The 45,695-nt window shown below is 70.9% G+C and carries 41 protein-coding genes and 1 tRNA gene (1 of these 42 only partly in view); 15 read left to right on the top strand and 27 right to left on the bottom strand.

Annotated features, from left to right (window positions below; translation table 11 throughout):
- Positions 1-111 precede the first annotated feature (111 nt).
- Positions 112-552, top strand: a complete 441-nt coding sequence (locus FH608_RS47155) for a DinB family protein (protein WP_139637735.1) — start codon at positions 112-114, stop codon at positions 550-552.
- 203 nt (positions 553-755) lie between these two features.
- Here FH608_RS47155 and FH608_RS47150 read toward each other — a convergent pair whose 3' ends face one another.
- Positions 756-3,257 (bottom strand): DNA gyrase/topoisomerase IV subunit A, encoded by a 2,502-nt coding sequence (locus FH608_RS47150; RefSeq protein ID WP_139637734.1) that lies wholly within the window; start codon positions 3,255-3,257, stop codon positions 756-758.
- 612 nt (positions 3,258-3,869) lie between these two features.
- Here FH608_RS47150 and FH608_RS47145 point away from each other — a divergent pair.
- Positions 3,870-5,987 (top strand): RecQ family ATP-dependent DNA helicase, encoded by a 2,118-nt coding sequence (locus FH608_RS47145; RefSeq protein WP_226900516.1) that lies wholly within the window; start codon positions 3,870-3,872, stop codon positions 5,985-5,987.
- Between the two features lie 159 nt (positions 5,988-6,146).
- Here the strand turns inward: FH608_RS47145 and FH608_RS47140 are convergent, their stop codons facing one another.
- Positions 6,147-7,040 carry a carbohydrate kinase family protein gene (locus FH608_RS47140; RefSeq protein WP_139637733.1) on the bottom strand — a complete coding sequence of 298 codons (894 nt, stop codon included), beginning with the start codon at positions 7,038-7,040 and terminating at the stop codon, positions 6,147-6,149.
- 179 nt (positions 7,041-7,219) lie between these two features.
- Between FH608_RS47140 and FH608_RS47135 the strand changes: the two genes are divergently transcribed.
- From FH608_RS47135 to FH608_RS47120, 4 genes are all read left to right on the top strand, one after another.
- A complete protein-coding gene (locus tag FH608_RS47135; RefSeq protein ID WP_226900515.1) occupies positions 7,220-10,069 on the top strand; it encodes a bifunctional acetate--CoA ligase family protein/GNAT family N-acetyltransferase in 2,850 nt (949 codons plus the stop codon).
- 166 nt (positions 10,070-10,235) lie between these two features.
- Positions 10,236-10,826 carry a DUF5998 family protein gene (locus FH608_RS47130; protein WP_139637731.1) on the top strand — a complete coding sequence of 197 codons (591 nt, stop codon included), beginning with the start codon at positions 10,236-10,238 and terminating at the stop codon, positions 10,824-10,826.
- Between the two features lie 203 nt (positions 10,827-11,029).
- Positions 11,030-12,313 (top strand): alkaline phosphatase family protein, encoded by a 1,284-nt coding sequence (locus tag FH608_RS47125; RefSeq protein ID WP_226900514.1) that lies wholly within the window; start codon positions 11,030-11,032, stop codon positions 12,311-12,313.
- Positions 12,310-13,260, top strand: coding sequence for a sulfurtransferase (locus FH608_RS47120; RefSeq protein WP_139637730.1), 951 nt, complete (start codon positions 12,310-12,312; stop codon positions 13,258-13,260). The genes FH608_RS47125 and FH608_RS47120 overlap by 4 nt, the downstream gene beginning before the upstream one ends.
- Positions 13,261-13,336: 76 nt before the next feature.
- Here the strand turns inward: FH608_RS47120 and FH608_RS47115 are convergent, their stop codons facing one another.
- The 4 genes from FH608_RS47115 to FH608_RS47100 form a co-directional block, all read right to left on the bottom strand.
- Positions 13,337-15,913 (bottom strand): CHAT domain-containing protein, encoded by a 2,577-nt coding sequence (locus tag FH608_RS47115; RefSeq protein WP_139637729.1) that lies wholly within the window; start codon positions 15,911-15,913, stop codon positions 13,337-13,339.
- 68 nt (positions 15,914-15,981) lie between these two features.
- On the bottom strand, positions 15,982-16,428 hold the full coding sequence (locus FH608_RS47110; RefSeq protein ID WP_139637728.1) for a hypothetical protein: 447 nt from the start codon (positions 16,426-16,428) through the stop codon (positions 15,982-15,984).
- Positions 16,425-16,952, bottom strand: coding sequence for an RNA polymerase sigma factor (locus FH608_RS47105; RefSeq protein ID WP_139637727.1), 528 nt, complete (start codon positions 16,950-16,952; stop codon positions 16,425-16,427). Before FH608_RS47105 ends, FH608_RS47110 begins: the two co-directional genes overlap by 4 nt.
- Before the next feature lie 72 nt (positions 16,953-17,024).
- Positions 17,025-18,086: a S8 family peptidase gene (locus FH608_RS47100; protein ID WP_139637726.1), complete on the bottom strand. Its 1,062-nt coding sequence runs from the start codon at positions 18,084-18,086 to the stop codon at positions 17,025-17,027.
- A gap of 175 nt (positions 18,087-18,261) precedes the next feature.
- On the opposite strand from FH608_RS47100, the gene FH608_RS47095 reads away from it, so the two are divergent.
- Together FH608_RS47095 and thyX are read left to right on the top strand one after the other, a co-directional pair.
- Positions 18,262-18,756, top strand: coding sequence for a DUF3145 domain-containing protein (locus FH608_RS47095; RefSeq protein ID WP_139637725.1), 495 nt, complete (start codon positions 18,262-18,264; stop codon positions 18,754-18,756).
- Positions 18,757-18,879: 123 nt separating this feature from the next.
- Positions 18,880-19,662, top strand: coding sequence for an FAD-dependent thymidylate synthase (thyX, locus tag FH608_RS47090; protein WP_139637724.1), 783 nt, complete (start codon positions 18,880-18,882; stop codon positions 19,660-19,662).
- Here thyX and FH608_RS47085 read toward each other — a convergent pair.
- Positions 19,614-20,195 (bottom strand): helix-turn-helix domain-containing protein, encoded by a 582-nt coding sequence (locus tag FH608_RS47085; RefSeq protein WP_139637723.1) that lies wholly within the window; start codon positions 20,193-20,195, stop codon positions 19,614-19,616. The two genes, thyX and FH608_RS47085, sit on opposite strands and share 49 nt — an antisense overlap.
- A 75-nt stretch (positions 20,196-20,270) precedes the next feature.
- On the opposite strand from FH608_RS47085, the gene FH608_RS47080 reads away from it, so the two are divergent.
- Positions 20,271-21,107 (top strand): alpha/beta fold hydrolase, encoded by an 837-nt coding sequence (locus FH608_RS47080; protein WP_226900519.1) that lies wholly within the window; start codon positions 20,271-20,273, stop codon positions 21,105-21,107.
- A gap of 87 nt (positions 21,108-21,194) precedes the next feature.
- Here the strand turns inward: FH608_RS47080 and FH608_RS47075 are convergent, their stop codons facing one another.
- From FH608_RS47075 to FH608_RS47035, 9 genes are all read right to left on the bottom strand, one after another.
- Entirely contained in the window at positions 21,195-22,619 is a 1,425-nt protein-coding gene (locus tag FH608_RS47075) for an acyl-CoA carboxylase subunit beta (protein WP_139637721.1), read from the bottom strand.
- Complete coding sequence (gene fabF / locus FH608_RS47070; RefSeq protein ID WP_139637720.1) at positions 22,620-23,852, bottom strand: beta-ketoacyl-ACP synthase II; 1,233 nt, start codon at positions 23,850-23,852, stop codon at positions 22,620-22,622. It abuts the gene before it with no gap.
- A 35-nt stretch (positions 23,853-23,887) separates the two neighbouring features.
- Positions 23,888-24,127, bottom strand: coding sequence for an acyl carrier protein (locus FH608_RS47065; RefSeq protein ID WP_139637719.1), 240 nt, complete (start codon positions 24,125-24,127; stop codon positions 23,888-23,890).
- Positions 24,128-24,200: 73 nt separating this feature from the next.
- Positions 24,201-25,157, bottom strand: a complete 957-nt coding sequence (locus tag FH608_RS47060) for a beta-ketoacyl-ACP synthase III (RefSeq protein ID WP_139637718.1) — start codon at positions 25,155-25,157, stop codon at positions 24,201-24,203.
- Positions 25,154-26,050, bottom strand: a complete 897-nt coding sequence (locus tag FH608_RS47055) for an ACP S-malonyltransferase (RefSeq protein WP_139637717.1) — start codon at positions 26,048-26,050, stop codon at positions 25,154-25,156. The genes FH608_RS47060 and FH608_RS47055 overlap by 4 nt, the downstream gene beginning before the upstream one ends.
- 135 nt (positions 26,051-26,185) lie before the next feature.
- On the bottom strand, positions 26,186-27,310 hold the full coding sequence (locus FH608_RS47050; RefSeq protein WP_139637740.1) for a PucR family transcriptional regulator: 1,125 nt from the start codon (positions 27,308-27,310) through the stop codon (positions 26,186-26,188).
- A 171-nt stretch (positions 27,311-27,481) separates the two neighbouring features.
- A complete protein-coding gene (locus FH608_RS47045) occupies positions 27,482-27,913 on the bottom strand; it encodes a DUF350 domain-containing protein (RefSeq protein ID WP_139637716.1) in 432 nt (143 codons plus the stop codon).
- Positions 27,914-27,965: 52 nt separating this feature from the next.
- The gene (locus FH608_RS47040; protein WP_139637715.1) at positions 27,966-29,108 is read right to left on the bottom strand and encodes a glutathionylspermidine synthase family protein; all 1,143 of its coding nucleotides are present in this window, start codon (positions 29,106-29,108) and stop codon (positions 27,966-27,968) included.
- 3 nt (positions 29,109-29,111) lie between these two features.
- Positions 29,112-29,510 (bottom strand): hypothetical protein, encoded by a 399-nt coding sequence (locus FH608_RS47035; RefSeq protein WP_394367749.1) that lies wholly within the window; start codon positions 29,508-29,510, stop codon positions 29,112-29,114.
- An 87-nt stretch (positions 29,511-29,597) separates the two neighbouring features.
- Between FH608_RS47035 and FH608_RS47030 the strand changes: the two genes are divergently transcribed.
- Positions 29,598-30,644 carry a PHP domain-containing protein gene (locus FH608_RS47030; RefSeq protein ID WP_139637714.1) on the top strand — a complete coding sequence of 349 codons (1,047 nt, stop codon included), beginning with the start codon at positions 29,598-29,600 and terminating at the stop codon, positions 30,642-30,644.
- Positions 30,645-30,842: 198 nt separating this feature from the next.
- The gene (locus FH608_RS47025) at positions 30,843-32,540 is read left to right on the top strand and encodes an RICIN domain-containing protein (protein WP_139637713.1); all 1,698 of its coding nucleotides are present in this window, start codon (positions 30,843-30,845) and stop codon (positions 32,538-32,540) included.
- 13 nt (positions 32,541-32,553) lie between these two features.
- Here the strand turns inward: FH608_RS47025 and FH608_RS47020 are convergent, their stop codons facing one another.
- Both FH608_RS47020 and FH608_RS47015 read right to left on the bottom strand, forming a co-directional pair.
- Positions 32,554-32,763, bottom strand: coding sequence for a hypothetical protein (locus tag FH608_RS47020; RefSeq protein WP_139637712.1), 210 nt, complete (start codon positions 32,761-32,763; stop codon positions 32,554-32,556).
- 159 nt (positions 32,764-32,922) lie between these two features.
- Positions 32,923-33,627, bottom strand: a complete 705-nt coding sequence (locus FH608_RS47015; protein WP_139637711.1) for a cytidylate kinase family protein — start codon at positions 33,625-33,627, stop codon at positions 32,923-32,925.
- A 724-nt stretch (positions 33,628-34,351) separates the two neighbouring features.
- On the opposite strand from FH608_RS47015, the gene FH608_RS47010 reads away from it, so the two are divergent.
- The gene (locus tag FH608_RS47010; protein WP_139637710.1) at positions 34,352-34,918 is read left to right on the top strand and encodes a DUF6461 domain-containing protein; all 567 of its coding nucleotides are present in this window, start codon (positions 34,352-34,354) and stop codon (positions 34,916-34,918) included.
- A 50-nt stretch (positions 34,919-34,968) separates the two neighbouring features.
- Here the strand turns inward: FH608_RS47010 and FH608_RS47005 are convergent, their stop codons facing one another.
- A complete protein-coding gene (locus FH608_RS47005) occupies positions 34,969-35,205 on the bottom strand; it encodes a hypothetical protein (protein WP_139637709.1) in 237 nt (78 codons plus the stop codon).
- Positions 35,206-36,135: 930 nt separating this feature from the next.
- A complete protein-coding gene (locus FH608_RS47000) occupies positions 36,136-36,603 on the bottom strand; it encodes a DUF4240 domain-containing protein (RefSeq protein ID WP_139637708.1) in 468 nt (155 codons plus the stop codon).
- A gap of 455 nt (positions 36,604-37,058) precedes the next feature.
- Between FH608_RS47000 and FH608_RS46995 the strand changes: the two genes are divergently transcribed.
- Entirely contained in the window at positions 37,059-37,811 is a 753-nt protein-coding gene (locus FH608_RS46995; RefSeq protein ID WP_317135622.1) for a site-specific integrase, read from the top strand.
- 68 nt (positions 37,812-37,879) lie between these two features.
- Here the strand turns inward: FH608_RS46995 and FH608_RS46990 are convergent.
- From FH608_RS46990 to FH608_RS46960, 7 genes are all read right to left on the bottom strand, one after another.
- Positions 37,880-37,954: transfer RNA gene (locus FH608_RS46990), tRNA-Val, on the bottom strand.
- 17 nt (positions 37,955-37,971) lie between these two features.
- Positions 37,972-38,913, bottom strand: a complete 942-nt coding sequence (locus FH608_RS46985) for an ROK family protein (protein WP_139637706.1) — start codon at positions 38,911-38,913, stop codon at positions 37,972-37,974.
- A gap of 94 nt (positions 38,914-39,007) precedes the next feature.
- Positions 39,008-39,322, bottom strand: a complete 315-nt coding sequence (locus FH608_RS46980) for a hypothetical protein (protein WP_139637705.1) — start codon at positions 39,320-39,322, stop codon at positions 39,008-39,010.
- Between the two features lie 28 nt (positions 39,323-39,350).
- Positions 39,351-39,812 carry a peroxiredoxin gene (locus FH608_RS46975; RefSeq protein ID WP_139637738.1) on the bottom strand — a complete coding sequence of 154 codons (462 nt, stop codon included), beginning with the start codon at positions 39,810-39,812 and terminating at the stop codon, positions 39,351-39,353.
- 31 nt (positions 39,813-39,843) lie between these two features.
- Positions 39,844-40,272, bottom strand: a complete 429-nt coding sequence (locus FH608_RS46970) for a DUF3052 domain-containing protein (RefSeq protein WP_139637704.1) — start codon at positions 40,270-40,272, stop codon at positions 39,844-39,846.
- Positions 40,273-40,389: 117 nt separating this feature from the next.
- On the bottom strand, positions 40,390-40,797 hold the full coding sequence (locus tag FH608_RS46965) for a secondary thiamine-phosphate synthase enzyme YjbQ (RefSeq protein ID WP_139637703.1): 408 nt from the start codon (positions 40,795-40,797) through the stop codon (positions 40,390-40,392).
- Positions 40,798-40,806: 9 nt separating this feature from the next.
- Entirely contained in the window at positions 40,807-40,989 is a 183-nt protein-coding gene (locus FH608_RS46960; protein ID WP_139637702.1) for a DUF1918 domain-containing protein, read from the bottom strand.
- A gap of 505 nt (positions 40,990-41,494) precedes the next feature.
- Between FH608_RS46960 and aceE the strand changes: the two genes are divergently transcribed.
- Both aceE and FH608_RS46950 read left to right on the top strand, forming a co-directional pair.
- Positions 41,495-44,242 (top strand): pyruvate dehydrogenase (acetyl-transferring), homodimeric type, encoded by a 2,748-nt coding sequence (gene aceE, locus FH608_RS46955; protein WP_139637701.1) that lies wholly within the window; start codon positions 41,495-41,497, stop codon positions 44,240-44,242.
- 129 nt (positions 44,243-44,371) lie between these two features.
- On the top strand, positions 44,372-45,695 hold the 5' portion of the coding sequence (locus FH608_RS46950) for an alpha/beta hydrolase (RefSeq protein WP_139637700.1). It continues 188 nt past the right edge of the window; only the first 1,324 of its 1,512 coding nucleotides appear in the window; the start codon lies at positions 44,372-44,374; the stop codon falls past the right edge of the window.

The following is a 45,695-nucleotide window of genomic DNA, read 5'->3' as shown; positions in this document are numbered from 1 at the left end:
CATCAACCTGCTCAAAGGCAACCGCGGCATGGCGACCCGTTACGACAAGCTCGCCGTACGCTACGAAGCCGTCGTCATCATCGCTGCGATCAACCAGTGGCTCAACGCCTTATGAAACACGACCTAGGCCGCTCGCTGAGCCCGGCGCCCTCGGTCGACGACGACCCGGTGGCGGCCTTCCGCGCCGCCCGCGCCGACGTGGAGGCGATCCTCGCCGACCCCGGCCTCGCCACCCGGCCCTGCGACACGCCCTCCGGCCGCCTGCCGGTCGAGCGGCACGTCGACCAGGTGGTCAGCGAGGACCTCCCCTTGCACGGCTGGGACCTCGCCCGCGCCACGTCCCAGGACGACACGATCGATCCCGAGGACGTCGAGCTGGCCTGGGCGTCCGTGCGCGCGGTGCCGGACGAGCTGATGGAGAAGCTCCGGACGCCGGGGGCGTTCGGCCCGGACATCGAGGTGTTCGGGCCGGAGGTGAAGCTGGGGGAGGACGCCTCCCCGCAGGACAGGCTCCTCGCCTTCATCGGCCGCGACCCGCACTGGCGCCCCTGACCCGGCGGTCCCGACCCGCACTGGCGCCCCTGACCCGGCGGTCACGGCCGCCTGGCCGCGCCGTCGCCATGACGCGGCCGCTCAGCGTCCCGGCCCGCCGGATCGGCGTCAACGGCCTCCGGCGCCCGCGGCGCCCCGCCACGCACGCCGGGCGGGACCCGGCGGCACGCCGGTGCGGCGGGCACCCCGCACCGGGACCGGGGTCAGTCCTCCAGCGTCGCGGGCGACTCCGTGACCGCCGGAGGCAGGGCGTCGGGGGTCGATGCCAGGGCACCACCGATGGCGCCGATGGTATGCGTGAGGCGGACGCCCGAACCGTCACGGCGACCCAGCTCGTCAGGCAGCGGCACCGGCTTGCCCACGTTGGAGACCGCCTTGGCCGGCGTCGGCCCCGCCCAGGCCAGCAGCAGCTCGTCCTCGCCCTTGAGGAAGCGCTGGGCCCGGACGCCGCCGGTCGCCCGCCCCTTGGCGGGGAAGTCCGCGTAGTCGGAGACCTTGCCGCCGCCCACCTGCGTGCCCGGCAGGGCCGTGGAGGAGCCGGCGATCGTGACCACCTGGGCGGGATGGTCGGGATCGACCACCCCGAACCAGATCACCCGCGCGCCGTCGTCCAGCCGGATGCCGGCCATGCCGCCCGCCGGCCGGCCCTGCGGGCGCACCAGCGAGGCGGGGAAGCGCAGCAACTGCGCGTCGGAGGAGATGAACACCAGGTCGTGCGACTCCGAGACGAGCTCGACGGCGCCCACCACGCTGTCGCCGTCTTTCAGGGTGATGACCTCGAAATCGTCGCGGTTGGCCGGATAGTCGGGCACCACCCGCTTGACCACGCCCTGCGTCGTGCCGAGGGCCAGGCCGGGGCCGTCGGGGTCGAGGGAGCCCAGTCCGACGACCTTCTCGTCGGGCTGGAGCGAGACGTATTCGGAGACCGGGTGCCCGCCCGACAGGGTCGGCGGATTGGCGGAGGGCGGCAACGTCGGCAGGTCGACGACCTGGATGCGGATCAGCCGGCCGAGCGATGTCACCACGCCCACCTCACCGCGTACGGACGTCTTCACGACCGACACCAGCACGTCGTGCGCGGCGCGGTCGCCCTCGCCCGCCAGCGGCGAGGCGTCGGAGGTGCGCGCCAGCAGGCCGGTCGAGGACAGCAGCGCCAGGCACGGGTCGTCGGCCACCTGCAGCTCGGTGACCGGGGTGCGGGCGACGCCGGGCGCCTCCAGCAGCACGGTGCGGCGCGGCGTGCCGTACTTCTTGGCCACGTCGGCCAGCTCGCCCGAGACGACCTGGCGGAGCTTGGTCTCGGAGGAGAGGATCTCGGTGAGCTGCGCGATCTCGTCGCTCAGCGTCTGCTTCTCCCGGTCCAGCTCCAGCTTGTCGTACTTGGTGAGCCGCCGCAGCGGCGTGTCCAGGATGTAGGCGGCCTGCGTCTCGGTCAGGTCGAACACGTCCATCAACCGGGCGCGCGCCTGTGCCGAGTCGTCCGAGGAACGGATGACCTGGATGACCTCGTCGATGTTGAGCAGGGCGATGATGAGGCCGTCGACCAGGTGCAGGCGCTCCTCGCGCTTGCGCCTCCTGAACTCCGACCTGCGGCGCACCACCTCGAGCCGGTGGTCGACATAGACCTGGAGCATCTCGCGCAGCCCGAGCGTGCGCGGCTCGCCGTCGACCAGGGCGACGTTGTTGATGCCGAACGTCTCCTCCATCGGCGTCAGGCGGTAGAGCTCCTGGAGGACGGCCTCCGGGATGAAGCCGTTCTTGATCTCGATGACCAGCCGCAGGCCCTTGTGCCGGTCGGTGAGGTCCTTGAGGTCGGCGATGCCCTGGAGCTTCTTGGCCGTCACCAGCTCCTTGATCTTGGTGACGACGCGCTCCGGGCCGACGTTGTAGGGGAGCTCGGTGACGACGATGCCCTTGCGGCGGGGCGTGATCTGCTCGACCGTGCACTTGGCCCGCATCCGGAACGTGCCACGCCCGGTCTCGTAGGCGTCGCGCACGCCCTGCAGCCCGATGATCGAGCCGCCCGTCGGCAGGTCGGGCCCCGGCACGAACTTCATCAGGTCGTCGAGCGTCGCGTCCGGCTTCTTGATCAGGTGCCGGGCGGCGGCCACGACCTCGCCGAGGTTGTGCGGCGCCATGTTGGTGGCCATCCCGACCGCGATGCCGCTGGTGCCGTTGACCAGCAGGTTGGGGAAGGCCGACGGCATGACGACCGGCTCGGTCTCCTGGCCGTCGTAGTTGGGCTTGAAGTTGACGGTGTCCTCGTCGAGCGACTCCACCATCAGCATCGCCGCCGGCGTGAGCCGGGCTTCGGTGTAACGCATGGCGGCCGGCAGGTCGTCGGGGGAGCCGAAGTTGCCGTGGCCGTCGACGAGCGGCAGGCGCATCGAGAACGGCTGCGCCAGGCGCACGAGCGCGTCGTAGATGGCGCTGTCGCCGTGGGGGTGCAGCTTGCCCATGACGTCGCCGACGACCCGCGACGACTTGACGTGGCCGCGCTCGGGGCGCAGGCCCATCTCGCTCATCGAGTAGAGGATGCGCCGCTGCACGGGCTTGAGGCCGTCGCGCGCGTCGGGCAGGGCGCGCTGATAGATCACCGAGTAGGCGTACTCGAGATAGCTGGTGCGCATCTCGGAGGAGACGTCGATGTCGACGATCCGCTCCTCGAAGTCCTCAGGTGGGGGTGCAGTCGTGCGTCGGGCCATCTTGTGCTGCGCGGCTGCCTCGGCCGTCGCGCCGAGGGGAAGCGCATCCTCCTTCTGTCCTTGTGCTGTAACCGTATCCGTCAGCTCGCTGGAGAAGCGTCAGATCGGCGGTTGAGGCGGCGACGTAACCTCTGTCGATCGCGAGGCGATGACGGCCAGAGGCGCGCACGGCCACGCGACCGGTATGGGTTCCGGTGTGTTCGCCCCTGGAGATGATGGCACGAGCCGCGTCTCCTGTGATCTGTCCATAGCGCTCCCGCCGCCTGGCCCGGCACCGCGCCGAGGCCCCGATGATACTCGCCCCATGCCGATTCTCGCATATCTGTTCGATGTCGCCGTGGTCAAGAGATCTTCGCCGCACGGCCCCGCCGTGGCCGGAACATCCTTGTCGTACGGCTGCGCCGTGGCAGGCCACCCGCCGCACTCCGGCTGGTGGCCCTCCATGTCACGCCCTCTGACCCTTCAGCGGCGCGCCGCCGTTACGGAGCGCACGCTTGACCGGCTGGGTGGTGACCCGGGACCGCGCCGTATCGGACAGGAATGTGCCGCACGGGACGGGTTCAGAGTACGGCGACGGACGCCGGTGGCGCTGGAGCGTGGTAACAAGGGGGAATGATTGACGCCCCCGATGCCGGGATGTTGCGGGAAGAGGCCGAGGAGCGGTTGCGGGCGCTGGCCGGTGAGCACGCCGTGCTCCGCGACGACCAGTGGGCCGCCATCGAGGCCCTGGTGGTGGACCGGCGGCGGGTGCTCGTCGTGCAGCGCACCGGCTGGGGCAAGTCGGCCGTCTACTTCGTGGCCACCGCGCTGCTGCGCGAGCTGGGCGAGGGCCCCACGGTCATCGTCTCGCCGCTGCTGGCGCTCATGCGCAACCAGATCGCCGCCGCCGAACGGGCCGGCATCAGGGCCGTCACGATCAACTCCGCCAACCCCGAGGCGTGGGAGGAGATCTACGGGCAGGTCGCCGAGGGCATGGTCGACGTGCTCCTGGTCAGTCCCGAGCGGCTCAACAACCCCGACTTCCGCGACAACGTGCTGCCCGAGCTGGCCGAGAGCGCCGGGCTCGTGGTGGTCGACGAGGCCCACTGCATCTCCGACTGGGGGCACGACTTCAGGCCTGACTACCGGCGGCTGGCCACGCTCTTCGGGGAGCTGCCGCCGGGCATCCCGGTCCTCGCCACCACCGCCACCGCCAACGCCCGCGTCACCCGCGACGTGGCCGAGCAGATGCGCCTGCCCGGCGACACCGGCGACGGCGACGGCGGCGGCACGCTCGTCCTGCGCGGGCCGCTGGAGCGGGAGAGCCTCCACCTGAGCGTCGTGCGCCTGGCCACCGCCGAGCAGCGGCTGGCGTGGCTGGCGCAGACGCTGCGCGAGCTGCCCGGCTCCGGCATCGTCTACACCCTCACCGTCGCCGCCGCCCACGAGATCGCCGGATACCTGCGCGAGCAGGGGTTCGAGGTGGCCTCCTACTCCGGCCAGACCGACCCGGCCGAGCGGCTGGCGGCCGAGGAGGCGCTGCTGCAGAACAAGCTCAAGGCGCTGGTGGCCACCAGCGCGCTGGGGATGGGGTTCGACAAGCCGGACCTGGGCTTCGTGGTGCACGTGGGGGCGCCGCAGTCGCCCGTCGCCTACTACCAGCAGGTCGGCCGGGCCGGGCGCGGGGTCGAGCGGGCCGAGGTGATCCTGCTGCCCGGCACCGAGGATCGCGAGATCTGGGCATATTTCGCCTCACTGGCGTTCCCTCCGGAGCCGGTCGTGCGGGCCACGCTCAGCGCTCTCGAAGAGCGCGGCGTCATGTCCACGCCCGCGCTCGAGACCGCCGTCGACCTCAGCCGGAGCCGGCTGGAGATGATGCTCAAGGTCCTCGACGTCGACGGCGCCGTACGCCGGGTCAAGGGCGGCTGGGAGGCCACCGGCGAGCCGTGGGCGTACGACGCCGAGCGCTACGCCCGCATCGCCGCCGAGCGCAGGTCCGAGCAGGAGGCCATGCTCGGCTACCTGACGACGTCCGAGTGCAGGGAGCAGTTCCTGCGCAGGCACCTCGACGACGAGGCCGCCAAGCCGTGCGGGCGCTGCGACAACTGCACCGGCGCGCACCGCTCCACGGAGATCGGCGGGCAGGCCGTCGAGAGCGCCCGCCAGCGTCTCACCAGGCCGGGCGTCGAGATCGAGGCCCGCAAGCAGTGGCCGACCGGGCTGCCCGACCTGTCCGGGCGGATCAAGCCCGAGCTGGGCGCCGAGCCGGGCCGGGCGCTCGGCAGGCTGACCGACATCGGGTGGGGCAACCGGCTGCGGGAGCTGTTCGGCGGGGCGGACGGGCCCATGGCCGACGACATGTTCGCGGCCGTGGTGCAGGTCCTGTCGGCCTGGGACTGGCGCGAGCGGCCCGTCGCCGTGGTGAACGTCCCCTCGGCGACCCGGCCGGCGCTCGTGCGCGCGTTCGCCGAGCGGCTGGCGTCGGTGGGGCGGCTGACCTACCTGGGCGAGCTGGGCTACCGTGCGGGGACGCCGGGGCAGCAGTTCAACAGCGCCAAGCGGGTGCGGGCCGTGCGGGCGACGCTGGCCATGCCGAAGGAGCTGGCCGCCGCGATCGCGGGGTGCGGCGGGCCGGTGCTGCTCGTGGACGATCGCGTCGACACGGGGTGGACGATGACGCTGGGCGCGGCCCTCGTACGGCACGCGGGCGCGCCGGCGGTGCTGCCGCTCGCCCTGGCCACCACCAGCTGACCCGCACGGGCACCCTCTCAGAGAGGGTGCACGGCAACGGCCGGAACGGCGCGGGCGCGCACCAGCCAGACAGGACGGACGCAAAGGCCGGAACGGCGCAGGCCGACGCCGGGCGAGGGTGCCTGGCGCCGATCAGGCGGGGTGTGTGGATGGCGGCGGTCAGAACGGCGGGCGGGCGCCCAGGTGCATGATCGCCTTGGCGGCCAGCCGGCAGCCCGAGGCCAGCGACTCGGCCGGCGGCTTGCCCGCCAGCCACGGAGGCAGGAACCCGGCGCAGAACGCGTCTCCCGCTCCCGTGCCGTCCACGATCTTGTCGACCGGCTCGGCGGCCACGTGGACCGGCTCGGGCCTGCCATTGCTGAACCAGAGCGCGCCCTCGGCGTTCATCTTGATGACGACCTGCGGGAACCACGCGGTGAGCACCTTGGCGGCCGCCTCGGCGTCGTCGCGCCCGGTCAGCACCTTGGCCTGCTCGATGTTGGCGAACAGCAGCTTGGCGCCGTTGGTCCACTCCAGGAACGGCTCCGCCCCCGTGCGCTCCAGCGGCGCGGACGAGGCGCAGTCGACCGAGATCGACATCCCGCTCCTGCGGGCCATGTCGAGCGCCGCCAGGCCCGCGTCGCGCGAGCCCTCGTTGATCAGCGTGTAGCCCGACAGGTGGAGGTGCGAGCCCTGCCCGAACAGGTCACGCGGGAGGTCTTCCGGCGACAACGCCGCGTTGGCGCCCGGATCGGAGAGCATGGTGCGCTCGCCCTTGTGCGTGACGAGCACCACGCAGGTGCCGGTGGGGCGCTCAGGATCCATGACGAGCCGGGCGTCGACCCCGTAACCCATCAGCTCCATGTCGCGGTTTCGCCCCGTGATGTCGGCGCCCCTGCGGCCGATGAAGGCGACCTCGGCGCCTTCGACGGCGAGCCACGAGGAGATGTTGGCCCCGGAGCCGCCGCCGTGCATGGTCACGATCGCCGGGGTGTCGCTGGCCCTGGCGAGCGCATAACGGGCGCGCGCGACCGCGTCGGTCATGAGATCGCCCACCACGACGACCCGCGTCATGATGTCACCACCTTGCTGCCTTCAGAACGAGCCTGGCCACGGCAAAACTAACAGCTTCCGGGCTGCTCGTGGGGCGGACCCAGGACACCGGGCCGCAGTCGATGCACAAGCGTTGCCCAACAGGCGCTCAATCGGGGCTGGGGTCTTGGCATGTGGAACGGGGGTTTACTCTCAACACTGTGGAGGCACACTATCCCGCCCATTGGGAGGCGGATGTCGTCCTGGCCGACGGCGGAACGGCCCACGTCCGGCCCATCAAGCCCGCAGACGCCGACCGCCTCCGCTCCTTTTACTCGCGTTTGTCAGACGAGTCGATCTATTTTCGCTTCTTCGGTCCGAGGCCTCGGTTGTCCGACAGAGAAGTCGAGCGCTTCACCAATGTCGACTACGTCAACCGGGTCGCCCTGATCGCGACGATCGGCACCGAGATGGTCGCCGTCATCCGCTACGACCGTACCGGCCCCGGAGAGGCGGAAGTGGCCTTCCTCGTCGAGGACGCGCACCAGGGCAGGGGAGTGGCCTCCGTGCTCCTGGAGCACCTCGCCGCCACCGCACGCGAGCGCGGCATCGAACGCTTCGTCGCCGACGTCCTGCCGGCCAACATGCGCATGACCGGCCTGCTGCGCCAGGCGGGTTACACGGCCCAGAGCCAGTTCGAGGACGGCGTCGTACGCATGACGCTCGACCTCACCCCGACCGAGACCTCCACGGAGGTCACGCTCGCCCGCGAGCACCGGGCCGAGTCCAGGTCCATCGCCCGGCTGCTCACCCCCGGCTCGGTCGCCGTCATCGGCGCCTCCCGCGAGCCCGGCGGGGTCGGCCAGACCGTCCTGCGCAACCTGCTGGCCGCCGACTTCACCGGCCCCGTCTATCCGGTGCACCGTGAGGTGCGGGCGGTGGCCGGCGTCCGCGCCTACCCCAGCGTCACCGCGATCGACGGCGACGTGGACCTCGCCGTGGTGGCCGTCCCCGCCTCCGGCGTGATCGACGTGGTCAAGGAGTGCGCCGAGAAGGGCGTGCACGGGCTGGTGGTGGTCTCGTCGGGGTTCGGCGAGACCGGGGCCGAGGGCAGGGCGATGCAGGACGAGGTGGCCAGGATCGCCCGCTCCTACGGCCTGCGCGTCGTGGGCCCCAACTGCCTCGGCATCGCCAACACCGACCCCGTCGTCAAGCTCAACGCCACCCTCGCCGCCACCCTGCCGTGCAGGGGGAAGGTGGGCTTCTTCAGCCAGTCGGGCGCCCTCGGCACCGCGCTGCTCCAGCGGGTGGCGCAGCGCGGCATGGGCATCTCGACGTTCGTCTCCGCCGGCAACAGGGCCGACGTCTCCGGCAACGACCTGCTGCAGTACTGGGAGGAGGACGACTCGACCGAGGTGATCCTGCTCTACCTGGAGTCGCTCGGCAATCCGCGCAAGTTCACCCGGCTGGCCAGGCGCATCTCCCGGAGCAAGCCCGTCGTGGTGGTCAAGAGCGGCGGCACTCCGGCCGGCCACTCGGCCGAGGAGCTGGGGCTGCCCGACTCCGCGATCAGCCCGCTGTTCGAGCAGGCCGGCCTGATCAGGGTGGACGACCTCATCCAGCTGTTCGACGTGGGCCAGCTGCTGGCCTACCAACCGCTCCCCGCCGGGCCCAGGGTCGCGCTCGTGACCAACTCCGACGCGCTCGGCCTGCTCGCCGCCGACGCCTGCCTCGCCGCCCGCCTGGAGCCGCGCCCGCCGGTCAACCTGGGCCCCGCCGCCGGGGCGCCGGAGTTCGGTACGGCCCTCGCCGGCGAGCTCGCCTCCCCCGACGTCGACGCCGCCGTCGTGATCTACATGCCGCCCATCCCCGGCGACACGGAGGAGGTGGCGGCCGAGCTGATCCGGGTGTCCAAGGGGGCCGCCAAGCCGGTGCTCGCGACGTTCGAGGGACATCTGGGCATGCATCCGGCCCTGCGCGTCGAGACCCACGCGCCGGGGTGCGGGGTGACGCCGTCGCGCGGCTCGATCCCCTCGTACGCGGCACCGGAGGAGGCGGTCAGGGCGCTGGCGCACGTGGTCCGCTACGCGCAGTGGCGCTCCCACCCGGCGGTGCCGCCGCCGGAGCTCGACGACATCGACCCGTCCCGCGCCCAGGCCCTGGTCCGCACCCTCCTCACCACGCCTCCCGCGGACCCTTCGGGGGCGCCTGTGGGCATGCTGGTCGCCGCGGACCTCTCGGGCGAGCCTGTGAGCATCTCGGGTGACGCGGACGCTTCGGATGAGCCTGTGAGCATCCCGAGCGACACGGGCCTCCCGGGTGAGCCGGTGAGCGCCCCGGGCGACGCGAGGGCCGAGCCGGGAGGCGACGACGCATCGCAGGGAGCGTTCGCGCAGGCCGGGCCGCCCGTCGAGGTGGACGCCGCCGAACTGCTGTCCTGCTACGGCCTCACCGTCTGGCCGGCCGAGGTGGTGCGGTCGCCGGAGGAGGCGGTCGCGGCGGCCGAGCGGCTGGGGTGGCCGGTGGTGCTCAAGGTGGCCGACCCCGGGGCCTCGCGCCGCGCGGGCACCGTCCGGCTCGGGCTGACAAGTCCTGAGATGGTACGCCAGGCGTATGCCGGATTCGCCGATCAGCCGGGCGAGGCGGTGGAGCTGGCCGTCCAGCGGATGGCGCCGCAGCCCGCCGTGCCGACCGTCGTTGCCGCCGTCGAGGACCCCGCGTTCGGCCCGGTCGTGTCGTTCGGGCTCGGGGAGGTGACCGCGCGGCTCCTGCTCGACCAGGGCTTCCGGCTCGCCCCGCTCACCCGCGAGGACGCCGCCGCCCTGGTGCGCTCGGTGCGCGCCGCCCCGCTGCTCTTCGGCGAGTACGGCTACCCGCCCGTCGCCGTGGACGCCCTGGAAGACCTCCTGGTACGCGTCGGTCGCCTGGCCGGCGACCTGCCGGAGGTGGCCAGGCTGGACCTTGACCAGGTGCTCGTCGGTGAGTCGAACGCCATCATCCTGGGCGCCCGCGCCACCCTGCGCACCCCCGCGGGCCCGCGTCTGGACGGCGGCCCGAGAAGGCTGTCGTGATCCGCTCTCAGCGAAGGAAGTCGAACAGCGCTGAGAGGGCGACGATCAGCCACGGTTGGCGGCAATTAAGGTGAGCTGAAGTGCACCTGGATGCCCGGATAAAAGACGTTATAGAGCGTTATATCCGGCGGGTGAGCGCACTGCCGGGCCCTGGCAGGATGGACCCATGAGGGAAACCCGAGTCTCCGCCGCGGGCCTGCGCGAAGCGATCGAGCGCAGCGGCTACTATCCCGACCTCGTCACCGACGCGGTCGAATCCGCGCTGGGCAAGGAGGCGGTGACCGCCTTCGTGGTCCATCACGAGGCCACGTTCGATCCCGCGATGGAGGTGCGCAGGCACGTCACCGTCCTGGTGCTGACGGCGACGCGGCTGCTGGTGTGCCACACCGACGAGCATCCGGCGGTGGAGGGCGTCTCGACGTCCCACGCCTCGACGACCACGGAGGCCGTGCGGCTGAGCCGCGTCCAGTCGGTCGCCGTCACCCGCGTGGTGCCCGATCCCGCCTCCTACGTCCCCGGCGTGCCACCGACGGAGGCGACGCTCACGATCGGGTGGGGCGCCATCTCCCACGTGGACCTGGAGCCCGCCACGTGCGGCGACGAGAACTGCGAGGCCGACCACGGCTACACGGGCGCGATCACGGCCGACGACCTGTCGCTCCGGGTGAGCGAGGCGGCCGACGGCCCGGAGGCGGTCACCCACGTGCTCGCCTTCGCCAAGGCGCTCTCCGAGGCCACGGCCCGCGCCGCCTCCTGACGGCCGCGCGACGGCCGGCACTCGCGGCGAAGAACGCGGCCCACGACGCGCTCGTAACGGCGAGCGACCCGTGAGCCTTCACGACCGGCCATGACAGCCGGGAGTGGCGACGGCGAGTGCGGGTCACTTGGCTGTGCCGTAAGAGAAGGAAGGCGAGATCCACGCGACAGGGGAGAGCTCCGCGAAGGCAGGGGATGATGGCCATGCTGGTGCCTCGGTACGGCGGCGGGTCGCTGGCCGACCTGCCCGATGCGCTGCTGGCGGCCCTGGGCGCGCCCGCCCCCGGCACATCCAGTGCGGCGGCTGAGCACGGCACGTCCAACGCGGCGCCCCAGGACGGCGACGCCCCCACCCCGGCGGAGGGGTTCGGCGCGGCGAGCATGTCCGGTGGGACAGACGCGCGCGACACCAGCCCTCCCACCCCGCACACCACCTCCCATGCCACCCCGCCCCACCACTCCCCGCTCGTCCTGGGCCGTGCCGACCGGGTGTGCCTCTTCCTCGTGGACGGCCTGGGGGCCGAGTTGCTGCGGGCGCACGCCGGAGCCGCGCCGTTCCTGTCCGGGCTGGCGGGCACGACTCTCACCGCCGGGTTCCCCGCCACCACGGTCACCAGCCTGTGCTCGCTCGGCACGGGCCTGACGCCCGGCGAGCACGGCATGCTCGGGCTGACGCTGGCCGTGCCCGGCACCGGACGGCTGTTCAACTGCCTGCGCTGGACGTTGCCCGGCGGCGAGACCATGGACCCGCACCGGTGGCAGCCCGCCCCGACCGTCTACGAGCGCGCCGCGAGGGCGGGGATCGACTCCGTCTACGTCGCCCCCGGCGAGTTCGAGGGCACCGGGCTGACCAGGGCGGTCTACCGGGGCGTGCGTTACGTGCCCGCCGACACCGTGGACGAGCGCGTCGCCCGGGTGCACGAGGCGATGCGGGCGGGTTCCACGCATGTCACCGTCTACTACGGCGATCTGGACGCCGCCGGGCACATGACGGGGTGGGGGAGCGACGAGTGGCTGCGGCAGCTCACCGTCGTCGACGACATGGCCAGGCGGCTCGCCGAGGGGCTGCCACCCGGGTCCGCCCTCTACGTGACCGCCGACCACGGCATGGTCAACGCCACCGAGAAGATCGACGCCGAGAAGGCGACCGAGCTGACGGAAGGCGTGGCTCTGCTCGGCGGTGAGGCCAGGGCCAGGCACGTCTACGCCCGGCCGGGAGCCGCGGAGGACGTGCTGGAGGCGTGGCGCGACACTTTGCGCGGCAAGGCCTGGGTAGTGTCCAGGCAGGAGGCGGTCGAGGCGGGCTGGTTCGGGCCGCGGGTGCGCGACGCCTGGCTCGAACGCATCGGCGACGTCGTGGCCGTCCCCCACACCGACCTGGCGATCATCGCACCTACTCGCCACCCGATCGAGGCCCTGTTCATCGGCTACCACGGCTCGATGACGGCGGCCGAGCAGAACGTCCCACTCCTGGAGGTCCGTACGTGAGCAGCCCGCTGATCACACCTGCCGAGCTCGCCGCACTCGACGACGTGACGGTGCTCGACGTCCGCTGGCGCCTCGGCGGGCCGCCCGGGGTGGAGTACTACCGGGAGGGGCACATCCCGGGCGCCGTCTACTGCGACCTCGACACGGACCTCGCGTCGCCTCCCGGCGAGGGCGGGCGGCACCCGCTGCCGGAGGCGGGCGCGTTCCAGCACGCGATGCGACGGCTCGGCGTGTCGGACGGCCGCCCGGTGGTGGTGTACGACGACGCGGGCTCCACGGTGGCGGCCAGGGCGTGGTGGGCGCTGCGCTACTTCGGTCATCGGGACGTTCGCGTGCTGGACGGCGGGCTGCCGGCGTGGATCGAGGCCGGGCTGCCCACCACCAAGGACGCACCCGACCTGCCTGGCCCGGATGCGGTCGGGTCGGTCGGGGTTGTGCCGGATCAGGGCGCTTCGGGCGGGCCTGCCTCGGAGGTGGCCGGCTCGTCGGCATCTGGTGGCGCGCGGGCCGGCGGAGCAGAGGCCGGTGAAGGAGCGGCCGGGGGTGACTTCACGGCGCGGCCGGGCGGGATGCCGGTGCTGACGGCGGACGAGGCGGCGGCGCTCGCCACCCAGGGGGTGCTGCTCGACGCCAGGGCCGCTGAGCGCTACCGCGGCGAGGTGGAGCCGGTCGATCCGGTGGCGGGGCACGTCCCGGGGGCCGTCAACGCGCCGACGACGGAGAACGTCGGGCCCGACGGCCGGTTCCGCACGCCTGCCGCGCTCCGGGAGCGCTTCGCCGGGCTCGGGGTTCAGGAGGGGGTCCGGACGGGGGCGTACTGCGGGTCGGGCGTGACGGCCGCGCACGAGGTGCTGGCGCTGGAGGTCGCCGGTCTGCCCGCCGCACTGTACGTGGGCTCCTGGTCCAACTGGGTCGCCGACCCCTCAAGGCCCGTCGCCACCGGCTGACCACCGACCCCGCCCGCCCGGCTGGCCCGTCTGGCTGGTCGGCGGACGTAGCGGTGTCTGCCGCCTCAGGCCACAGTCAGTACAGGGGCTGGTCGCCTGCGCCGAAGCAGGCGAAGCCCAGTTCGCCTGTCTTGGCGGCGGCCGAGGCCAGGGCGGCGGCCGGGGAGTGGCCGGCCGCCACGAGCTCGTGGAACACGCTCATCAACGCCCGAGCCCCCTCATCCCGTACCGGCACCAGCCCCGCCACCACGCACGACGAGCCCTTGGCCAGGAACGTGCCGGGCAGCCCCAGCGGCGCCCCGTCCACCGGTGTGCGCGACATCCCGGAGTTGCACGCCGACAGCACCACCAACTCCGGAGAGCGGGGGACGTCCAGCAGGTCGTACGCCATCAGCGGGCCGTCGTCCAGCGTGATGCCCGACACCAGGGGGCTGCGCGCGTGGAAGACCCCGTGGGCGGCCAGGTGCAGGACGTCGGCCACCCCCAGCGCCTCCAGGACCGCCGGCCCGCGCGCCGGCACCTCGCGGGCGTCGGGGTGGCAGGCGAGGACGTTCGCCACCTCGCCGTGCGCGTGCGCCAGGGACGGCCCGGCGGCGGCCACCACCACGGGCGGTCCCGGCCGGCGGGCGTGGCGCAGCTCCCGGGCCCGCACCCAGGCGGCCGCGCTGGCGGCCACGGTCACGGGCCGTTCGCGCAGGCACGGCAGCGCTCCCCATGGCAGCGTGTGCAGGGCGCCGACGGGCACCACCACCAGCGGGCCGCCGTCGCCCAGCTCGGCCAGGATCGGGCGCAACAGCAGCCGCTCGACCTCCAGGCCCGCCGCCTCGACGTCCGCCACGTCACGGGGCGAGCCCATCGCCATGTCCGAAAGGTGGCCGTCGGGGGAGGGCGGCGGCGGGGTGGGGCTCTCGCCGGCGCGCCGCCGCAGCGCGTACCGCAGCCGGACGATCGCCTCCTTGACCGCCCGCACGTCTCCCACCCGCCGCAGCGTCGCCCGCCCCTCGGCGATCACCACGGCCAGCAGGGCCTCCTCGTCCGCCACGAACTCCACCAGCGCCCCCGCCCCGAGCTCGGCCCGCACCCGGTCGGTGTCGACCAGGGAACACGCGTGGGACGGCGCCGCCACGGCGCGCCACCGCTCGGCGAACTCGAAGACCTCCCCCGCGCACCCGCCGCGCACCGCGAGCCCCAGCCCGAACGCCGCCAGCCGTTCCCCGGCCCGGGCCGCGTGGGCGCGCAGCGCCGGGTCGTCGAACGTCTCCACCTGCTCGCTCACCTCGCTCAGCCCGTTGCGGACCGCGCGGAAGGCCCCTGTGGCGTCCTCCTGCAGCGACGCCTCCAGCGCGAGCGCGTGCTGGCGTACCGGCACGGGGATCTCGGCCGTCCGGGCAGGCTCCGCGGCGAGCGAGGTGAGCTGGGTGCCGATCGGGGCCCATGGCTCCTCGCGTTCGGCGTGCTCGGTGAGCCGGGCGAGCTGCGCCGAGGCCGTCGGGTGGTCGTCGAGGGCGAGCGCGGCCTCGGCCGCGACGAGCCGCAGCGCGGCGGCTCCCGCCAGGTGGGCGAAGCCGTCCTCCAGCTCGTCGGCGCACGTGACGAGCTCGGCGACCAGGGCGGGCGTGACGGGTTCGAGGGCCAGCCGGGCACGCAGGACGACCTCCCTGGCCAGCGGCAGCCACGACGTGCGGTCCTGGGCGGCCAGCTCGGCCGCCGCCTGCTCGGCCACCTGGCGCGCCCGGTGCGGGTCGCCGGTCAGCAGCTCCACCTGGGCCAGCTTCAGCCGCGCCTCCGCCAGCGCCACGTGCGCGCCCGACGCCTCCAGGTCCGGCACGGCGAGGCTCAGCATGGCCCTGGCCTCGCCGGGCAGGTGGGCGGCCAGCAGGGCCCCGGCGAAGTCCGCCCGCATCGTGGCCAGCCGCTCGGGGAAGCCGAACAGGGTGTCCTCGGCCTCGCGGTACTGCTTGAACGCCCCGGCGATGTCGCCGCGGCGTACGGCGAGGAAGGGCAGGTTCGCGGCGGACAGGCGGGCCAGGTGCAGCAGCCCCGCGTGGTTGGAGATCTCCAGGCAGGCGGTCAGGTCGCGCATGGCGGCGTCCCAGTCGCCGCGGAAGGAGTGGACCAGGCCGCGGTTGAGCAGCCCGCCCGCCAGGAACCTGCGGTCGTCGATGGTGCCGGGCGCGGTCACGAGCACCCGCAGCGCGCGGTCGCAGGCGGCGATGGCCTCCTGGTGGCGTCCGAGGCGGGCCAGGGCGACGGCGCGCTGCGTGTCGAGCTTGGCGCGGTCGAGCGGCGAGAGGTCCGTCCAGGCCAGGGCGGCCACGCGCAGGGCCTGGAGCGGGTGGCCGCGTTCGGTGCGTACGGTGACCAGCGAGAGGCGGGCCTGGGCGATCCGGTCGGGCGGTGCGCCGTCGGTGGCGATGGCCGCGCGCAGGTGGTGTTCGGCGCCGCGGAGGTCGCCCAGCTCGCGGGCGGCCAGCGCGATGGCCCGGAGCGCCACGGCCTCGGCCTCGGCGCTGCGGGCCCGGCGCGCGGCCGACAGGACGAAGCGGCCCGCCTGGAGTGCGTGGCCGGGATCGACCAGCGAGCGCATGACGGCGGCCTCGGCCGCCACGACGAGCGGGTCGCGGTCGCCGGGTGGGTCTGGTGTCGCACTCATGGTGGGCCTTGGGTACGAAACGGCCGAGAGAGGACGCGGCTCGCTCGGCCGGCCGGTAAGGGGTCGGGTCAGGGGCGGATGCGTACCCACCGGGTCTGGACGGGTTGGTGGCCGGGCCGGTGGCAGACCACGCTGAGCCAGCCGGGCGGCAGGCCGGTCGCGGCGAAGTCGCCGGTGTTGGCGATGCGCCGGGAGAGCGTCAGGTGCGGGGTCCGTACGTCGATGACGGCCCCCTCGCCCGGGTACGGGAAGACGTGGCCCGCGACGTCGATGAGACCGTCGCCGATCGTCACCTCCAGGTCGAAGGTGAGGCCTGCCGTGACGAAACGCACCAGGTGCGAGCCCTGGCCATCACGCACGCCGCCGGGTGCGGCGCACTCGGCGGGAGCGGCGGTGACCGCTCCCGGGACCCGGAGCCCGAAGGCGTCACGCGCCGCGGCGGACACGTGACCCGGGACCGGGTCGTTCCCGGAGGCCAGCCGGAGGGCCGCCAGGAAGTATTCGTCGTTGATCATTGCGCTGTCTCCTGTGCTGAGATCAGAGTGCGCAGTTTTTCGAGGCAGCGGGCCTTGGTAGGGCCGACGCTGCCCACGGGGAGCCCGAGCCGCGCCGCCATCTGCTGGTTGCCGAGGTCGATCGCGACCAGCTGGAGGAGTGAGCGGCATGGCTCGTGCAGCGTGGAGACCGTCTTCCACAGCAGGCGCCTGCCGTCGGCCTCCAGGACGGCGGACTCGGGGTCGGGCTCTTCGACGATCTCGAGCGAGGTGACGCCGGGCCGCTGCTTGCGCAGCATCAGAAGGGCCTCGCGGCGCACGGTCGTCATGAGCCAGCCGCCGACGGCCGCCGGCTCCCTGATGGTGTGGAAGTGCTGCAGCAGGCGCAGCCAGGCGCCCTGGACGGCGTCCGCGGCGTCGGAGGGGCTCAGGCCGCAGGCACGGGCCACGGCCCACATGCGGGGCCCGAACCTGGACTCCAGCTCGTCCCAGGCCGACCGGTCACCCTCGGCCGCAGCGACGAGCAGCTCCGCCGGATCCCGCATGCGGCCTCCTTCCGCCCGGCACAGGCAGGCGATCATACCTCCCCGTGATTGCCCGAGGACTGAGCGTAAACTCTACAGACTCGCCGGGACGAGGACCCCCAGATCGCGAATTTGCCGCGCCCCATGCCCGTCCAGCATTCTCCTGACCACCTCCCTCGCGGGCTCGGTCCTGGCGGCGTCCGCGACGGCCCCGGCGACCAGGGCGGTGGCGAACGACGTGCCGCTCCACGCCGCGTATCCCGCGAAGTCGCCCCCGTGCACCGAACCGTCGAGGAAACTGCTGGTCAGCCAGTCGCCGGGGGCGCAGGCGTCCACCCAGTCGCCGTGGCCGGAGTAGGGGGCGCGGCGCTCGCCCGAGGCGTCCACGGCTCCCACGCCGACCACGGAGGGCAGCGCGGCGGGCCAGAACGGGCGGTCGGAGGCCGTGTTGCCGGCGCAGGCCACGGTCACCGTGCCGGCCGCCCTCCCCGTCGGCGTGTCGACCGGCGGGCCGGCCAGCTCGGCGATCGCGTCGCTCAGCAGGGGCGGCGGCCGGTCGTCGAAGGTGTGGCCGCCGAAGGAGAGGTTCAGCACGTGCGGCGGGTGCTCGCGCAGCCGGTGGAGGGCGCGTACGACGGTCGCCTCGTCGCCGACGCCGTCGCCGTCGAGCACCCGGTGCACGCGCAGCGCCGCTCCCGGGGCCCGGCGGGCCAGCAGGCCCGCGATGAACGTGCCGTGCCCCGCCTGCGCGCCCTCCGCGGCGTCGGCGTCCTCGGGGGCGATCCGGTCGTACCAGTCGCCGCCGGACCACCACGGGTGCTCGGCCACCCCGGTGTCGAGCAGTCCCACGACCACGCCGGAACGGGACCTGCCCGGCTTGTGGGAGACGGGCGGGACGGGGAAGGGCCTCGAGGCGGGACCGCCGAAGAACAGCGGCTGGCCCAGGAACACGTGGTTGGGGGAGGCCCTGTGGCCCTGCTCGCGCAGCTCGCGCGCGACCTCGCAGGGGTCGGCGCCGGGCGACAGGTGGAGCACGCAGACGCCGTCGGCCTCGGAGACCGCCTGGGTCCAGCGCGAGGCGACCGACAGCGCCGACCGGTCGGTCAGCACCTGCCCGGGCCTGATGTACGCCGCGCCGACGGATTCGATTTCCATGACGCCGTATGTTTCCCCGCTCGACCAGCTGTCACATGCCGCTCCCGCACCAAGTTGGTATGGCCCCCCTCTGGTGTCAGATGGCGACCGACGGTAGTCTCTCCCTAGTCACTTGTGATCATCCCGGGACGAGGCCGTTGGGGAAGGCGCACCTCGTACCGAAACGGGAGGTCCGGTGTCTGCTCGTGGCGTCCTTTACGTCCACTCGGCTCAGCCCGCGCTGTGCCCTCACATCGAATGGGCAGTCGCGGGTGTCCTTGGCGTGCCCGTAGATCTGACGTGGACGCCCCAACCCGCCGCGCCCAACGTCGTGCGCGCACAGGCGGAGTGGGAGGGCCGCGCGGGCATCGCGGCGGCGATCGCGTCGTCGCTCATGGGCTGGCAGCGCCTCAGATTCGAGATCACCGAGGACGGCTCGCCGGGCGTGGACGGGTCCCGGCACGCCTACACGCCGACGCTCGGCGCTTTCACCGCGGTCATCGGCGCCGCGGGCGATATCATGATCCCCGAAGACCGGCTCAGGGCCGCGATGATGATGGCCGCCCAGGGGCGGTGTGTGCTGGAGGACGAGCTGGACAAGATGCTCGGGCGGCCGTGGGACGAGGAGCTGGAGCCGTTCCGGTACGCGGGCGACGGCGCGCCGGTCCGCTGGCTGCACGCCGCCGTCTGAGCAGGCGCCCGCCACCCGGTGCCGGGGGGGACCGGAGGCAGGGGGCCGGATTCGCGCGGAGTCGCGGGAGCTGGTTGGCTTGGGGCCGTCACAATCGCGGCCGATTCCGAGCGGGGGCTCCTCATGCGTACTGTCGAACCCGAGGTCTTCATCGTCGCCCGTCCGTCGCTGGACTACGACGAGCTGGCCCGCTACCTGGCCGAGGTCGGCGGCGAGAGCTGGCTGGAGCGGCTCGACCGCGGCGACCTCGACGCGCAGAACCTCGCCGAGTTCGCCGGCCGGCTCTGCTACCGCTCCTTCGAGCCCGGCCTCAACCCCAACGTGGTCAAGATCAGGCAGGACCAGAGCGACTACCTGCGTAACATCCTGGCCAGCGCCCACGGCTCGGTCCTCGAGCACGTCAGCTTCAGCTTCGTGCTGCACAACGTCAGCCGGGTCCTCACCCACGAGCTGGTCAGGCACCGTCCCGGCGTGGCGATCTCGCAGGAGTCGCTGCGGTTCGTCCGGCTGGACGAGCTGCCGTTCTGGTTCCCCGAGTGGGCGCGGGCCGACGACGAGCTGATGAAGCGGGCCACGGGCGTGCTGGAGCAGCTCGAGCAGTTCCAGCTGTGGATGGCCGAGCACTTCGGGCTCGACGAGGAGGGCGTGCCGTTCGCGGAGAAGAAGCATCGCACGTCGTTCATGCGCAGGTTCGCCCCCGAGGGCGTGGCGACGGGGCTGGTGTGGACCGCGAACGTGCGCACGCTGCGGCACACGATCGAGGCCCGCACCGCCGCGGGCGCGGAGGAGGAGATCCGCCTGCTGTTCCAGCGCATCGGCGAGCTCATGCGCCGGGAGGCGCCCGCCCTCTTCGGCGACTACGTGGTCGAGGACGGCGCCTGGGTGCCGGGCTGGCGCAAGGTCTGACCCGGCGGCCGCTCGGCGGGGAACAGGATCGCGCTGATCAGGTACGCCGTGCGGCCCGGCGCGGGAGCGTTGGCCAGCCGGTCACGCAGGACGGCGAGCAGGTCGGCCGTCATCTCGCTGAGCTCGTCCGGGCTCAGCCACAGGGTGCCCTGGCGGTAGGAGACCGAGTCGGCCGCCGGGTCGGCGCCGTCGCGGTCCAGGTAGGCGTTGAACTCGGCGATCAGGACGGCCATGGCCGCGGCGAACGCCCGGCGGTGGTCGTCGAGCGACATCGCGGCGGCCGCGCCGGCGTCGATCGTGGGCCGGTCGCGGCGTAGCCGGTAGCTGCGCTCGACCGCGCCGCGCACCCGCTGCTCGCCCTCCACCTCCAGGAACCCACCCTCGACCAGCTGGGCGACCTGGCGGTACATCGTGATCTTCGGAATCTCCGGCATGCGGGCGCACAGCTGCGCGATCGTCAGCGTGCCCGCCGCGGACAGGGCATGCACGATGCGCAGCCGTACCGGATGCAGCAGCTGCTCGACGGGGTCCATGGCGCAACGATTTCACATGAGATACCGTTATCAAAAATGAAAACGTAGCGGCGGGGCGGAGGCGGCGTGCGCGAGATGCCGGGGCGGAGGGTGCCGGTCAACGGCCGGCACGTCTATGTCGAGGAGTCCGGCCAGGGGCAGGAACAGGTGGTCTTCGAGGCGGGCGCCGCCTGCGGCCGGACCTTCTGGGATCCGGTGTTGCCGCTGCTGGCCGGCCGGGCGCGGCTGCTGGCCTACGATCGCGCCGGGCGCGCGCTCAGCGGCCGCACCACCGGGCGGCTCAGCGTCGATGACCTGGCCGCGGACCTGGTCGCCCTGACCGAGGCCGTCGTCCCGGGCGCGTTCGTGCTCGTCGCGCACAGCATGGGCGGGCTGGTCGCCCGCCGTGCCGCCGAGCGCCTGGGATCACGGCTGCGAGGACTGCTGCTGGTCGACGCGCTGCCGGAGACCGCGCCGGTGTACGACACGTGGGACCGGACCACCGAGAAGGTCGACCGGACGCTGGCCGTGACGCAGGCGCTCAGCCGTTTCCCGCCGCTGGCCCGGCTGTTCAGCGGCAACGTCCGCCGCCTGTTCCCCGCCGACACCTACCGGACCATGCTCGCCGAGGACTTCACCCCAGCCGGGACCGCGCAGACCCGCAAGGAGATGCGGGCCGTGGCGGCCGCCATCCCGCAGTTCCGCGCCCGGCCGCCCCAGCTCCCGAAATGTCCGACCATCGTGCTGTCCGCCGCCCGCGCCGCCCGCGGGCGGGAACGTCAGCATGCCGCCATCCGCGAGCACCAGCGCCGCTACGCCGGGACCCTGCCCGACGGGCGCCACGAGGACGTCGACTCGGGGCACCTCATCCCGGCCGAGCAGCCGCACCTCGTCGCCGACCGGATCCGCCGGCTCCTGGGCGGCACCTCCTGATCGCCCGCCCGATCAGCCTCTCGGACTGGACGCCCAACGCGAGAGGCCCCGCACCGGTGCTCGGTGCGGGGCCACGTGCGAGGACGGCTACAGCGGGATGTTGCCGTGCGCGCCGCGGGCCGGGGTGGCCTGGGCGAGGACCCGGGCGATGGCGCCGCGGGTCTCCTCCGGCTTGATCACCTCGTCGATCACGCCCAGCTCCTGGGCGCGTACGAGCCCGCCGACCACCTTCTCGTGCTCGGCGGCCAGCTGCTGCTCCAGCTCGGCCCGCTCCTCCTCCGGCGCGGCGGCCAGCTGGCGCCGCTTGAGGATGCGCACGGCCGCCACCGAGCCCATGACCGCCACCTCGGTGGTGGGCCAGGCGAACACCTTGGTGGCTCCGAGCGCGCGGGAGTTCATGGCGATGTAGGCGCCGCCGATCGCCTTGCGCGTGTACAGCGTGATCCGCGGGACCGACGCCTCGGCAAAGGCGTGCAGCAGCTTGGCCCCCCGCCGGACCACCCCGTCGTGCTCCTGCCCGACCCCGGGCAGGTAACCGGGCACGTCCACGAGGACAACCAACGGCACCCCGAAAGCGTCACACATACGAACGAAGCGGGCGGCTTTCTCGGCGGACGTGGCGTCGAGGCAGCCGCCGAGCCGCATCGGGTTGTTGGCGATCATTCCGACCGTCCGGCCACCGAGGCGGCCCAGCGACGTGACGATGTTCGGCGCCCACTTGGGGTGCAGCTCGATGCCTGGCTCGTCGAGCAGGCCGTTGACCAGCGGCTTGACGTCGTACGCGCGCCGCGCCGAGTCGGGCAGCAGGGTCGAGAAGTCCACTTCCTCGACTTCTCCCCTGCGCACCCGGCCCTGGTGGCCGAGGAGCGTGGCCAGCTGGCGCGCCTTGACGTAGGCGTCGGTCTCGGTCTTGGTGGCGATGTGCACGACACCGCTGCGCTTGCTGTGGGGCTCCGGGCCGCCCAGGGCCGCGGCGTCGACGTTCTCGCCGGTGACGCTGCGGACCACGTCGGGCCCGGTGACGAAGATGCGGCCGGAGTCGGCCAGGATCACGATGTCGGTCAGCGCGGGGCCGTAGGCGGCGCCGCCGGCGGCCGGGCCGACGACCACGGAGATCTGCGGCACCACGCCGGACGCCTTGGTCATGGCGGCGAAGACCCGGCCGACCGCGTGCAGCGACTCGACGCCTTCGAGGATGCGCGCGCCGCCGGAGTGCCAGATGCCGATGATCGGCACCCGCTCGCGTACGGCCACGTCATAGGCGTGCACGATGTGCTCGCAGCCCTCGCTGCTCATGGCGCCGCCCTGGATGCGGCCGTCGCTGCAGAAGGCGACGACGGGCACGCCCTCGACGCGGCCCATCGCGGCCAGCGCGGCGCTGTCGTCCTGGGGAGTGATCAGCCGCAGCGAGCCCTCGTCGAGCAGCGCGGTCAGACGCACGACTGGATCGCGGGGATCGACGGGCTCCGGATCGGAGCCTTCGGTCGCCACCCTGTTGTCCAGCACGGTCATTTATGCCCCCTTAAACACGACGGTCACGTTGTGGCCGCCGAATCCGAACGAGTTGTTGACCGCGGCGATGTCGCCCTGGGGCAGCGTGCGGTTGGCCCCATGGACGAGATCGACCTCGATGCCGTCGTCGAGGTTGTCGATGTTGATGGTCGCGGGGACGATCCGGTCCTGCAGCGCCTTGATCGTGAAGACGGACTCGATGCCGCCGGCCCCGCCGAGCAGGTGACCGGTCATGGACTTGGTCGAGGTCACCAGCGGGTGGGTGCCGATGGCCTTGGCCACCGCCTGCACCTCGCCGATGTCTCCCGCAGGGGTGGAGGTGGCGTGCGCGTTGACGTGCTTGACGTCGTGGCCGGTGATGCCGGCGTCGGTCAGCGCCTGCGTCATCGCCATGATCTGGCCGCGGCCCTCGGGCTCGGGCTGCGTGATGTGGTGGGCGTCGGCGGAGTAGCCGACCCCGGCGCAGTAGGCGTAGATCCGCGCGCCGCGCGCCCTGGCGTGCTCCTCGGACTCCAGCACCACGATGCCGGCGCCCTCTCCGAGCACGAACCCGTCACGGTCGCGGTCCCACGGCCTGGACGCGCCCTGCGGGTCGTCGTTGCGGGTGGACATGGCCCGCGCGGCGGCGAAGGCCGCCATGTTGAGCCCGTGGATGGCGGCCTCGGTGCCTCCGGCGACCACGACGTCGGCACGGCCCGCCCTGATCATGTCCATCGCGTAGCCGATGGCCTCGGCACCGGACGCGCACGCCGACACGGTGGCGTGCACACCCGCCTGGGCCTTCAGGTCGAGGCCGATCCAGGCGGCGGGCCCGTTGGGCATGAGCATCGGCACGGTGAACGGCGACAGCCGGTTCCAGCCGCGCTCGCGATAGGTGTCGTAGGCCGTCAGCGTGGTGGTGATGCCGCCGATGCCGCTGGAGACGACGACGCCGAGCCGCTCGGGAGCCACCTCGGGGGCGCCGGCGTCCTGCCAGGCCTCCCTCGCGGCGACCATGGCGAACTGCTCGCTGCGGTCGAGACGGCGGGTCTCGGGCCGGGGCAGCACCTCGGTGGGGTCGACGGCGGCCGTCCCCGCGAACTTCACGGGGACGGTGTCGATCCAGTCCGTGGTGAGGGTCTCGACACCCGACTGACCGGCGAGGAGCGCCGTCCAGGTCGAGGTGACGTCTCCACCGACGGGCGTCGTCGCGCCAAGCCCGGTGACGACGACACGTACCCGGTTCGCACTCACGTTTTCGCGCTCCTTGCTAGTCAGAATGTGGTTGGTCAGCCCTGGATGAAGCTGAGGACGTCCTTGACCGTCTTCAGGTTCTTGAGCTGGTCGTCGGGGATCTCGACGCCGAACTCGTCCTGCGCGGCCACGGCGATCTCGACCATCGACAGGGAGTCGATGTCGAGGTCGTCCACGAAGCTCTTCTCCGGGGTCACGTCCGAGGCCGGGATGCCGGTGATCTCGTTGATGATCTTGCCGAGGCCCGCGAGGATGTCCTGCTCGGTGGCAGCCATGGTGATAGTTCTCCTTCGGTTTTCTTGGTTTCTGTACGGGCGGTGCCGTACAAGCTCTGGATGGAGCGGGGGGCTACGGGATCTCGATCACTTGGCCCGCGTACGTCAGGCCCGCGCCGAAGCCGAGCACCAGCGCGAGGCCGCCGGAGCGGACCTCGCCGCGCTCCAGCATGCGTGACAGGGCCAGCGGGATCGAGGCGGCCGAGGTGTTGCCGGCGTTGACGATGTCACGGGCGATCACGGCGTTGTCGGCACCGAGCTTGCGCGCGATGGCCTCGACGATGCGCAGGTTGGCCTGGTGCGGCACGAACGCCGACAGCTCGGAGGGCTCGACGCCGGCGCGCCGGCAGGCCTCGAGCGCGACCGGGTGCAGCGCGGTGGTCGCCCAGCGGAAGACGGTCTGGCCCTCCTGGTGGAGGAAGTGCTGGCGGTCCTTGACCACGATCGCGTCGGCCTTGTCGCCGGCGCTGCCCCACACCACGGGGCCGATGCCGGGGGTGTCGGCCGGGCCCACCACCGCGGCGCCCGCGCCGTCGGCGAAGATCACGGCGGTGGACCTGTCGGTCCAGTCGACCCACTGCGACAGCTTCTCCGCGCCGATGACCAGCACGTGCCTGGCCGAGCCCCCGCGTACGACGGCGCTGGCGGTGCCGAGCGCGTAGCAGAAGCCCGCGCAGGCGGCGTTGACGTCGAAGGCGCCCGGCGACTGGATGCCGAGGCGGTGCGCCACGATGGCGGAGGCGTTGGGGATCTGCGTCTCGAGCGTGCAGGTGGCCACGATGACCAGGTCGACGTCCTCGGGCGACAGGCCACTCGCGGCCAGCGCCTTGCCGCCGGCGATGGTCGCCATGTCCTCGACGGACTCGCCCGCGGGCGCTACCCGGCGCTCCTTGATGCCGACCCGGGACTGGATCCACTCGTCGTTGGTGTCCATGGTCTTGGCCAGGTCGTCGTTGGTGACGACGTGCGCCGGCTGGTAGTGGCCGAAGGCGAGAATCCTCGCGCCCGGGGCGATGTCGGGGATCTTCACTTGATCAGCTCCCTGGCCGCGTCGAGGTCGTCGGGGGTCTTCAGCGCCACCGTGCGCACGCCGCGCATGCCGCGCTTGGCCAGGCCGGTGAGCGTGCCACCGGGCAGCAGCTCGATCATCTCCGTGACGCCGAGCGCGGTCATGGTCTCCATGCAGGCGCCCCACCTGACGGGGCTGCTGATCTGCTTGACCAGCCGCTCCACGAACTCGGTGCCGGTGGCGACCGCCTGGCCGTCCGCGTTGGACAGCAGCGTGACGCCCGGGTCTGCGGGGACGACATGCGAGGCGGCCTCGCGCAGGGTCTCCACGGCCGGCGCCATGTGATGGGTGTGGAACGCGCCCGCCACGCGCAGCGCGATGAGGCGCGCACGGGCCGGCGGGTCGTCCTTGAGCGCGGCCAGCTGCTCCAGCGTGCCGCCCGCGACGATCTGGCCGGCGCCGTTGACGTTGGCCGGGGTCAGGCCGTGGCGGTCGATGGCGGCCAGGACGTCGTCCTCGGCGCCCCCGAGCACGGCGGTCATGCCGGTCTCGGCGATCGCGGCCGCCTTGGCCATGGCCTGGGCGCGGTCGCGGACCAGCGTGAGCGCCTGCTCGTGGGTGAGCACCCCGGCCAGCGCCGCGGCGGCGAACTCGCCCACGCTGTGACCGGCGAGCACGTCGGGAGTGACCCCGAGCGCCTCGGCCGAGGCCAGCGCGGCGGCCACGAGCAGGGGTTGCGCGACGGCGGTGTCGCGGATCTCGTCGGCGTCCGCGGTGGTGCCATAGCTGATCAGATCGAGCCCGACGACCTCCGACCAGGCACCGAGTCTGTCGGCCAGGCCGGGCAGCTCGAGCCAGGGACTCAGGAAGCCCGGCGTTTGGGCACCTTGGCCCGGAGCGACGAGTACAAGCACAAAACCCACCTTGCCCTGTAGAACTCCGACACGCGGATAATGATCCGCACGAACTTCGTCCGGGGGGTTTTGTAGGAAGCCTACAGTGGGGGTTTCGGCGGTATTACGTTAGGGCGCGCCGGGTTTCCTGGCGGTTCACGTCAGGGCGCGCCAGGCTTCCGCACTGTCCGACAGCCGCCCGAGGATCAGCCCCACCTGGAGGGTGAAGGCCGACCTGCCCTCCGTGGGCTGGTAGCCGGTCAGTTCGGTGATCTTCTTCAGGCGGTAGCGCACGGTGTTGGGGTGGACGAACAGCAGCCGCGCCGTCGCCTCCAGCGAGGTGCCCTGCTCCAGGTACGTGGCCAGCGTGTCGAGCAGCGGCGTGCCGGCGAGCGGGAGGTAGACGTTCTCGATGAGCTGCTGCCGGGCGTCGTCGTCGCCGTCGAGCGCCCGCTCGGCCAGCAGGTCCTCGGCGTGCACCGGCCGGGGGGCGTCGGGCCAGCCGCACGACGCCTTGAGCCCGGCCAGTGCCGCCCTGGCGGACCTGGGGGCGGCGTGCAGGTCGGGCACCTCCGGGCCGATGACGATGGGGCCCACCCCGAAGCGGTGCACGACCTGCTTGGCGGCGTCGTTGACGCTCTCGGCACCGCCCACGATCACGATCAGCCGGTCGGCCTGCACGCCGGCCAGCAGGTCCATGCCGATGCGGCGGCCCTTCTCCCGCAGGCCGTCGATGACCGCGCGGGGGTCGTCGCTCGGCGCGTGGCCGGCGATGACGACCACGGGGGAGGAGGTCCAGCCCAGCGCGGCCGCCCAGGAGTGCAGGCCGTCGTCGACCTCGCCGCGTACGAGGGCGTCGACGATCAGTGCCTCCAGCCGCGCGTCCCACGAGCCCCTGGCCTCGGCCTCGCGCGCGTAGACGTGGGCGGCGGCGAAGGCGACGTCGCGGGTGTAGCGGAGCATGGCCTGCTGGAGCTGGTCCTCGCCGCCGGGCGCGGCCAGCTCGTGGGTCTGCGCCTCGACCACCTCGACCACGACCCGGACGATGTCGACGGTCTGCTGGAGCGAGATGGAGCGCTTGAGCTCGCGCGGGGCCGTGCCGAAGAACTCGATGCTCGGCGTGGGGGGATCCTCGCCGGCCGTCGAGAACCACTCGACGAACGCGGCGATGCCGGCCTGCGCGACCAGCCCCACCCACGACCGGTCCTCGGCGCTGAGCGCGCGGAACCACGGCAGCTGCTCGTCCATGCGAGCCATCGCGGCCGTGCCGAGCGAGCCCATGGCCCGCTCGAGCCTGCGCGTGGTGTCCTCCCGGATCCGGTCTGTCACGTCTCCTAGAGTGCCAGCTCCGCGACGATGACCGCGACGGCCACCGGTCGGGATCGGTCGGGATCGGTCACCGGTCGGGACCGGCCGGGCGACCGTGGCGGCCGCGACGGCCGTCCGCCGGTATCAGATGACCGCGACCGCGGTGATGAGGCCGATCGCGAGGTGCGTGGCGGCGAGCAGCCGGGCGCCCGGCTGCAGCTCCGGCTCCTTCACCAGGTCGCGTACGGAGATGCCGACGATCCGGTCGAACACCAGCATCGCCACGGTCTGCACCACGATGCCGACCAGGCCGAACACCGCCGTGCCCGCCAGCCCCTCGGAGAGCCGGCCGCCGGAGGACCAGATGGAGGCGGCCACGATCAGGCCGACGGCGGCCAGGGCGGAGGTGGTGAGCAGGGTGGCGTTCGGGTTGCGCTCGGTGCGGATGATCTCGCTCAGCTTGCCGGGCGTGGCCCAGTCGATGACGTAGAAGCCGACGATCATCAGGATCACGCCGACGGCGGCGTACGCGGCGATGGCGCCGGAACCGCGGGCGAGGATCTCGAGAAGGGTCACGGTGATTCCTATCGGAGTTCGGGGGTGCGGTGGGTGGGTCGGGCGATGCCGGTCAGGCGATGAGGTGGGGCACGAAAGAGGAGGTGTCGTCGGTGATCAGGCCGGTCGTCTCCCTGATGCCGAGGCCGGCGGCCTCGTCGGCGACCACCCAGGCGCCGAGCACCGGCCGCTGGCCCTCGAAGTCGGGCAGCGCCTCGAAGCCCTGGAAGACGTACCCCTCCTGGCCGTAGACGCCCGAGGTCTCCTCGGTGCCCTCGGGCGTGACGATGCGCATGGAGGCGCCCTCCCTGCCCAGCAGCGGCTTGGCGATGTAGGAGGTCAGGTCGCGCGGCCCGTCGAGGTAGGCGGGCAGCAGGTTGGGGTGCCCGGGGTTGAGCTCCCACAGGACGGCCAGCAGCGCCTTGTTCGACAGCAGCGTCTTCCAGAGCGGCTCGATCCAGGTGGCGTGCCGTACGGCCTGCCGCCCGAAGTCGTCGGCCAGCATCCACTCCCACGGGTAGAGCTTGAACGCCGAGCGGATCACGCGCTCCTCGACGTCCACGAACCGGCGGTTGAGGTCGTCCCAGCCGATGTCCTCCATGGCGACGGCGACGGTCGCCAGCCCGGCCTGCTCGGCGGTCTCCTGGAGGTAGGCCACGGTCATGGCCTCCTCGCCGGTCTCGTCCATGTTGGTGAACGCGAAGTGGGTGGGGCCGGGCGGCAGCCGCAGCTCGCGCCAGCGTTCGATGAGCCGCTCGTGCAGGGAGTTCCACTGGTCGGCGCCGGGGTGGACGTCCTGCAGCCAGAACCACTGCACGACCGACGACTCCACGAGCGCGGTCGGGGTGTCGGCGTTGTACTCCAGCAGCCTGGCCGGTCCGGTGCCGTCGTAGCGCAGGTCGAAGCGGGCGTACACGTGGGGGTCGCGGCGCTCCCACGACCGCGCCACCTCCTCCCACGCCCATTCGGGGAGGGCGAAGTCGGCGAAGCGCCGCGTCGAGACCACGTGCTCGACGGCGCGCAGGCACATCTCGTGCAGCTCCTCGACCTGCTCCTCCAGCGCCTCAACCTCGTCCATCGAGAACGTGTAGTGGACGGACTCGTCCCAGTAGGGGCGCGTCAGCTGCTCCGGGTGAGCGGTCCGGTGGTAGGCCAGGCCGTGGCTCTCGATCGTCTTCTCCCAGCCGGCTCGGGGAGTGCCATGCTCGCGGCGCACCTGTCAGCTCCCGCCGCCCCAGTGGCTGCCGAAACCGCCCCTCTGGATGGATTTCCCGTTGCGGCTGGTGATGTTCACGTCGGAGGGCCGGTACGTGGTGCCGTTGCGCACCTTGTTGCCGACCCGGGTGCCGCCGTAATACCAGGTGTACGCCCCGCGCGACCCGCTGTAGTAGTGCCGGGAGCCGTAGTGGTCGTCGTCGTCGCAGTAGTCGTCGTCCACGACCTCGTACGTGCCGTCGCTCAACTGGCGGACGCAGTCGGCGGTGACGTCGTCCTGGGAGGAACAGGCGCTGACCAGCATGGCCGACAGGACGCCGAGGACGGTCAGCGGGATGGCTTTCGACGCCTTGCGCCCGGGTGGCGGAGGCTTCGGGTGGGTTTGCGGCTGATGTACCATCAAGCTCCTGCTTTCATGGGCCGATCAGCCTAGCGGTGGCTCTCGTCCCTGTTCAATGCCGTTGCTGTCGCTCCGGGTATGTTCGCTGCCATGGAACCGGTTGAGGCCCTGCGCGAGATCGCCTTCCTGCTGGAACGCGCGGGGGAGCCCACCTACCGCGTGCGCGCCTTCCGCCGTGCCGCCCAGGTCGTCGCCGACCTGCCCCGTGACGAGCTCGTACGTCTGGCCCGCACAGACGCACTCGGCGACCTGCCAGGCATCGGCAAGGTCACCGCCCTTGTGGTCAACGAAAGTCTCGACGGGCAGGTTCCTACATATTTGCGACGAATGCGGGCAACCGCCGGCGTACAACTCGACGACGAGACCGCGGCGCTGCGGGCCGCGCTCAAGGGTGACCTGCACAGCCACTCGGACTGGTCGGACGGCGGCTCGCCGATCGAGGAGATGGCCGAGGCGGCGCGCGGTCTCGGCCACGAGTACCTGGCGCTCACCGACCATTCGCCGCGCCTGAAGGTGGCCAGGGGCCTGTCCGCCGAACGGCTGGAGCGCCAGCTCGACGTGGTGGCCGGGCTGAACGAGCGGCTGGCGCCGTTCCGGATCCTGACCGGCATCGAGGTGGACATCAACCTGGACGGCACCCTCGACCAGGCGCCCGAGCTGCTCGAACGCCTCGACGTGGTGGTGGCCAGCGTGCACTCCAAGCTGCGCATGGACGGCGACGACATGACCCGCCGGATGGTCACCGCCGTCGCCAACCCCCTGGTCGACGTGCTCGGCCACTGCACGGGCCGGGTGGTACGGGCCGGCGGCGCCCGCGGCGAGCGGCGCCCGGAGTCGTCGTTCGACGCCGAACTGGTCTTCGAGGCCTGCCGCCGCTTCGGGGTGGCGGTGGAGGTCAACTCCCGGCCGGACCGGCTCGACCCGCCGAAGCGGCTGATGCGGCTGGCGTACGAGATGGGGTGCGTGTTCGCGATCGACTCCGACGCCCACGCGCCCGGGCAGCTGGACTGGCAGCGGTACGGGTGCGAGCGGGTGGCGAGGTGCGGCATCGAGGCGGACCGCATCGTCAACACCTGGCCCCTCGACCGGCTCCTCGCCTGGACCTCCCACTCCGAAAACTTTCAACCCCAGGACTGACGGTCTCCCACTTTCCGGCTGAATGCCGAAACTTTCCTCCCTTTCTGCGCCTCTTGTAGCAGGTCAGTGGTGGTGTGGTCACCAGCTGACGCTGAAACTTTTCACTCGATCCTTGACACATTTCGTGGCGATTCTCACACTGATCAGCGTCTGGACACATCTGCGCGCGCGGTGAACCCCCTCGGAAGGAGAGACCTAGTGATCATCAGCTTGGGCCGCTCTAAGATCCGTGCGGCTGTCGTCGCGCTGGCGACGGCGACGGCGCTCGTGGTCGCCGGAGCGGTGACGGTAGTGGTCGCCGAGGCCGCCGCGCCTCTCGCGGCAGGCGTCGAGGACGAAGGCGCCGACTGCGCGGTGCCCGGCCTGCCCGACGTGGGCTCGCTGCCCACCAATTCCCGGCTTCCCGATCCGTTCAGGAAACTGGACGGTACGCGCATCTCCGCCAAGTCCGAGTGGCGCTGCCGGCGGGAGGAGATCAAGAAACTCGCGGAGAAATTCGTCTACGGGGAGAAACCCGGGAAACCGTCGAGCGTCACGGGCTCGGTATCGCGGACCGGCATCACCGTGAACGTCTCGCACAACGGCCGGAGTTCGAGCTTCTCGGCGAGCGTCGACCTGCCGAGCGGGTCCGGGCCCTTCCCGGCCGTCGTCGTGCTCGGCGGATTCGGGGCCGACACCGCCACGATCAAGGCGGCCGGTGCCGCCGTCATCAATTACGACCCGTACGCGGTCGGGCGCGAGGGCACGCCGCGCAACAACAAACAAGGCGCCTTCTACAGCATTTACGGCTCGTCGAGCAGCACCGGGCTGCTGGCCGCCTGGGCCTGGGGCGTGAGCCGGATCATCGACGTCATCGAACAGTCGGGCGGCGGCATTCTCCGGGCGGACGCGACCGGCGTCACGGGCTGCTCCCGATTCGGAAAGGGCGCCTTCGTCATTGGCGCCTTCGACCAGCGCATCGCATTGACCATGCCGATCGAGTCGGGCAGCGCCGGCGTTCCCATTTTCCGCGGAATTCCCGGGGAAGGCGCCCAGAGCCTCAGCAGCGCCTACGGGGAGCAGCCGTGGCTGGGCGACGCCTTCGGCTCCTTCACGAGCAACCCGGCCCGGCTGCCGGTGGACACCCACGAAATCGTCGCCATGGTCGCGCCGCGCGGACTGTTCATCATGGACAACCCCCATATCACCAATCTCGGCCCGAGGTCCGCGAGCGTGGCGGCCCTGGGCGGCGCGGAGGTCTACAAAGCGCTCGGCGCCGGCGACAACATCACCTACTGGTCCGACATCCAGAACGGCAGCCACTGCGCCAACCGGCCCGAATGGCGGACCCCGTTGCAGCAGAACATCCAGAAGTTCCTGCTGAAGACGGGGAACGCGCCTGGGGCGATGAGAATCTCGTCCAGGGCGAGCGGCAACCTGTCGGAGTGGCGCGACTGGCAGACCCCGACCCTCGACGGCTCCGACCCGACGACCACGCCCACCGTCACCCCGACGGTCACGCCGACCGTGACCCCGACCCCGCCGACGGACTTCCGCCTGCGCAACGAGGCGGCAGGCCGCTGCGTCGACTCACCCAACAGCGCCACGGCCAACGGCACCCTGCTGCAGATCTACGACTGCCACGGAAACCCGAACCAGCGCTTCACGTACACCTCCAACATGCTCCAGACCCTCGGCAAGTGCCTGGACTCCCCGACGAACGCCGGCCCCGGCACCCGCGTCCAGTTGTGGGACTGCCACGGGCAGAGCAACCAGCAGTGGACCTTCAACTCCAACGGCACGGTCACCAGCGCCGCCAACAACCTGTGCCTCGCCGTCACGGGCACCGGCAACACCTCGTCCGTGACCGTCGCCTCCTGCAACGGCCAGGCCACCCAGAGGTGGACCAGGTCGTAGCCAGGAAGCCCGTTCAATCCCTTTTGCTGCGATGCTCGGAGATGGCGCAGGCGATCGCTCCGAGCATCGCGATCATCGCTACCCGGAGCAAGAGAGCGCCGTCACGTCCGTCCCCGCTGAGGGTGAGCAACCCTCCCACGACGAGCCCCAGCCACGCGTGCGGATCGTAGATCGTGGGGGTGAGCTTGATCCACCTCGTGGCCACCCTCGTGGTGAGCGCCATCACGGGTGTTGTGCGAGCCCGTGACGTCCGTGCTGGATGCTCCGCCTGCCGAGAGGCCGTGGCCGTCATACGACAGAAGCGGACCCTCCCTCCCCACCCGAGTCAGGCCCGGACCAGTGGATCGTCAAGAGTGCCGGCCCTCCGCCGGACCAGCAATGGTCAGATCCCGCGTATCGATGAGTGCGGCCGGACTTCCCAGGTCGGCCGCTGGAGCTGATCGTTGTACACGACGATGTCGGCGTGCTCGGTTGGGCGGGCCGTGGCGAAGTAGAGCTGCTGTGAGGGGATGTAGCGGTCGCGCCAGGACCGCTCGATCTCGGCGGCGTCGGCGGTGGACCCGGCCGGCGCCGTGCCCCGGTCCCGGGCGCGATCTATCGTCTGCTCGAAGGGGACGGACACGAAGATGCGCAGGTCCCACCGGTCGATGAGTTCCGGGCGCAGGAGGAAGACGCCGTCGAAGAGCAGTACGGCGTCGGCGGGGGCGGTCGTGGCCGGAGGGGACGACGGGGCGTCGGTGTCTCTGTCGTAGACCGCGTGCTGGAACCTGCGATCTCCGCCTGGGCCCAGCGGATCGAGCAGGACCCGGCACAGCGCGGCGCGGTCGTGGGCGTCGAAGTAGCAGCCCTCGGCGGAGTACTGGCCGCGTCGGTAACGCTGTGCACGGGGGAAGAGGAAGTCGTCGATGGTCGCGCGGATGACGTCGCGGTCCTGCCCGCGCAGGACGACGGCGAGTTCGTCGGCCAGCGTGGTCTTGCCGGCGGCGGGCGGCCCGTCGATGGCGACCCGCACCGGGTGCCCGGTCGTGACGGACCTGACCGCCTCGGCCAGCCGACTGATGAGCTCGCCACGCGTGCCTTGGTCCATTCCTGCCTCCACGGTGTCTCTGTTCATCACCGCACGCATAGGCGGCGGTCGCCGGCTCGCGTTCGATGAGGACGCCTCGTTCGAGCGGGCTCCGGCGCCGACGGGCTCAGCGAGGGGATCTCTGCGGCTGTAAGGAGCCAGGATCGCATCCGGTCCCGCCGGAGGCGATGTTGTTCGGTTCCGGGATCTCAGCAATGATCGGCTCACCACGAATGACACGTTCGCCGCCGTCCTCATTGCCATGAAAGTCATCCCCGGCATCGAAGCCGGGTAGTGCTCTCGGTTCGATGGCCTACGCGGGGCTTGTCGTCGGCGCGGTGCTCCTTGTCTACCTGGCCCTTACGGGCGGTTTCCGCTAAGGCGCAGGGAACCGTGAGCCAACGGCAAGAAGCCCGGTAGCAAGATCGCTACGGAGCTTCTTCGTTCTGGTGGGCGGTACTGGGTTCGAACCAGTGACCCCTCGCTTGTAAGAGTAGCTATTTGATCACTGGAGCTGGCGCTTTCGCTGCTCCGGTCTACATTCGATATGCACTCATGTGCATGGTTGCGCTGCGGTGGGCGTCCCTGATGTCACTCAGTTTGTCACTCAACATCTCGATGCCCTGAAGCGTCAGAATCCCCTCCTTGGCCTGCCCAAGCTCCCGCGATAGGACTCGTCGGCGACCACTCCAAGAATGCGCAGGCGACAACGACATTTGTCGGAGTCGGCTGGCATCATGACGACATGACCATGCAGCCCCTCGATATCTCGTGGCTCTGCGGCGAATACGCCGAAGAATGCTACAGCTTCATCTATGTCCGTGCGGCGCCTGAACAGGTGATTGCACGTCTCGGTGGTCGATGGGAGGACTTCACGTCGGGGCCCTTCCCCGACAACGCCGATCACTGCTCAAGGGGGCCTCTCGGCGTCACCTCCGTCGGCGATTGGACGTTCGTTTTCGATCCCGACTGGCTCGGCACTGACGAAGACATGATCACTAGACTCTCCGAGGGCACCCGCCTCGTCTCCCAAGCCGCACTCGGCATCAAGTGCATGGACTACTTCTATTGGTGTGAGGACGGTGAGGTCAGATTCGCCTGGGGAGGCGATGAGGGATACCTGACGGAGATTCCGGACGAACTCGTGGACACGATGACAGAGATCGACAGGCTCTTCCCATCGTCTCCCCGGCTCTACGAGGGACCAGCCTTCCTACTCGTAGAGCACCTGACCGGGATCAGAGCGACGGAGAACCTCCTGAAGGGCTCCACGTTCATGTGGGGCATCGTCCCCACACCAACCAAGTCGTAGTCCCCATGCCCTGCCCGTCTGCCGTCCTGGATGCGTACCCGGTGACCGCGTCACGCGGAGGGCACCGACACGGCCGGGGGCGCGTCGAGGTCGTGGGCGGAACGGGCCAGCCAGACCACGGCCAGGACACCGGCGACCGCCACGACGTCGTCGTAGACCTCCAGCGGCACTCCGCTCAGCCCGCCCGCTACCGTGAGCACGACGGGCAGCACCAGAGCGAGGATGCCGTACTTGACGGTGGCCCGCTCGAAGCGGTCGTTGTCCCACTGGGCCCGCAGGACCAACACGTTCCAGATCAACGACCCGAGGCCGGCGACCAACGCGAGAGCCCCGACTTTGTGCCCGGACAACGCCAACCCCAAGCCGACGGCGGCGCCCCCGTATCCCAGGATGCCGCAGACCCGCAGGATGAGGACATGTCGTCGGGTGCGTCCCACGACTGGAGAGAGCAAGAGCACGACCCCAAACATCGGCACGTATGTCACCACCGCTCCCCACAAGGACCAGCTCGCCAGGAACGGACTGGCCAGGGTTGACGCTGCCGCGACGTACAGGGCCACGCGCAAGCGCCGTGTGTCCTGGTCCTGTTCCGTCGGCGGTCCAGTCAGCGGCCCACGGAGGAACTCCCACAACGCCCAGGCCACCACTAGTCCCGCCAGGGTTGGCAGAAGCACGTTCGGCCACGTCACCTGGATGCTCGCGTCTGGTGCCGTGAACAACGCCATCCACCACAACGCGTGGAGGTCGCCGGCGGCCAATGCGACCACGACGGCGACGGTCAGCGCGGAGAGGTAGATGCCTGTGACTATGAGGGCGGGAACGCCTAAACGGTGACGACGGAGCACGTGACACTTCCCGGAGGAGAGAAGGGAAACGGGACGCCTCACCCTAGCGAGCCGGGCACCCGCAGTCATGTGCGGGCCTCCCCGGAGGTCGGCGTGACGATCGGCCCCTTTGCTTTAATCCAGGAAGGGAATCTGAGTGGTGTGTGTCTCAGCTCAACCGGGCTCCCGCGATAGGACTCGAACCAGGCTCTCCCTGCGTCGATCAGTTCACGCTGATCCGGATGCGAAGGTCAGGCCAGTCAACTGAGTCCAGGCCCGTTCACACTTGTTCATTCTGTGTGGCTCCCGAACTGGCTCCCCTTTTGGCTCTCAGCCAATCACCCTCCTGAGCCGGCCGATTGGGGGCCTCATGTGCCCTGTATCTCATCTCACTTAGTGCAAGAAGAGTGCAGCAAGTCGGGGACCACGGCGTCGGATCTCCTCCGGGTTCGAAAGGTCCCACGGTTCGCCGGCCGGGTCGCCTTCGAAGACGCTCCGCAGCGTATCTGGCCGCCGAGTGGCGATGGCATCATCAAAGTTCTTGCCGGTCGTGTGCTCGTAGGCATGGAGCGCGACATAGAGCAGTGATTCCAGCCATGGCCACTCGCTGTCCTCATCCCAGTCGCTCATTGGCTTGGTCGCGAGCAGCTGCACGGGGCGATGATCCGCCAGTGAATCCACGGCGTCAAGGGCACCTTCGTACACCGCCTTTCCTTGCGCTACCAGCCACAACCTGAAGTACAGGAAGGGATCGTCGCCGCAGTAGCCCTCATAAATCAGAGCGGCTGCACCCCCAGAGATCGCAGTGATAGGCGGCGGAGCATAGGTCGGAAAGGTGCTCCTAAAAGTCCAAGATCTCATCTGCGGGAACCGAGGCCATCATTTCGGTCAATCGATCGGCGAATGCCTCCAATGATTCCGACTCCATCCGGGTCGTTTCAACCGAGTACCAGAACTCATCTCGGTTCACCTCCGCGAGACCAGCCACATCGTTGCTGAGGTACCACCTCGATGGTCTGCCCGTCTGCCGTCGTCCCACCCCACGGGGTAGCGGGCCAGCCGCGGGGCTGCCCCGGCCGTGCGCCCGGTGCCAGGGCCGTGATGGAGCGTAGGCGGCCCTGCGGCTGGTCTGCTAGGGCTTGCCCTGGGACGGCGGCAGGCGGGCAGGCTTCCACGGCAACCCACTCAGACGGGAACGATCTTGGCTGCCCGGAGCCGGAGCGCCCCCGCCGGAGGCATGCAGTAAGGCCAGGCCCAGTGACCCGCGCACGCGTGCGCTGACTGGCTCGCCTCGCGACTCGAGAACTGCGCCCCCTGTGATCAGGCTGTACCGTCGCACGGCGGCCCCTTCCACTCGTCCGCGCCAGCCGTCCGGCGTGCTCTTAGCCGCCCGCCGGGAGCGCCAGCGGAGGCGGCGGCGTTGCCGAGACGGCGGCGCGTGCGGCCCCCTTGGGGCCGCCTTGAAGGCGGCCGAGAACGCACAGCCTCGCATTCGGGCCTACATCGTGGTCTCGCTACTGTCCGGAGCACGAACAGAGGAAGTGCGGGCACTCCAGTGGAGTCATGTGGTCGCTTACGACGAGAAGACCCAGGCATGGCGATCAGTGGTCGAGATCGGTTGGAATCATAAGGAATTCGCCCTCTACGTCTGGCGATCGGTCCGCAAGAAGGGCGAGACCAAAACCCCGAAGTCTCGACGCAGTCTGGCTCTGCCCAAACGCTGCGTGGACGCCCTGAAGGACCTCAAGGAAGCTCAGAACGACGATCGCGAGCTGGTGTTTCCCACCCAGACCGGTTCGAGGATGACCGCCCACAACATCCGCCGTGACTTCAAGAAGGTGCTCGACAGCGCCAAGCTCACCGGCAGGGACTGGGCTCCCCGGGAGCTCCGACACAGCTTCGTGTCCCTGCTCTCGGACCACGACATCCCGATCGAGGACATCTCACGCCTGGTCGGACACTCCAACACCGTCGTCACGGAGACGGTCTACCGTCAGCAGATACGGCCGGTCATCCAAGAAGGCGCGACTGCGATGGATCGCATCTTCCCCGTGGCGGATGATGCCTAGCCAGCCAGCATGTCACTCAGTTTGTTACTCACGCCCCGTTTCCATGATCGGAGACGGGGCGTTTTCGCTGGTGGGCGGTACTGGGTTCGAACCAGTGACCCCTCGCTTGTAAGGCGAGTGCTCTACCGCTGAGCTAACCGCCCCTGATCGGCACTACACCTTACGACACCACAGGCCCCGATCGCACATCCACGGCCCAGCCCGGGCCCAGTTCGGGGCGGCCGGCGGCGCGCCAGCCCAGGAGGGCCGCTCCGAGCATGCCCGCGTCCACCCCGAGCGCCGCCGGGACCAAGGGGGGCGCTGCGCGGAAGGCCAGGCGTTTGACGAGGCGGGTGCGTACGGGGTCGAAGAGGGCGGGGCCGGCTTCGGCGAGGCCGCCGCCGAGGACGATCAGGGAGGGGTCGAGCAGCAGCGTGTACGTGGCCAGGGCCAGCGACAGGGCCTCCACGGCCTCGTCCCAGACCTCGATGGCGATCGGGTCGTCGGAGGAGACCACCTGTTCGGCCTTGACGCCCTCGACACCGGCGCGCTGGCTGTAGCGGCGGCCCACGGAGGCGGCCGAGGCGTACGTCTCCAGGCAGCCGAACTGGCCGCAGGCGCACGGCTCGCCGTCGGGGAAGACCGGGGTGTGGCCGATCTCGCCGGCCCAGCCGGAGGAGCCGCCGTACGGCTCGCCCTTGATGATGGAGGCGCCGGCGATCCCGGTGCCGATGGGGAGGAAGAGGAAGTCGGACAGGCCCCTGCCGGCGCCCAGAATGCTCTCCGCGAGGCCGCCGGTGCGTACGTCGTGACCGAGGAGCACCGGGATGTCGAGGGTGGTGAAGTTCGCGGCGGGGACGTCGCGCCAACCGAGGTTGGCCGCGTAGATGGCGGCGTTGTCGGACACCAGGCCGGGCACGGCCAGGCCGACGCCTGCCGGGATGCCGTCGCCCGAGGCGGCCAGGTGGCTGATGAAGCCGGAGATGGCGGCCACGACCGCCTCCGGGCCCTCCGCTCGGGGGGTCGGGCGCCGCTCGCTCAACAGCACCGCGCCGGACTCGCTGACCAGGCCGCCCTTCATGGACGTGCCACCGACGTCGAGCGCGACGACGAACGAACTCATTGACGACACGGTAGGAGACGATAGCGCAGGTCAGTAAATGCCTGGAAAGGTGAGCTCGTGGGCGGGCAGGCGGCTCCGCGCGTACGGGAGGGGCTCAGGCGCGCCCCAGGACGCGGTTGAGCGCCGCCTCCACCTCCGCCGAGAGCCCCGGCGGCGGGGCCATGCTGGAGGCCGTGAGCGTGTCGGAGCGCGCCAGGCGCACGGCCCCGCAGGAGCGGCACTCCACCTCCCCCAGCCGGCAGATCAGGGTGGTCGACCCGCAGGTGGCGCAGGAGTCGAGGTCGAGGTCGTGCAGCCGTTGACAGTCCGGGCAGATCAGCACCTGGCTCTCGTTGCGCACCCCGCGCTGCCACGGGCTGGCGCCGCGCACCGGGTCGGTCTGCCGGGCCCCGCAGCGGTAGCAGGGCATCGTTCCCTCCGAGGTCGAAGATCCGGGGTCAGGAAATGCCGGCGAGTGCCGTCACGTAGTCGGCGACGTCGCGTGCGGCGGAGATCGGGTTGACCACCGACCACCGGATCACGCCGTCGCCGTCGATGACGAAGGTCCCCCGAAGCGCGAACCCCTTCGTCTCGTCGAACACACCGTACGCCCGCGCGACCTGTCCGTGTGGCCAGAAATCAGAGAGCAGGGGGAACGTGTAACCCTCACGGTCCGCCCAGGCACGGTGCGTGAAGACAGAGTCGACGGACACGGTGAGCAGCTGTGCGCCGTCGAGGGGATGTTCGCGCAGCGCGGACAGCTCACCGTGACAGATCCCGCTGAAGGCAAGCGGGTAGAAGACCAGCACGACCTTGGTGCCCCTGAACTGAGACAGCCTCACGGGGGCGCCGTGCTGGTCCTGCAGCTCGAAATCGGGAGCCGGGGCGCCGACCTCGGCAGGATGCGCGTTCACAGGCATCATCCTGCCGTACGGAAAGCGCTCGGGCTCCCTACCGGCGGCCCTTGGGCGTGACGAGCCTGGTGCCTGACCAGTCGGGTGCCGCGGAGATGCTGCTGGTCTGCGAGAGACCCGCCGTCGCGGCATCCTCCCCGATGTCGCTCGGCTCCACGTGGCCCTGGCGCCCGGCCTTGGGAGTCAGCAGCCAGATCTGCCCGCCGTCGGCGAGTGCTCGCATGGCGTCGCTGAGTGCGTCGAAGAGGTCCCCGTCGCCGTCACGCCACCACAGCAGCACGACATCGACGACGTCATCACTCTCCTCGTCCAGCAGCTCGTTGCCGGTCAGGTTCTCGATCGACTCGCGAAGCTTGTCGTCGGAGTCCTCGTCCCAACCGATCTCCTGCACCACCTGACCCGGCTTGAGGCCGAGCCGTTCGGCCAGGCCGCGCTCGCCCTGCGCCTGACCCGCGGTCGCGCTCACGTTTATCCCTCCTGCTTGAGTGGCCCCGCTTATGCGGTTTATCGCTTCGGCACAGTCCACACGCTGTGACCCTCAGTCGTCAACGGTCGCCACGGGTACGGCCCTGGTCGGCCAGAATCAATCAGACAAAAACGACAGGCGAACCTGGCGTTGCGGGTTGTCGACGTTCAGGTCGACAAGTGCCACCGACTGCCACGTGCCGAGCGCCATTCGCCCGTCCAGCACGGGGATGGTGGCGTATGGCGGGATCAGCGCGGGCATCACGTGCGATCTTCCGTGGCCTGGTGAGCCGTGCGCGTGGCGCCAGCGGTCGTCGGGCGGCAGCAGGTCGCGCAGCGCCGCGAGCAGGTCGTCGTCGCTGCGCGAACCCAGCTCCAGCAGGGCGACACCGGCGGTCGCATGCGGAACGAAGATGTGCAGCAGACCGTCGCCGCCCTGCGCGCGTACGAAATCGGCGCATTCGCGTGTGATGTCATGCACCGTCTCTCTTGACCCCGTGGTCACAGAGATGATTTCAGATCTCACGGGCAAATCTTACTGATGGACGACAACGGCATCCGGACCAGGAAACACCAGCCCGGTGTGCCCGTCGTCGAACCGCACCATGTAGGGAGGCCCGCCGTCGCGGCCCTGGACCTCCATGATCACACCACTCCGGTCCCTTTCGCCAACGGTATTCCCGTGCACCAGGAGCCGGTCTCCTACCGTTGCATTCATACCTCTCACTTTGGTACGCGGAATGCCGTACGAAAAGAGTGATTCGCAAGGTTTTGCCCCCTCCTGGGAGCTCCTGGGGGGAGGAAGAATGATGACCGGATCGTTACGTTGTGCCGAGGTGGCTCAGGCTGGGCTCCCGCCTCGCCCGGCCGTACGGAGGGTGGCCGCTAGACTCCTCCGGTCGCGTCGCGCCGCCGCCGGGGTGAGAACCTCCCCCCTTCGGGGGAGGGTGGAGAGTGCGGGCAGCAAGCCAGGGGGCATTCGAGCGAAATTTCGTCCGTTTTCCCGTCTTGTTAAATTGCTCCCGCGATGTAACCTTTGGGGACGATTCGTCCTACCATCGGTGGTCTAGGCCAGCTGATCTGCCTCTGCCAGCGGGGACACCTTTGGTTACCCGTCAGTAGAGATGCGTTTTCTACGGCTAGAGACCAGGATGGAAGACGAACCGTCAGAGGCTAGACAGCCAACAGACCAGACATCCGTCATCCTCGGAAGGCGAGACCCAGTGGCTTCCGGACGCCAGCGATTCTCGATCATCAGCGACGGCCTACCCAGCCAGCTGCCTGATGTCGACCCCAGCGAGACCAACGAGTGGCTCGAGTCTCTCGACAACGTCGTCAAGACCGAAGGCCGCACCAGAGCCCGCTATCTCATGCTGCGCATGCTGGAGCGGGCCCGCGAGCACCAGGTCGGCGTGCCGGGTTTGCGGAGCACCGACTACATCAACACGATCCCGCCGGAGCGCGAGCCCTGGTTCCCGGGTGACGAGCACGTCGAGCGCCGCATCCGCGCCTACATCCGCTGGAACGCGGCCATCATGGTGTCCAGGGCCAACGCCCGCACCAACGTCGGCGGCCACATCGCCACCTACGCCTCCGCCGCCTCCCTGTACGAAGTGGGCTTCAACCACTTCTTCCGCGGCAAGGACCACGGCGAGTCGGGCGACCAGGTCTTCTTCCAGGGCCACGCGGCGCCCGGCATCTACGCCCGCGCCTTCCTCGAGGGCCGGCTCAACGAGGCCCAGCTCGACGCGTTCCGCCAGGAGCTCTCGCACGGCTTCCACGGCCTGCCCTCCTACCCGCACCCGCGCCTGATGCCCGACTTCTGGGAGTTCCCGACGGTCTCCATGGGCCTCGGCCCGATCGGCGCGATCTACCAGGCCCGGTTCAACCGCTACCTGCTCAACCGGGAGCTCAAGGACACCAGCCGCAGCCACGTCTGGGCGTTCCTGGGCGACGGCGAGATGGACGAGCCCGAGTCGCTCGGCGCGATCGGCCTGGCCGCCCGCGAGGAGCTCGACAACCTCACGTTCGTGATCAACTGCAACCTGCAGCGGCTCGACGGCCCGGTACGCGGCAACGGCAAGATCATCCAGGAGCTGGAGTCGTACTTCCGGGGCGCCGGCTGGAACGTCATCAAGGTCGTGTGGGGCCGCGACTGGGACCCGCTGCTGGCGGCCGACGTCGACGGCGTGCTGGTCAACCAGATGAACACCACGCCCGACGGCCAGTACCAGACCTACTCCGTCGAGTCCGGCGAGTACATCCGCGAGCACTTCTTCGGCGGCGACCCGCGCCTGCGCAAGATGGTCGAGCACCTGACCGACGACGACATCCGCAAGCTGTCGCGCGGCGGCCACGACTACCGCAAGGTCTACGCGGCGTTCAAGGCGGCCCGCGAGCACGTCGGCCAGCCGACCGTCATCCTCGCCCAGACCATCAAGGGCTGGACGCTGGGCAAGGACTTCGAGGCGCGCAACGCCACCCACCAGATGAAGAAGCTCACCAAGGCCGAGCTGAAGGAGTTCCGCGACCGGCTCTACCTGCCGATCCCCGACTCCGCCCTGGAGGGCGAGCTGCCCCCGTACTTCCACCCGGGCGAGAACGACCCCGAGATCCAGTACATGAAGGAGCGCCGCGCGGCGCTCGGCGGCGTGCTGCCCAAGCGGGTCGTCCGCGCCAAGCCGGTCAAGCTGCCCGGCGACGAGGTGTACGCCGGCTTCCGGAAGGGCTCGGGCAAGCAGCAGGTCGCCACGACCATGGCGTTCGTGCGGCTGCTGAAGGACCTCATGCGCGACAAGGAGATCGGCCACCGGTTCGTGCCGATCATCCCGGACGAGGCCCGTACGTTCGGTCTCGACGCCATGTTCCCGACGGCGAAGATCTACTCCCCGCACGGCCAGACGTACGAGGCGGTCGACAGGGAGCTGCTGCTGTCGTACAAGGAGGCCGTGCAGGGGCAGATCCTGCACGAGGGCATCAGCGAGTCGGGCTCGATGGCCTCGGCGATCGCGGCCGGCACCGCCTACGCCACGCACGGCGAGCACATGATCCCCGTCTACATCTTCTACTCGATGTTCGGGTTCCAGCGCACCGGCGACCAGATGTGGGCCATGGGCGACCAGATGGGCCGCGGGTTCCTGCTCGGCGCCACCGCCGGCCGCACCACGCTCAACGGCGAGGGCCTGCAGCACGAGGACGGCCACACGCCGCTCATCGGCTCCACCAACCCGGCCGCGGTCATCTACGACCCGTCCTGGGCGTTCGAGGTGTCCCACATCGTCAAGGACGGCCTGCGCAGGATGTACGGCGACCAGCCGGAGGACATCTTCTACTACCTGACCGTCTACAACGAGCCCTACCTGCAGCCCGCCCAGCCCGCGGACATCGACGTGCAGGGCCTGCTCAAGGGCCTGTACAAGTTCGCCGACGGGCCGCAGACCCAGGGCCCCAAGGCCAACATCCTGTCCTCCGGCGTCGCCGGGCCGTGGGCGATGGAGGCCCAGCGGCTGCTGGCGGAGGACTGGGGCGTCTCGGCCGACGTGTGGTCGGCGACGTCGTGGACCGAGCTGCGCCGCGAGGCGCTGGCCTGCGAGGAGCACAACCTGCTCAACCCCGACGCCGAGCAGCGGGTGCCCTACGTGACCCGGGCGCTGTCCACGGCACGGGGCCCGTTCGTGGGCGTCAGCGACTACCTGAAGGCCGTCCAGGACCAGATCGCGCAGTGGGTGCCGGGCGACTGGTCCTCGCTGGGCACCGACGGGTTCGGCCTGTCCGACACCCGCTCGGCGCTGCGCCGCCACTTCCACGTGGACGCGGCCTCCATCACGCTGGCCGTGCTGACCAGCCTGGTCAAGCGGGGCGAGCTCGACGGCGAGGTGCTGCGCGAGGCCATCGCCCGCTACCACCTCAAGAACGGCGTCACCGAGGCGGGCGGCGCCGAGAGCAACGACACCCAGTCGATGGGCGTCTGACCCCGTTCGCCGGGTCTGTGGGGCGGCACGTTCAGGGAGGGGTACGTGCCGCCTCACCCAGGTATGGTGCGACGTCACGTATTGTGGGCACTGCTTCCCCCTGAAAGAGACCCGAGGGGAAATCTGTATATGCGACGTGTCCTAGCCTCCGCCCTGTTCCTGACTGCCGCCGTCGGCTGCACCTCCGCGCCGGCCCGGCCGGCCACGCAGTTCGCGGCGCAGTCCACGGCGGACACCAGCACGATCACGTGGGGGCCCTGCACCGACCTCAAGCGCCCCGACGGCCAGCCGCCGGCCCGCCAGGACAAGTCCGTGCGGTGCGGGAAGCTCGCGGTGCCCCTGGACTACGCCAAGCCCGACGGGGACAAGATCGACCTGGCGCTCATCAAGCTGCCGACCACGGGCAAGGGCAAGAAGCTCGGCTCGATGGTGTTCAACTTCGGCGGCCCCGGCGCCTCCGGCGTCGACACCCTCGACCAGGCGGCCAAGGCGCTCACCGCGCTGCGCGCCCGCTACGACCTGATCAGCTTCGACCCGCGCGGCGTCGAGCGCAGCGCCGGGGTGCGCTGCGGCAACGGCGCCGACATGGACAGATTCACCTCCCTCGACACGCTGCCGGTCAACAACCAGACCCACCAGGAGGCCGCGGCGGTCAACAAGCGCTTCGCCGAGCTCTGCCAGCGCGACTCCGGCAAGGTCCTCCCGTACGTCGGCACCGTGAACGCCGCCCGCGACATGGACCGCATCCGCGCCGCCGTGGGCGACCCCAAGCTCAACTACGTCGGCATGTCGTACGGCACGCAGCTCGGCGCCGTCTACGCCACCGAGTTCCCCAAGAAGGTGGGCCGCATGGTGCTCGACGCGCCGCTGGACCCCACGGTGTCGTTCGAGCAGCGCACGCTGGTGCAGACGCGCGGGTTCCAGCGCGCGTACGAGAGCTTCCTGCGGGCGTGCGTCAAGCAGCGGTGCGACCTCGGCAAGGACAAGTCCACCGCCGACGCGAACGTCGAAAGGCTGATGAAGCAGCTGTCCGCCCAGCCGCTGAAGGTCGGCCAGCGCGAGCTGACCCAGGGCCTGGCCTCCACGGGCGTCGCGGCGGCGCTCTACTCCGAGCTGACCTGGCCGTTTCTCGAGCAGGCGCTCGGGGAGGCGCTCAAGGGCCGCGGCGACGCGCTGCTGTACCTCGCCGACTCCTACACCGGACGCATGGAGGACGGCTCCTACTCGACGCAGATGACCAGCTTCCCGGCCATCACCTGCGTGGACACCGCGGAGCGTCCCACCGAGGCCCAGGTCAGGCGCACGGAGGCGGCCGCCATGCGGATCTCGCCGCTGTTCGGCAGCGAGGGCTCCGGCGGGCTGTGCCGCATCTGGCCCGCCAAGGGCAGCGACCAGGCCCGGCACGTGAACGCCAAGGGCTCGGGCCCGATCGTCGTGATCGGCGGCAAGGGCG

The sequence above is a fragment of the Nonomuraea phyllanthi genome (assembly GCF_006334985.2).
GTDB classification, from domain to species: domain Bacteria; phylum Actinomycetota; class Actinomycetes; order Streptosporangiales; family Streptosporangiaceae; genus Nonomuraea; species Nonomuraea phyllanthi.
This window is presented reverse-complemented; position numbering and strand designations above follow the sequence as displayed.

What these genes read in the sequence shown, in the direction of transcription:
- FH608_RS47155 (WP_139637735.1), top strand. Translation starts at nt 112, where the DNA reads ATGAAACACGACCTAGGCCGCTCGCTGAGCCCGGCGCCCTCGGTCGAC.
- FH608_RS47150 (WP_139637734.1), bottom strand. Translation starts at nt 3,257, where the DNA reads ATGGCCCGACGCACGACTGCACCCCCACCTGAGGACTTCGAGGAGCGG.
- FH608_RS47145 (WP_226900516.1), top strand. Translation starts at nt 3,870, where the DNA reads ATGATTGACGCCCCCGATGCCGGGATGTTGCGGGAAGAGGCCGAGGAG.
- FH608_RS47140 (WP_139637733.1), bottom strand. Translation starts at nt 7,040, where the DNA reads ATGACGCGGGTCGTCGTGGTGGGCGATCTCATGACCGACGCGGTCGCG.
- FH608_RS47130 (WP_139637731.1), top strand. Translation starts at nt 10,236, where the DNA reads ATGAGGGAAACCCGAGTCTCCGCCGCGGGCCTGCGCGAAGCGATCGAG.
- FH608_RS47125 (WP_226900514.1), top strand. Translation starts at nt 11,030, where the DNA reads ATGCTGGTGCCTCGGTACGGCGGCGGGTCGCTGGCCGACCTGCCCGAT.
- FH608_RS47115 (WP_139637729.1), bottom strand. Translation starts at nt 15,913, where the DNA reads ATGAGTGCGACACCAGACCCACCCGGCGACCGCGACCCGCTCGTCGTG.
- FH608_RS47110 (WP_139637728.1), bottom strand. Translation starts at nt 16,428, where the DNA reads ATGATCAACGACGAATACTTCCTGGCGGCCCTCCGGCTGGCCTCCGGG.
- FH608_RS47105 (WP_139637727.1), bottom strand. Translation starts at nt 16,952, where the DNA reads ATGCGGGATCCGGCGGAGCTGCTCGTCGCTGCGGCCGAGGGTGACCGG.
- FH608_RS47100 (WP_139637726.1), bottom strand. Translation starts at nt 18,086, where the DNA reads ATGGAAATCGAATCCGTCGGCGCGGCGTACATCAGGCCCGGGCAGGTG.
- thyX (WP_139637724.1), top strand. Translation starts at nt 18,880, where the DNA reads ATGCGTACTGTCGAACCCGAGGTCTTCATCGTCGCCCGTCCGTCGCTG.
- FH608_RS47085 (WP_139637723.1), bottom strand. Translation starts at nt 20,195, where the DNA reads ATGGACCCCGTCGAGCAGCTGCTGCATCCGGTACGGCTGCGCATCGTG.
- FH608_RS47080 (WP_226900519.1), top strand. Translation starts at nt 20,271, where the DNA reads ATGCCGGGGCGGAGGGTGCCGGTCAACGGCCGGCACGTCTATGTCGAG.
- FH608_RS47075 (WP_139637721.1), bottom strand. Translation starts at nt 22,619, where the DNA reads ATGACCGTGCTGGACAACAGGGTGGCGACCGAAGGCTCCGATCCGGAG.
- FH608_RS47065 (WP_139637719.1), bottom strand. Translation starts at nt 24,127, where the DNA reads ATGGCTGCCACCGAGCAGGACATCCTCGCGGGCCTCGGCAAGATCATC.
- FH608_RS47050 (WP_139637740.1), bottom strand. Translation starts at nt 27,310, where the DNA reads ATGGGCTCGCTCGGCACGGCCGCGATGGCTCGCATGGACGAGCAGCTG.
- FH608_RS47030 (WP_139637714.1), top strand. Translation starts at nt 29,598, where the DNA reads ATGGAACCGGTTGAGGCCCTGCGCGAGATCGCCTTCCTGCTGGAACGC.
- FH608_RS47020 (WP_139637712.1), bottom strand. Translation starts at nt 32,763, where the DNA reads ATGGCGCTCACCACGAGGGTGGCCACGAGGTGGATCAAGCTCACCCCC.
- FH608_RS47015 (WP_139637711.1), bottom strand. Translation starts at nt 33,627, where the DNA reads ATGGACCAAGGCACGCGTGGCGAGCTCATCAGTCGGCTGGCCGAGGCG.
- FH608_RS47010 (WP_139637710.1), top strand. Translation starts at nt 34,352, where the DNA reads ATGACCATGCAGCCCCTCGATATCTCGTGGCTCTGCGGCGAATACGCC.
- FH608_RS47000 (WP_139637708.1), bottom strand. Translation starts at nt 36,603, where the DNA reads ATGAGATCTTGGACTTTTAGGAGCACCTTTCCGACCTATGCTCCGCCG.
- FH608_RS46985 (WP_139637706.1), bottom strand. Translation starts at nt 38,913, where the DNA reads ATGAGTTCGTTCGTCGTCGCGCTCGACGTCGGTGGCACGTCCATGAAG.
- FH608_RS46980 (WP_139637705.1), bottom strand. Translation starts at nt 39,322, where the DNA reads ATGCCCTGCTACCGCTGCGGGGCCCGGCAGACCGACCCGGTGCGCGGC.
- FH608_RS46975 (WP_139637738.1), bottom strand. Translation starts at nt 39,812, where the DNA reads ATGCCTGTGAACGCGCATCCTGCCGAGGTCGGCGCCCCGGCTCCCGAT.
- FH608_RS46960 (WP_139637702.1), bottom strand. Translation starts at nt 40,989, where the DNA reads ATGAATGCAACGGTAGGAGACCGGCTCCTGGTGCACGGGAATACCGTT.